We start from the raw sequence: 57,671 nt of genomic DNA, 5'->3' as shown, positions 1-57,671 counted from the left end.
TTTCCCTCGGTTACAGTGCCGGTTTTATCCAATACGACTGTCCCAACCTTGTGTGCCGTTTCCAGCGCTTCCGCCGATTTCATCAGGATTCCGTTCTCCGCACCCTTTCCCGTTCCGACCATAATGGCGGTCGGGGTCGCCAATCCCAGTGCGCAGGGGCAGGATATTACCAAGACAGAAATCCCGATTGAGAGCGCGAATTCAAAGGTCGCGCCGGTAAGCAGCCAAATAACGGTTGCCAGGACAGCCACACCGATTACGATCGGGACAAAAATTCCACTGACCTTATCGGCCAGTTTTGCAATCGGCGCTTTGGAGGAAGAAGCTTCTTCCACGAGGTCAATAATCTGCGCTAGGGTTGTATCGTCGCCAACTTTTTTCGCCTGGAACACCAGATAGCCCGAGGAGACAATGCCTGCGCCGGTTATAGGATCGCCTGCCTTTTTTTCCACCGGGATGCTCTCGCCGGTCAGGGCGGATTCATCTACCGAACCGGCGCCTTCTGTGATAATACCATCTACTGGAACAGTTTCGCCCGCCTTCACACGGATATAGTCGCCGACCAGTACTTCTTCCACAGGAATCGTCTGTTCCTGTCCGTCGCGGATGACGGTAGCCGTTTTCGGTGTCAGGTCGATCAGCTTCCGGATTGCGTCGCTGGTTTTCCCTTTCGCGCGGGATTCCATATATTTCCCGACAGTAATGAGCGCCAAAATCATAGCCGCGGATTCAAAATAGAGATCCATTTGATATTCGTGCACCAGATGCATATCCTGGATACCAAGTCCGTATCCGATCTTATAGATAGCAAAAATCCCATAAACAATCGCTGCAGTAGAGCCAAGAGCGATCAGGGAATCCATATTTGGAGAGCGGCGCCAGAGGTTCCGGAATCCGTTTTTAAAATAGGAAAAGTTCACATAAACAACCGGCAGCATCAGCAAAAACTGGGTGAATGCAAACGCGATTGCATTCTGTGTTCCTTCAAGAAAGGCGGGCATGGGAACATGCCACATATGTCCCATGGAGATATAAAATAACGGAATGGTAAAAACCAGGGAAATGATGAGACGATGCTTCATTGATTTCTGCTGTGCAATCGCTGGATCCTCTGTAGGGACAGCCGCGCCTTTTTTTGCCTGCCGCTTGGCATGCAGGCTGGCACCGTAGCCGGCATCTTCCACAGCGCTGATAATTTTCTTCACGCTGGTTTGGTCGTTAAACACCACGGACATGGCGTTGCTTAAGAGGTTTACGTTGACCTCTTCAACTCCCTCAAGCTCTGCAACCTTTTTTTCCACCCGCGCGGAACAGGCCGAGCAGGTCATACCAGTAATATCGAATTTTTCTTTCATTCTATCACCTCACTACCCATACACCCGGTGGGGGTGTATTGAGTATAGCATTTTATCTCTTATTTGTCAAGAGAGGATGAGTATAGTTTGCCTGTAAATAGAAAAATTAGACATGGAATTTTTTTGAACAGCAAAGAGCAAGGCTGCCGGAGAGATCTCTCCGGCAGCCTTCTTCTTTGCTGTTATCCAAATCAATAGTAGGATAAGGTCACTTTCTTTCCCGTTTTTTCGATTTCGGCAGCCAGTTCTTTGATCAAATTTAATTTTAGGCCCAGCGAAATTGGCATTCCGGGATTCTGATGCGCAGGATTGAGCGCGCGGCCAACCAGAAAATCCACCTGGGTGGACTCTTCCAAAAACAGTCTGGCCAAACGGGTTGCCCCGTCATTTTTTTTGAGGTTGAAGGGTTCGTAGGAACCATCCTCCGCTGTGATCTTCTTGAGGATTTCCAACGCCTTTCCAAGGGTCAGGACGCCCTCTGTCACCAGATCGATTCCCTGCATATGCGCAATCGGCGGAACCGCCGGGTTTTCGTAATCAATCGATACGGTAACCTCTTTCCCGGTCAGCTTGCTGACGATCTGGCTGGTGGTGCCTCCGCACACTACCTTGATTCCCTTGGAATGCATCAGGCGGTCTACCACTTCCCTGTCCTTTTCCTTGTCGACCGGAGGGCCGACCATGACGGTGGCCGGGCGGTTTTCCTTGACAAGGAGAGTACAGACAGTGCTGTCATCCCCCGGCTCCTGCATGTAAAGGGTGTTGACCGCACCCAGGATATTTTTGGTCAGCGCCAGCGGGGAGGTATCCTTTTTCACACTGTCAGTGATAAAATTTACTGCGTTGTCATATTGCCAGCCCAGGTCGAGCAGACGTCCAACGCCGGCATGCACTACACCGTCCGAGAAAGCGATCAGGATATCGCCGAGCTGAGTCTGAAAGGTGCTGATCAGGACTTCCTTCCCGTCAATATTCCGGCTTTCCCGTTCAATTTCCTGAAGTTTTCCGTCTCGGTAATGCAGTGCGTTGGGGTTGTCAAATTCGGCCATATAGACATGCCCGTTTTTGTCAACCCGGATAATGGTAAAGGTAGAATAGGCAATATTTCGCTCGTGGCAGACGGGCAGTGTTTTTGCAATTGTTTCAATTGCCTCATCCAGCGTCGCGCCTTCCTTTAACATGGTACTGATGATTTTACTGGTTAAGGTGGAGAGGATATTTGCCTTCACACCGCTTCCCAGCCCGTCAGCGAGAACCAGGATACAATAGTTGTCTTCCCGGATAAATTCTACATTGTCGCCGCAGAGCTCTTCTCCAAAATGGAACAGGCTGTCATACGAGACATCGATAAAATATTCCAAACAAGTACACCTGCTTTCTGCAAATGGAAGAGGTTACTGATTTTGTTCTTCCATGGATTTTTTCAGTTTGGTGAGCGCCACCTTGGTTTCTGCGGTGGTCTCGCCCAGAAGGCTTGCGATCTCCTGCGCTACGGTCATCTGCTTTTCGATAACCTTCTGCGCGACGGAGACAGTATGCTCCCGCAGGCCGGCCAACTCCTGCTTCCGGCTTTCCTCTTCGCTGATATCCTTGATGAAAGCGAGATACATGTTGTGCGGCTTAATATACAGAATACTCTGTTCGCAGAACTTATCGTCCAGGCCGATTTTTTTCACCTTGACGCAATCCTCTTTTTTGGCGTCCTCAAAATCTGTCTCACCATAGAAAACAGGCGGGAGCTCGCCAACCCAGTCCTGCTTGTTAATCCCAAGCAACGCTTCAGCGGTCGGGTTTAAATCCAGCAGACGCTGGTCACCGTCAAAGACCAAGATCCCGTTTGGAGAGAATTCCAGAACCGTATTGGACATATTTTCCGCCTGCTGACGGAAATAGGGCAGGCACATGTGGATGTCCGCCTTGCCCTGATATACAGCTACCGCCTTGGCACGGCAGGACGGATAACCGCAGCTTCCGCAGTTTAACTCATCCTCCGGCGTATGTTTCCCAATAGTAGCCAGAATTTGACGGATATCCTCCTCAGTCGGCATTGGCCGCTGAGCAGAACGGTTCGCGAATACTCTTGGATGGGTAAAGGCGTTGCGGGTAGTGGCGGCCGGGGTATCGTCATACGGCATCGGGTCATCATCCAGATTAAACTGGGACAGATGCGGGTTTTTATGCTTGCTGCGCAGAACCGGCCCGCCGAGACAGCCGCCTTTGCAGGTATTCGCTTCGATAAAGAGTCCCTGAATCGAATCATCATTTTTCAGAGTTTCAAACAGGTCGATGCAGTCGCTGATGCCGTCCACGCTCACCTTGCGGTATTTCTGCTTGAACAGCCGGTCACTGATGGTCTGGATAATCCCAAACGGCTTTGGATAGAGGCGGGATACCGGGTTGAGTACTCCAACCGTATCCGGGTCAGGTGTTTCGCTGAAGGCGATGCCTTCCTGCTGCATCCAATTTTCCAACCCCGAAAAGGTGATTGCATAATCCACAAGCCCGCCGGCCAGACGGTCGGAGGCCTCCTCTTTTTTGGCAATACAAGGGCCTAAAAAGACAACACGGATGTCATTCCCGTAGGTTTCCCGCATCAGCTTTGCGTGCGCCATCATCGGGGAAGCGACCGGGGCAAGATACTTAATCAGCTCTGGATAATGCCGTTCTACCAGCATCACGATAGAGGAGCATGCGGTGACAATAATGTTTCCCATCTGCCCGTCAACCAGCAGGTGGCTGTATTCACGGGATACCTCGTTAGCGCCGATTGCAGTTTCCTCTACACCTGCAAAACCCATTTTTTTCAATGTTGCGCTTAGGGTGGGGAAATCTATCCCATAATATGCGGTATAGCTTGGAGCGACGGAAACATAGACCTTCTCACCACGGTCAAGCAGATCTTTTACATAGCCGCATTGGTTTTTGACATATTTAGCGTTCTGCGGACATACGTCGACGCAGGTTCCGCACAGGATGCACTCGTCGTCGATCACTGTGGCGCGCCCGTCCTTAAAGCGGATTGCTTTTAACGGACAGTTGCGGATACATTTATAGCAGTTCTGACAGTTGCCGGTATTTAATTCAATAATGCTCATGCACAAACATCCTTTCTGTTGGCGTTATTTTGCAAAAGGAAGGATAAATTGGTTGAATATTTCCTCTGCGTTGGCAAACCCGACGTTTTCGATGGGCTCATCATTGACGGTCACCGCGATTCCGCTGGAACATCTGCCCATGCAGAAAGCGGCTTTCAGGGCAACCTGATCCTCCAAATGCAGTGACTCTATCATCTTTTTAAAGGTGGTAATTACCTGATAGGAACCTTTTAGGTGACAGGAACTACCCACGCAGACTTTCACTTCTACCATTGCCATTCTCCTTTGGTTTTTTATTTGCCAGCGCCCCAGTCCGAGAGGCACAATACGACATATTATACAATAATATCATACAATGAAAGCCAAAAGATATCAAGCTGTAAAATATACAAGTTTTATAGTGAAAATTTTATCAATCGTCAGCCGGATTGCCTTGACGAGCCTTGTCTGGATACGATATAATGAAGCCAGCGGATATTTTTATGATAAAGCCAAAGGGGGCGGAATAAAGTGAAACGGTTGCAAGTTCAGGTATGTGCCTGTAATAAATGTATTATGATGGGCGCGATGGAGATTATGGATAGTATTGAAAGCTTGAAGAAGCTGAAGGTTCAGCTTCGGCTGCAAACCCAGATTGATGTGGCGATGGACAAAAAAATCTGCGGATGTCTGAGCGATGACGCTTCGCCGGTTGTCGTGATCAATGAAGAAGTAATTGAGCGCGCCACGCCGGAAATTGTTATGGAAAAAATTGTGAAACTCACGCAAAGGAAGTGATATGAGTGAGAGGAGTTTATACCCCTGTTACGAAATTAAGACGCCAGGTTTTCACCGAGATTGCAAAGCTTGCCTATGAGGAGAAAGACCTGTCCTATATTGAGCAGCTCCCCTATAAGATCATTCCGGGTGAGGTTGCCAAATACCGCGACAGCATCTTTAAGGAGCGCGCGATTGTCGGAGAACGGCTCCGTCTTGCCATGGGGCTTCCGCTGCGTCCGGTCGGGGAGCATCAGCCGGTTGCCAATGGAGTAGAGGACTGCGCAAAGCCGGAAATCTTTTACCAGCCTCCGCTGGTTAATGTGATTCCGTTTGCCTGCAACGCGTGTCCGACGAATACGGTAGAAGTGACCAACAACTGCCGCGGATGCCTAGCGCACCCTTGTACGAATGTCTGCCCGATGAAAGCAGTTTCGATTGTCAATGGCAGAAGCGTGATTGACCAGGAGAAATGCGTCAAGTGCGGCAGATGCGTTGAGGTGTGCCCATACAGCGCCATTGTTAAATATGACCGGCCCTGCGCCGCGGCCTGCGGGGTGGATGCGATTGGCAGCGACGAGCTGGGACGGGCGAAGATCGATTATGATAAATGCGTGTCCTGCGGCCAGTGCCTGGCAAGCTGCCCGTTCGCGGCTATTGCGGACAAATCGGAAATTTTCCAGCTCATTACCGCGATAAAGCATGGGCATAAGGTAATCGCTGAGGTGGCGCCCGCGTTTGTCGGCCAGTTCGGGCCTCTGGCAACGCCTGAAAAGGTGTTTGAGGGACTTAGACAGCTTGGCTTTGCCGATGTTTACGAAGTAGCTGTTGGAGCAGATTTGGGCGCTGTGGAAGAGGCGCATCACTTTGCGCATAAGGTTGCGACTGGGGAACAGCAGTTCCTGGCGACCTCCTGCTGTCCGTCCTGGTCCGTAATGGCGAAAACACTCTTTCCAAAAGTGGCGGACTGCGTTTCTGACGCGCTCACACCGATGGTGGCGACAGCACGAATTATCAAAAAGGAACATCCGGATGCAAAAATTGTCTTTATCGGGCCCTGCGCGGCGAAGAAGCTTGAGGCGCAGCGCCGGACGGTAAAGAGTGATGTGGATTTTGTCATTACCTTTGAAGAGCTGATGGGCATGTTCGTTGCAAAGGACATTGAGTTTGGCGATATGGAACAGGCCGAACCGGTGGAGCAGGCTACGGCCGCGGGGCGCGGCTATGCTGTATCCGGCGGGGTTGCGGATGCGATTGCACAGGCAGTGCATGACCTGTATCCTGATATCGATTTTAAGGTAGACCGTGCGGAGGGCCTGAGGGAATGCCGCAAAATGATGACGATGGCCAACGCGGGAAAACGCAACGGCTATCTGCTGGAGGGGATGGCCTGCCCGGGCGGATGTGTGGCCGGCGCCGGGACGATCCTGCCGATCAAGAAAGCGCAGACCTCTGTCAAGCAGTTTAAGGATCAATCCAAGCTGCAGCAGGCGGTTGAAAACCCACTGGTAGAAAATAATAAATAAACGAAACACCGCGGAAGATTAGCGTTGTGTCGTTAGGGAGTAATTGAAAGTAGTATGTAACCGGAAGGCGTTTTGCCTTCCGGTTGCTGCTTTTTAGGCAGTCTGTTGTATGGGACGCATCACTTGTTCTAAGGCAGGCATACCGTTCTGTTCGGGCAATTGAAACGCATAATGAATGATGATTGGATTTCCGCAGGTGCGGGAATATTTTTCGAATTTTTCATACACCTCAATCCTGCGGATAAACACCCGCAATAGTTCCGGTGTCAGCTTTGGCATCTCGATATAGGATTTTGCTTTATCCATAAATCCCCATATGCACATTTCCCGCATATCCATTTGGTCGATACGCTCGGTAATGGATTTTAATTCCTGCCGTAGTTCTGCTTGTTCCTGTTCATATCCGCCGGACATTACATCGTACCGTTCCGGTGACAGCCGTCCGCATACTCTGTCCTCATACAAGCACCGGATGATGTTATCCAGTTCCTTGATGCGCTTTTCAATCTGTGCCTTTTCTCGCTCTGCGGTTTTGTAGAATTTTTTTGCTTCTGCTTCGCCGTTCTGTGTTGCCATTGCATAGAATTCTTCCGGCTGTTCTCTTGCATAGGCGGTTACTGTTTTCAGATTATGCAGCACAATTTGGTCAAGCACACTTTCTCGGATATAGTGCATCGTGCAATCGGTCGTGCGCTTTTTGTGTCCGGCACAGGCAAAGACATTTTCTTTTGCTCTGTGCAGATACAACCGTTTTCCGCAGTCACCGCAGAAAAGGTATCCGGCGTATTTGTCCGTTTCACCATGCTTGTCCGGCCGTCTACGCCCTTCGTAATGTTTCTGAACCAAGTCGAAAGTTTTACGGTCAACAATCGCTTCGTGCGTATTTTCAAAGATGAGAATATTTTCGGGATCATTTTTCAGCCGTTTCTTCAGCTTGTTCGACTTGGAATAGGTTTTGAAGTTAACGGTATCGCCGACATATTCACGATTTTCAAGCATTTTGCGAACCGTTGTCTGTGCCCAATGATACGGTCGGGTCAAATCCGGCTGTCCCGACTTACTTCCCGTAGTTTTAAACGCATATACGCTTGGTGATACAACCTGTTCTTCGGAAAGTTTGTCGCATATTTTTCCGACGCCCATACCGTTTGCGCACATCTCAAAAATGCGTTTGACAATCGGCGCAGTTTCGGGATCGGGAATCAGTTCCTTTTTGTTGTCCGGATTGCGCATATACCCATAGGGCGTTGCACTGCTGACTCGCTCACCGCGTTCACCCTTTGCTCTCTGTACCGCACGGATTTTGCGGCTGGTATCTCTCGCATAAAAATCGTTGAAGTAGTTTTTTATGCCGGAGAAATCGCTGACGCCTTTTGCGCTGTCCACGCCGTCGCCTACGGCAATGAACCGTACATCGTATTGCGGGAAGGTAATCTCCATCAGCATTCCTGTCTGTAAATAATCTCTGCCGAGCCTTGATTGGTCTTTGACGATTACGATTCCGACCTTGCCGCATTCCACATCGGTCATCAGCCGTTTGAAATCGGGGCGATTAAAATCGGCGCCTGAGAATCCGTCATCCACATAAAACCGGATGTTCGGGAATCGGTGTTCCTCTGCGTACTTCTGCAGCATCAGCCTTTGGTTTTCAATGGACAGCGATTCGCCAAGTCTTTCATCCTCTTGGCTGAGCCTGCAATAAAGCGCGGTTATTAAATTTTTGTTTGTATTTTCGGTTGATTTCAATTTACACATTTCCTTTCCGAGCGAGGCTTCGCTCTGTCAAGCCGAATAGGATACGACCACAACATATCACTACTCCGGTCAAAAGTCCAGCGGCAATACCACTAACTTTTTTGACCGTTTATCAGATATTCGAATTTGTTCTTTGCTAATTCTGCATCCGTTCCGATAGGAAAGCAAGCCATAACGGGATATTGCTTTCTCTCAACTGTCAGTACATAACCAAGACCGATATGCTGTTTTTCTTCTCTTAGTCTGAGAACCTTCTCACGCCTTTTTCGTAGTAATTCAAAATCAATATTCTTCATAAAAATCCTTTCTGCCTTTCGACTGTATAAAAATTAAAGTGACTGTGTATCTCTGCGTTTGAATAAATCATCCAGCCGGACTTTACCTCTTGTCCGGCGGACATTTCGAACCGCTTCTTTGCGCATTTCTTCAAGCTCTGCCGGAGTGAAATCCAATGCTTCCGAGAACATCCGCATGATGAGTTCCATCTCCACAGCGTAGCGGAACATACTTTTAGCGATTTGTAAGGTCTGCTTTTCGCTCATCTGCGCGATTGCTCTCGACAGCTTGTCGCTGATCACCGTATCGTTTTCGCCCAGCAGCTTGTCCGCAATCAAGTTATCTACGGCAGAGGAAACAAAATCATTGCGGGAACGGTAATCATATTTTTTAATTGCGCCGTCCATTTTCTCTACCGTTTCTTTGTCCAGATACAGGCTGATTCTCTGTTTGTATTCCAAATCCATATTTTTGCTCCTTTCAGGCATTACACCAAAGTGCAACGCCTGAATTTTTTGCCCGAAACGGCGTTGTTTCGGGCTTTTGTGTTTTTTGAAACCCCTTTTCCGACGCCAAAGTCTGAAACAGGTGCACCTGCAACCCCTAATTTCAGCGAATGTGAAAATCGCTGAAAAGTGGCGTAACCACGCTGTTCTTCGGTCGGCATTGCCGTCCGATGTGAGCCGCAGCGACGCCTTTAGGTGCCGCTGCTTTCTCCTGCTTGCTTTTCGACCCTGAAAAATTGCCGCTGCAACCCCGTATCATTTGCTGAAGGATTCTGTACGCTTCCTGCTGACTGTTTGAGCCGTTCTGTTCGCCCCACAAACTGCCCACAACGGCTTTTCTTCCGCTCGGTCGGGTGTGTAGTGCCCTTGTTCTTTTACTTGCCAAAAATCGCGCGACAGGGGGTGATTATTTTCCTGTGACGATTGTGACGATATTTTTGGGAGCAGAGGCTGTGACGATACCGTCATCCCGACAAATCAAGCTGTGGCAAGGGCTTGCGGACTCTGTGACGATTCTTTTCCGCACACAGTTTCAATCGTCATATCGTCATTACCGTCATAGACAATCAGCAGCTCTCTGCGCTTGCCTGTCCGGCTGCAGGTAAATTCTATGCCCATATTTTTTAACTCTTTTTCATACCGATTCAGTTTCCGTGTGAGAACATTTCCGTTAATCCCGCCGCCCAGCTTTTCGGACAGCTCGCTTGCCGTTCCGCAGAATTCTTTTTCTGCCGTAAGGTAAGTCATCAGCAGAGAGAAGAAAAGTTCGCACTTTAATGAATTGACAATCGGCGTGTCACTTGAAACAAATGTCCATTCGTTTGTCTCTTCGTCCATGCGGATATTCAGAATCTGTTCCTCCACATCTCTGCCTTTGATATACAGCTTGGCGTCCTTGTCTCCGACATTCTCACGCTTGAGAACATAACTGCCGTCCGCTGCACCGAGCAATCCGGTTGAGCCTGTCACCATATTGTGCGGATCGCTGTCGAACTGTTTGCGCAGATGCTGTACGACCACAACGGCGATACGATATTTGTCCGCAAGTGCTTTCAACAATCCGATGTCTTGGTAGTCGGTCGCATACAGATTGGACTCTCCGCTGTTTTCACGAACTTTTTGCAGCGTATCAATGATGACGAGATTGGTGTCGGGATGCTCTGTGATAAATTCTTCAATTTGCTCACACAGTCCATCTGATAAAGATTTGGACAGCGTTGCGAAGTGAAGATTTTCCGGCGCATCCTCGGTCAGATCCATCAGCCGCTGCTGGATACGGTTGAGGCTGTCCTCAAGACACAGCGACAACACCGTTCCTTTTTCTGTTTGTAAATTCCAGAACGATTTTCCCTGCGCTACCCGCAGAGAGAGCAGGAGCAGTAACCACGATTTTCCGGTTTTGGCGGCTCCGGCGAGGATGTGCAAGCCCTGCGGTAACAGGCTGTCTACCACAAACCGAATCTGCGGCAGCTGCATATCCAACAGGGTTTGTCCGTCTATGGTTTTGATTTTTTCTTTTTTCATGCTGTTTTCCTTTCTTAATTTTTTGATTTTCGACTGGCTCCGATTGCAGAACAATCATAGGCGCATCAGCTCCTTTCAAAATTTTATGTACGCTCCTGAGACAAGTAGAGCAGTATTCTTTTTGCAGGCAAAACAAAAAAGCCGTTACATACGCAAACGAATAACAGTGAGAGAATTTCCCTCACTTCAGTTATTCGCCTATGTATGTAACGGCTTCAAATAATCTTAAGCCAAAGCTGCAACCTATGAACGGCTGCAATGTATTTTCATTATGTTCCAGCGACTATTCAGTTGTAAGGATCAAGATTGGTATCTTAATCCAACCAAAGTGTACCACAGGAAATAAATGTTTGTCAAGGCCTGTGAATATTTTGTTTCCAGTATGGGCATACTATGGATAAGCTCAGCGAGTGCCACAGCACCGGACGCGAAACGCTCATGGACAAGATTGTAGCGAAAAACGAAGGCCGCATTTCCGGAAAAACCGCATTCTCCGCTATGAAATCGGGAGATGCTGCAGCGACAGAGGTTGTCGAAGATTACATTGACTATCTTGCCTGCGGACTTACTAACATTCTCCGCATCTTCCAGCCCGATGTGCTTTCGATCGGCGGCGGAATATGCAACGAAGGAGACAACCTTCTCGTTCCGCTGAAGAAAAAGATCGACGAGATGCTTCATCTGCCCGATTATGCAAAGAAAACCGAAATCAAGATCGCAGAAATGGGCAACGACGCAGGCATCATCGGCGCCGCAACGCTCGGAATGTAATCAGACATTGCAGCCGATAAATTTCCCGACAGCATACACGTCGGTTTCTTTCGCAAACAGGCAGGATTATAACATTAAAAAAGGCAGCCGCACATGAACGGCTGCCTTTTCGTGTTTTATGCTTCACCCAGCTTCTCTTCTCTGCCCCAAACTGAACAAACACCGCGCTGAAGAATGACGACATAATCAATTGCACTCAGATGTGAGTGAGGAAACAACATTACACTGCTATCCCAAAAACAGATATTAAACTTACAAACATTGACGGCTTGCGCGCCCTTGCCTTGGTGTCCGGCTTCTCAAAAAAGCTGCCTTGACTTTCAACCGTAATAACCCACAGCGCTCTATATAATAATGCCGTTGTTTTATCTCTTTTTGAGACTGTCTACACCGGATCTCGCCCAACGTTGACAGCTTTTTTCGTTTTCATCATAGATGTAGTTCCTCATTACTTTATCGTTTCGCTGTTATTGATGACCGATGCGGAATAAAGAAACAGCGCATCGTCTGTTTTCGTAAAGTCGATCTGCTTTCCGAGAGAGGAAGGCGAGATATAGCGGATATCGACAAGCGTTATTTCGGAATAGCCCGCTGTAAGAAGCGGTGCTATACTGCTGCCGAACGAATCCCGGAAAACGATGAGCCGCCGTTCTTTCGCGGCATTCGGGTTTGTGATTCTGATGATCGAACGCGCACCGCCGAGGAACATTTCATAAGGATCTCTGCCTGCGGCAGCGCTGAGATCATAAACAGGAATGTCAGACGATGTCTCGGCATTATATACCTTAAGGCTCCGTATCACCGCGTTATCGAGATAGAAAAGCCTCTCCGGTGCGTGCGGGAGGGCTGCCTGACCGTAATAGACGCCGTAAAAAGAAACGCCCGCGTCATGCTTTTCACACTTTCCCATCCGCTCCGTGCCCATTTTATCCGCAATTTCGTCGGCAACCTTCAGTATTCTTTCCTGGCGCCAGTGTGAATCGGTGTAATAGAAATCATCAGCCGACAGAAGCCCTGAAATATCAATATGCCTTGCCTCCGGAAATCCGTTTTCGAGGCGTTTGACAATAGCCTTGTAATCCTTGTCCGGATAGCCGTTTGGCGATGCAATAAAAACATTTTTATCGGGTATTACCGACAGATATGTCTTTGTTCCGCTGTTCCGGAGATAAGCGTCATACACATACCGAAACCGCTGTGCGGCACGGTCAACCGAATCGAAGTCCGTCGGAAAATCCAGCTTTGAGAGGTGCTCTCCGACGGAATAAAGTCCGTTGTTATCCTTTTGCATAAACACCTTTGCATTTGCGGCCGCTTTGAGTGTTCGAAAGCCGTCCCGCAGCGGAAACTGGTCGAGCATATAGTTTTCAAAGCCGTTCACAAAGCTGCCGTTTGCAACCGACGAGAAGGACAGCGTGGGGCATTTCGCAAGATGCCGTCTTTCGACTGTCGATTCATCGGCGTCGGGCAAAATCCAAAACCAAGCGGCAAAAACCGCAATGAAACCAAGTGACAAAACCAATGTAAGTATTTGTTGGGTTTTCTTCATAATACTCCTCCGGGGAAAAGTTTAAAGCAGCAAGTCAGAACCGGAAATAAACGAACGGATTGAACGAACCGTCGATCAGATACGCCGTACATACGGCAATCGAAGCGACCGTCGCTATCGGCGTCAGAACGGCAAGAACCCTGCTGCCGCCCGACGTCCCTCCGATTTTCTCATAAATCCTTTTAGGCAAAGGGGTTGCGCCGAGCGCAGCTATAATAAGCAGTATGAGATTACTTTTCAGATAATAAAGCGAAGCCGTGTTCGCGGCGGGGATTCCGGCAAGCCCGAACAGGGACTTAAAGCTCATAAATGCGTCGGCAATACTTGTCGAATCGAACAGCACGAAACCGAGCACGACAAACAGCATTGTGTAGATGTGCATAGGCACGGCATGCCGTCTTTTCGGGTGCAGAATGTATTTTTCAAACAGCAAAAGTACCGCATAAAGAAGTCCCCAGAAAATGAAATTCCACGATGCCCCGTGCCAGAAGCCGGTCGCCGCCCAGACGACAAGGATGTTAAAAACATGCCGTATAGGCTTTACGCGGTTTCCGCCGAGGGGAATATAAAGGTAGTCGCGGAACCAGCCGCCGAGGGAGATGTGCCAGCGACGCCAGAACTCCGTAATGCTTGCGGAAACATACGGATAGTTGAAGTTTTCGGAAAAGCGGAATCCGAAAATGCGTCCGAGTCCTATCGCCATATCTGAATACCCGGAAAAGTCGAAATAGATGTGCAGCATATATGCCGCGGCGTACAGCCAATAAAACAGTACGGTTTTCTCGCCGTACGCCTTGAACTCGGATACAAGAAGTGCCGCCGAATTTGCAAGAAGTATCTTCTTTGCAAATCCGACGGAAAAACGCGTGATTCCCTCCGCCGCATCGGCAAGCGTGGTTTTCCGGTTTTTCAGGCTTCCGGCAATGTCTGAGTAGCGGACAATGGGCCCGGCTATCAGTTGAGGAAACATCGCAACATACATGGCAAGATCAACAAAATTGCGCTGTGCCGGCACGTCGCCGCGATAAACATCTATGACATAGCTCAGGATCTGGAATGTATAAAAGCTGATACCTACCGGCAGAGCCACCTTCAAAAGCGGGATGGAAAGACCTGTTACCGCATTGAAGTTTCCGATAAAAAAGTCCGCATATTTGCAATATGCAAGCAGACCGAGGCTGGCGACTGCCGAAACGGCAAGCGCCAGCTTGGCAATTTTCGTCCCGCGAAAGCGTTCGGCCAAAAGCGCGGCAATATATGACTGCGCGACCGCCGCAAACATAAAAACGAGATATTTCGGTTCTCCCCAACCGTAGAAGAACAGGCTTGCCAAAAGAAGCACAAGATTCTTCATACGGTCGGGAACAACGAAATACACGAGCAAAACGCACGGCAGAAAGCAATACAGAAAAGTTATACTTGAAAACAGCATGGCTCAGTCTATGCGATGGGAACATCGAAAAGCTGTTTTGTTGAGCTGTATTCAGCGGACAGCTTTGCTGTAAAGGTGTCTGTCAGTTCCCTGGCGCCAAACACGGAAACGATATAATCGCCGACGGTCAGAATGACGAGCTTTTCGGGAAATCCGCACAGCCACTGGCGTGCAAGAATGTTTTCTTTAATTTTACCTGCAAGTACTTCGGCGTTTCCGGAGCCTTTAACATGGTATACGCCGCAGGAAAAGTTGTTCTGATTCAGCATATGCATAAGCGATGCGGCATCGTCAATCTCGGAAGCGTTTGCCTTCGGGAAGCCGAGTTCAAAGTCAAGGGCTTCTGCATCGGAAACATCGAATTTGCCGGGCATATCTTCCTTCATATGCTTTTCGGAACCGCCTGTTGCAGGGAATTTTTCGTCGGTTGAATACTTGCTCCATACCTTTTCAAGAATTTCCAAAGCGCTTTTGACCTGCCCTTTGGGGACATCGGAAGGCGTGGTTGTCCCACTTTTACCGTTTTGTTTTGCACAGGCTGCAAAAGAAAGGACAAAGACGGCAGCAAGTGCAAGTGCAATAATCTTTTTCATAATATAGTTTCCTTTCACTTTAGGTTTTGCTTTCATAACATTATCTGTAACCCGAACAACATTAACAATTACATCGTTTATCTCAGGGGAAGGCTGATCTCAAACACCGCGCCGCCGTCGTTTGACGCGGATATTGTGCCTTTGTGCAATGACACAATCTCCTTTGCAAGAGAAAGTCCGATTCCGGCGCCGCCCTTACGGGTGCTGAAAAAGCGGTCGAAAATGTGCGGCAAAAGCTCCGGCGCAATGCCCTCTCCATCGTCATGGATACGAACAATGGCTTTTCCTCTGTCTGCCCTACATTCAATTTGTATTTTCCCTTTTGCATACCGCAGTGCGTTGGTGATTATATTGGTAAACGCACGGCGGAGCTGAACCTCATCGCAGTTTACCAAAACAGGTTTTTCGTCAAAGCATGGGGTGATGCACAGTTTTCTCTGCTCCGCCAGTTGATCCGTGCTGCGCAGACAGTCATATAAAACCTCACGAACATCCATCGAATGGAACTCAGCATTAGCTTGTCCCGACTCCAATCGGGAGAGCGTAAGCAGTTCCTCTACCAATTCGGACATCTGTTCAATCTCTTCCAGAATAACCCCCGATGCTTCGGCAGGATCCAGAACCCCGGTATGAATTCCCTCCGCGCAGCCCTGAACTGCCATCATCGGCGTTTTCAGCTCATGTGACACATTCTGAAAAAACCATTTCTGGGATTCGTGCGCCTTTTCAACATAGCCGCCGAGTTTCCTGCCAAAGAGACAGACCAGCACGCTGAGCACTGCCAGCACCGCGAAAAAAACGGCATTCAGATAAGCCGAATACTGCATAACTGCCCTGACATCCACATACAGAATGTACGAATATGCGTCCTCATATTCATCGGCTTCAACCTGTGATATTCGGAAAACAAATCGGCTGCCGCCGGTTTTCAGTGTATGAAATTCATCAGCGGACGGCTTTTCCTCCCGGCAGTATTTCCTCAATTGATATTCCGCTTTTGAAAGGTGTTCTGACTCTGTAAGACCATCTTCAACTTCAAGATACCGAACACTGGATGTAAGAAAATGCTCCTCCCCATCGTCCATTGTTTCGGCAAGCGGGATAGGATCCTTACGTTCATCCTCCAAAAGTATCGCCTTCTGCGCCTCTGAAGTCAGATACTCCGGAATAAAGATATTAACGGTAGAAAGCATCGCCGCAAAAACAAACAGCATCGTACCGAGAACGGATACGGTAATTTTTCTTCTTATATTTTTCATTTTCCGACTCCGTCCGATCGCAGGCGATAACCGTACCCCCAAACCGTCTCAATCTGCACATTGCTGTCCGCAGAGGAAAGCTTGCTGCGTATGCGGCGCAGTGTTTCATCGGTCACTCTGGTTTCCACTTCGTCATTGTATCCCCAGATCTGGTTAAGCAGCTCGTCACGTGAAAACGCTTTGCCCTCACCACGCATCAGAAAGAGGAGCATCTTCAGCTCATTCGGAGAAAGTGCAAGAGGCTTTTCTTTGCAGAAAAGCTGCTTCTCATCACCCGAAAAACGTAGGTCTCCAACGGCAACATCCCTGTCCGTCGGGTCTCCGCCTCTTTCCATCTCTACACGGCGAAGAAGAGATTTAACACGCATCAGGAGAACCGTCGGGCGAAAAGGCTTGGTCAGATAGTCGTCACCGCCTTGCAGAATACCGTTAACATAGTCGTATTCGGTATCCTTTGCCGTCAGAAGAATGATGGGAACATTATTCTTTTCACGGATGAGGCGGCAGCAGGTAAGTCCGTCGGTTCCGGGCATCATAATATCCAAAATAACAAGATCGGAGCGTCTTTTAAAAAACGCGCCTAAAAGTGCGTCGCCTGTTTCAAACGCGCACACCTCATATCCGTCATTTTCGAGAAAGCTCCGAAGAGTTTCTCTTATGTTTTTTTCATCCTCTGCAATATAGATAAGCTGTTTCATGATGCCCCCAAAAACCGATACAGAGCCGTGCCGCTCCGACACGGCTCTGTATGTAAAATTCATCTGCTTCTTTCGCAGACCTCAAGATCGACTTCTTTAAGTTCAAATGTCATATCAGGCTCGTTTGCCGCAATCTTTTCATCATACTCATCGTTGACGCGTTCCCAAAGCTCTGAGTTTCTTTCGAGAACCGCCGTGAGTTTTTCATCAAGGGTGTCGATTTCATCGCAGAGTCGTTTCTCGTTTTCATCTGTCATACAGGAGTAGATTTCGTTGATCTGATTCTCATACTTTTCAATCTCGGCAAGGTCTGCAAGCAGAGCCGATTTCTCCTGTTCGCTCAGTGAGCTCAGATTTTTAACAAAGCCTTCAAGCGGCTGTCCGACACATTCGCCGGAAACCTCTGCAGCGGCAATGCATGGATCATTCACAGGTTCTCCCGACTTCTTCACATTTGCCGAAGCAGCAGTTGCAGATACGGTAACAATGCTCAGCGCAAGTACAAGAGTGAGAACTGCTGCAAATACGGTTTTTTTGCTTTTCATAGTAAGTGCTCCTTTATTATTATTTGCGGTTTTCCTTCCCGCAACATAAGTATATCAAAACAAAGCAGCCCATTCACCGCAAAAACGCTTGAAAATTGTCACAAAACCGTAAGAATCGAAAGTTGTGTATAATCACAAACTCCATGTCGGTCTCCTTTGTTTGTCAGTCGAAGAGGAACAAAAGATATCCATATCCCTCGGCTTCCATTTTTTCAAAGGGGATAAAACGCAGCGCCGCACTGTTGATACAATAGCGCACACCATTCGGCGAATCGGGATCTTCCTCAAACACATGACCGAGGTGGGAGTCTCCGGCTCGGCTGCGCACCTCAGTTCTGCGCATTCCGTGGCTGTCGTCCTGCCGTTCAATGACTGCAGGGGCTTCTATCGGCTTTGAAAATGCCGGCCAGCCACAGCCGCTTTCAAATTTATCGGTTGAAGAAAATAGCGGTTCGCCGGTCACTACATCCACATAGATACCTTTTTCAAATTTGTTCCAAAGCTCATTTTGGAATGGGCGTTCGGTTTCATTTTCCTGTGTGACACGATATTGCTCTGCCGTAAGCTTTTCGCGTATTGACTCGGCAGCAGGCTTCCTGTAGTCACCCGGATCGATCCTCAGTTTTGAAAACAGTTCGATTTCCTCTCGCGGGATATGGCAATAACCGCCCGGATTCTTTTGCAGATAATCCTGATGGTATTCCTCAGCCGGATAAAAATTGAGTAGCGGACCGCATTCTACAAAAAACTTCGTCCTGCGACTCTTTTCAAGATCATATATCCGCTGCACCGTTTCTCTTGCAGCTTCGTTTGTGTAATAAATTCCGGTCTGATACTGACTTCCCACATCGTTTCCCTGCCGATTCTGCACCGTCGGATCTATTACATAGAAATATGCAAGCAGCAAAGCGTCAAGGCTAACCTTTTCGGAATCATACTCAACACGCACCGTCTCACGAAAACCGGTGCTGCCCGCACAAACCGTTTTATAGTCGGCATCCGCTTTGCACGTACCGTTGGCATAGCCGCTTTGGGCATTGATAACGCCGGGGATCGACTGCATCAGATGTTCCAATCCCCAGAAACAGCCGCCGGCAAGATAGATCACATTCTGCTTTTCTTTTGAAAAATCCATTTGTTCTGCCTCCTTTGGCATGCCTTCTAAATCCGTATTGTTTGTATCATTGCCGATTCCGCATCCGGTAAAAAGAAGGACCGCAGCCCAAAGAAGAACTGAAACCCGTATGATTCGTTCCATATTTCCGCCTCCTTTGTGAATTACGATCAGCCCTGAGCAAAACGCCGAAAGGCGCATAAACAAAGGAAAAACAGGGCAAAAACATTTCCTTTATCACTATAAAAGTATAGAAACAGCCGACCAAATATCGTATAATTATATCAGCAAAACAAACCAACGAAAGAAGGTCGGCTGTTATCTATCGACAGGAAATAATACAGGACATAACTCTCTTTACCTCTGTACCTAAAGCAAAATTCTACAGCGAAATGTTTTTGAATTTAGATTTATCGGAATTCCCCGAAAAAGTAGCCTCTACAGGCAGAAAGGGTTACTCTAAAAGAAGCCTGCTTTGTGCCTTTATTGTTATGAAGTGTGAGGGTTTTTCCTATATAACTGATTTACTTGACTATCCGCAAAATAATTTGTTAATCGCATATTATTGCGGTTTCAACATTAGGAAACCTTTACCGTCCTACCGGACTTTTGACAGATTTATTAATAACACAGATAATCAATTACTGAAAAACTTAATGAGTTCTCAGGTTAAAAAACTTGAAGCAATGGGAATTATAGATACTTCCTTTATCGCTCTTGATTCAACTCCTGTTAATGCAAATGCAAAACTAAACAACCCTAAATCTTTTGCGAAAAACAAGTTTTCAAAAGATAATCAGCCTAAAAGTGATATAGATTGCGGACTCAGTGTTCATACTGCATCAAATCAGCATAACGAACGCAATTTTGAGTATTATTGGGGTTACAAAAATCACATATTAGTTGATTGTATAACCGGACTACCAATATATGAGCAAACGATAACTGCCAATATTAGTGACAGTACGGTTGCTTTGGATATACTTGAAAATACAAACGAATTTATATCGGTTAAAGAATGTACTTTCATTGCGGATAAAGGTTATGATGTCAAGGCTATCTACAACACTGTTAAGGATATTTATTCGGGGGATTGTGTTATACCTCTCAATAAGCGCAATTCCAAGAAAACGAAGTTTGTAAATGAACATCCTATTTGTGAAGCGGGTCTTATGATGCATAAAGACGGCAAATTTTCTGACAACTGCAGAATCCGTCAAAAATACAGTTGTCCTTACAAACTTTCAAAAACACAAGAATGTCCCTGCAACCATAAAAACCGGAACAACGGCAAAAAATGCAGGGGTTGCACCAAATACATTACTCTTCCCGGTGATTACAGACTTTCTATTGACAGAGAGTGTATTTCTTTCAAAAAGATTTATGCACTTAGAACCGAAGCCGAGCGATACAATTCTCGTTTTAAACAAACAGGTCAGGAAAGACTTTGGACGCATTCCTTTAATGCTGCTCAAAATCTTTGCACATTGGCTCACATAAGCCTGCTTGCCGTTGCTTTTGCGGCAGTAATCACTAATTCCCAAAATTCTTTCAGAGCTTTAAAATCCGTTAAAAGAATTGCTTAAAACTAAAAACTCAATACTTATTAACAAAGTTTTGCATTTTTGGTGCAAGGCTTGAATTTTTGTGCCTTTTTTCATTGCTTTATTCTTTTTCTCGTTTTTCATACATCTTTTTGGATTTCGGTGTGTTAGTTTTGCTCACCACTATTATCAGGGCGGATATGCAGTGATACGGGAATGGCTGAATCGTGAGAACCGCCAGTTGCCGAAAAAGATGGCGGTGTTCCTCAACGGCGTTATACGCAAGCTGACACAGTGATTCATATTTACGGAAACTGACCGGCAAACGCAGCGACACGGAACATTCCCTGTCGCTGTTTCTACGCTACTTTATTTTCATGTCTGTCGGGAACTTCACCGCTACAGTCGTTCCCTTTTCCGAACTTTCCTCTACCCGAATCTCACCGCCGTGCAGTGCGACGATCTCCCACACCAACGAAAGTCCCAATCCCACACCTCCGTTTTCTCTGCTTCTGGATTTATCCACCCGGAAAAATGGCTGAAAAATGCTTTCTCTGTATTTCTCCGGTATGCCGCAGCCGGTGTCTGCGACCCGAATGACTAACCGATTTTTTTCATCGGTGATCACAATACGCACCGTCCCGTTCGGACGGTTGTAACGTATAGAATTTTCGGTCAGATTAAAGAGCATACGATAAATCAGCGTGTCACTGCCGATCATAACCCCCTCACCTGTGCTTTCAAGTATTATTCCGTTTCTGTCCGCAAGCGGAACAAGGTCTGCAAAGATCTCCTCAACCATAGGAGCTAATTCAATACGGTCTGTGCAGGACACCGTCTTGAGATCACTCATTTCAAGCAGCGTTTTCGTCATTTGCGTCATGCGTTCGGTCTGTTCACGCAGCAGGCGTAGAAAATCCGCCGTTTCCGGCAACACCTCGGGATGCTCTGCGGAAAACAGCTCAAGCTGTGCCTGCATCAGCGAAAGCGGCGTGCGCAACTCATGAGCGGCATTTCCCGTAAACTGCCGCTGCGCGGTAAAGCCTTCGTCAAGACGTTCAAGCATTTGATTGAACGACCGGCTGAACTGCCGGAACTCCGGCAGTACATCTTCGCTGATCTTCATATCTGTCAGATTGTTCAGCTGAACCTTTTCCATTTGAGAAGTAAAAGTGCGCAGGGGCTTCAGCGCGTGTCCGCTTAAAAAGTACGCAAGCACACCGCCGAGAATCGTTACCGCTGCCGTGATATACCAGTTAGTGGCGATAAATGATTCCTGCGCCCCGTGTACAACAATGGTCAATTCCTCGTCGAGCTTCTTTTGCTCGGGATCAAAATACTCAGTTTCTCCCCCGTCCGTGTCCCCGTAGCCCGTAATATAAGAGCCTATGGAATCCATATAATGCCTGCCGGAATATCCGATCAGAACATTCATAAAAACACAGGTTGCTCCGATAAGAAGTACCGTCATTAAGGTGATTCGCAATTGCAAGGATAGCTTTTTCACAATTTCTCTTCCTCCATAACGTACCCTTCACCGATTCGGTTGCGGACGGGGTCGAAACCAAGTGCGGCACGCAGCTTCTTCCGCAGTGCGGAAATATGTACCCGAATCGAATTGCTGAAATTATCCACACTGTTGTCCCACACATGGTCAAGCAGTTCTTCCTGACTGACGGGGCGCCCCTGATTGAGCAGAAGGTATTCAAGTATCCCGATTTCTTTTCGGGTAAGTGACAGCTCCTGTCCGCCGGCGGCGGCGATACGGGTCTTAGTGTCAAAGGAAAGCTCACCGCAGGTAAGAACCACATCATTCTGTGTAAACTGACGACGGGTAAGACTGCGTATCCTTGCTTCCAACTCCTCTAAGTGAAAAGGCTTTGCCAAATAATCATTGGCTCCGGCATCCAGCCCCTCCACCTTGTCAGCGACCTCACTGCGCGCCGACAAAATCAACACCTTCGTATCTCTGTCGTTTTGACGCAGCGTTCTGAGCACCGTCATCCCATCCGCCCCCGGCAGATTCAGATCCAGTAAAGCAAGATCGTATCGCTCCACACCGAGCAGTTCGATCGCTTTGTTTCCGTCATAGCAAAAATCCACGCTGTAAGCGAGTCGTCTGAGACTGCGGACGATCGTCTCACATAGCGCGCGTTCATCTTCAACTACTAAAATATGCATGTGAAATCTCCTTACGTTGTTTTTCCGGTTCTTCGACTTTATTATACTGCGAAAAAATGCTTGCTCGCAAGGGCATTTTTGCGAGACCGTCAATGACACAGTCGTGCGCAGCACGGGGAGGTGATAGCCGTAAAGGCTTGCGCAGAAAGACTTTCTGAGGATATTATACCACACGGAGATAAGTTTTTTGTTAAGTTTTCGTTCTTAACAGGGATTTTATATCCTTTGTAATACAATGAGGACACAAAAGAAAGGGGTGACCGAATTGATTCGATCGAAAAAAGTCGTTTTTCAGGCTGCGCTGCTTATCTGCGGAACTGCGATGCTGTGTTACGGAGTCTGTCGCGGAGAGGCGGATACCGTGCTAAGCAAGGCGATCCGGCTGTGTTTGGAGTGTGTGGGAATTGGATAACAAAAATGCGAAGAAGAAAAAAGGCGGCGTATCGCAGTTTCTCTCACGCTTTCGGGGACTGTTCCAAGCAGGTGCAGCACTGCTGACCAACCTTCATCTGCCCAATTTCTTGAAGGGCGGAATTTATCAAGGGAAAGGAAAGGCTGTCTGTGTACCGGGACTTAATTGCTATTCCTGCCCGGCGGCATCGGGTGCCTGTCCGATCGGCTCGTTTCAGGCAGTGGTGGGGTCGTCGAAATTCAGCTTTTCATACTACATCACAGGATTTCTCATTCTGCTCGGTGTGCTGCTCGGCCGCTTCATCTGCGGTTTTCTGTGTCCCTTCGGATGGTTTCAGGAGCTGCTGCACAAAATTCCGACCAAAAAGATCTCCACCAAAAAACTGAAGCCGCTGACATGCATAAAATACGCTGTTCTGCTTTTTATGGTGGTTTTGATGCCAATGCTTATCACAAACGATGTTGGCATGGGAGATCCGTTCTTCTGCAAGTACCTTTGTCCGCAAGGAGTACTTGAGGGAGCGATACCTCTCGCCGCCGTCAATTCCGGCATACGCGCCGCACTCGGTGCGCTCTTTTCGTGGAAGCTCGGTATTCTGATTACGGTAATCGTGTTGAGTGTGCTTTTCTACCGCCCGTTCTGCAAGTGGCTGTGTCCGCTGGGCGCGTTTTATGCGCTGCTTAACAAGGTATCACTTTTCGGAATGAAAGTTGATAAACACAAATGCGTTTCCTGCGGAAAATGTGCAAAGGCATGCAAGATGAATGTGGATGTAACCAAAGCCCCCGACCACACCGAATGCATCCGCTGCGGCATGTGCGTCCGTGCCTGCCCCACTAAGGCCGTAAGCTTCCGTTACGGCTTCGGCAACGGAAATGAAACCGATCTTTCCGCAGAAAAGACGGAAACTGCAAAACAAATATCCGATACAGAAAAGGAGTAAACACAATGAAAACAACAAAAATTTTAACCGTATTGACCGCCTTCCTGCTGATATTCAGCCTTGCTGCCTGCGGCACCAGCAAAGACAACAAGAAAAATGACGGAAACAAAAAGGCTGAAATTGCAGCTCTTATGGCAATGGAACCGGGCACGAGGGACGAAGCAACCGAGCTTCATCAAAAACTGATGGAGCAGGAAAACGCCATTCTTTCCGAAAACAGCGCTCTTTGGGAGAAGGTGTTTCTCTCTGCCGATAAAGGCACGGCGATGATCGAAGACGGCGGAAACTACGGAGATTTCCTTCTTAAAACGATCGACGGAGCCAAGGATCAGTTTACGGCAGATGAGCTGAAGCTGCTTAACGAAGGCGCCGAACAGATTCGTGAGATTGAGGGAAAGCTGACGGTTCTTGAGCAAAAGTTCCCCGGCTGCGGAAAAAAGCCGTCCGACGGCGATATGAGCGTTCCGGCAGAGAACGGCAAACCGACAGAAAAAGGCGATCTGATGAAATTCCCCGCATTTGACGGTAAGGATCTTGATGGAAACGAAGTGAAGAGCAGCACCCTGTTTGCGGAAAACACCGTTACCGTAGTAAACTTCTGGTTTACCACCTGCAGCCCCTGCGTGGGCGAGCTTGCCGACCTGGAAGCGCTGAACAAACAGCTTGCCGAAAAAGGCGGTGCGGTAGTCGGAATCAACTCGTTCACTCTTGACGGGGATAAAACAGCGATAAGCGATGCAAAGGATATTCTGACGAAGAAGGGTGTATCCTACAAAAACATTTGGTTTGACTCAAAAAGCGAGGCCGGTGAATTCACTTCCGGACTGTACTCCTATCCGACCACATATGTAGTTGACAAAAACGGCAACATCGTTGGCGAGCCTATCGTCGGTGCGATAACCGAAAAGAAACAGGCAGAGACGCTGCAAAAGCTTATCGATCAAGCCATTGCAAACAGTAATGGCTGATGAGTATCAATCTTCCGGCACAAAGTCAATAATACTTATTTTCAAAAAGGCGAGGGCGGATATCCCTCGCCTTAAACTATTCGGTTGTTTTCGACTCTTCTTTATGGCTTTCCTTAACCTGACGTTCGAGCGCCGACTGTTTAGCGAGAATGGCGTTTTTATCATGGCGAATATTGGCCGCAGCTTCTCTTAACAGTTTTTATTTCTTTCATAATAACTATTCCTCTTTCTGATTCTTCTTTGAGTTACGCAAAAGACTCTGTGGGCTTTTTGAGCAGCGAAAGGCTGATCTTCACCACTCTGCTGACAAAGCGAATGATTTCCTTTTTGCTACTCTCGAAGCAGATTTTACTCCGGATTCTGAGTTTGAATTTGCAAGATTGATGTTCTTAGAAAAGGACGGTAAGATTATACCAAAAGCTATGCGATATTAAAAAGCATTACCTTTTTCTCTTTATTTTAGTAGTTAGTGAAGCTTTTTGTCGAGGAAAACATTTGTACAAAAAAAGTCAGCCGCCTGCTTCAATGAAGCAAACGGCTGACTTTTTGTACCCTGTTCGGCTGTTCTGATAAACTTCCCTAAGGACATCACGGCTTCTCTTCCGCGGTGTTTTTTTAGTGATTGCAAAATCAAGGTAAATCCTGTATGATAAAATGGAATCGGGAGGAAAGTAAGATGGACAATTTTATCATATCGCTGAATGCAGTGCTCCCAACCTTTTTATTAATGGCGGCAGGCTATCTGCTCCGCCGGATTGGACTGGCGGATGAGCGTTTCTTAAAGCAGGTAAACCGGGTGACCTTTATGGTCTTTCTTCCGGTGATGCTGTTTCGTAATATTTATTCGGCCGATATCCGGGAAACGCTGAACCTGCCGGTCATCGCCCTGGCGCTTGGGGCGCTTGTGATCCTATTTTTCCTTCTCTGCCTGATTGTTCCAAGGGTGGTGCATGACAACAAGCAGAAGGGTGTGATCATCCAGGGGATTTTCCGCAGTAATTACCTGATCTTCGGCGTGAGCATTGTCACCAACATGTTTGGAGAGGAAAAAGCAGCGATTGCCGCTATGCTGAGCGCGGTTCTGGTGCCAAGCTACAACTTTCTTGCGGTTATTGTGCTGGAGGCTTTTACAAATGGGGGAAAGATCGACAAGAAAAACACCGTGCTTTCCATTCTGAAAAACCCCTTGATCATAGCAAGTGTGCTGGGGATTATCGTAGCGATATCCGGTTTGCAGTTTCCTGAATTTTTAGACCAGACCTTTAACCAGTTGGGACGGGTTGCAACGCCGCTCGCGCTGATTGTTCTTGGCGGGGATTTCAGGGTGTCAGCTCTGAAAGGACGGCTGTTCAAGGCGCTGGCCGTTTCCTTAATCAAGCTGGTCGCGGTTCCGGCGGCAATGATCCCGGCGGCGGTTATGATTGGACTGCGGGACGAAGCCCTGATGGCGGTTGTGATTGCCGGGGCAAGTCCGGTGGCGGTTTCCAGCTACATTATGGCGCAGCAGGCGGACGCCGATTACGAATTGGCAGGACAGATTGTCATGTTCAGCTCCTTCCTCTGTCTGTTCACAATGTTCGGCTGGATTTATCTGCTTAAAACGTTAGGATTCATTTAAAATATAAAAAACGGAAGCCAAATTTTAGCTTCCGTTTTTTTGCTTTCATAAGATTCTTCTTTGTACCAATACTAGACTTAGCAATCCAGTATTTATATGAGGAAGGATCTCTATGAGCAATAAAACTAAGGAAAAGATGGTAGTGTTCTCCATCGGAGCAACCGCCTATACAGTCATTGAACTGCTATGGAGACAGCACACGCATTGGTCTATGAGTCTGGCGGGCGGCACCTGCTTCTCTATTTTGTACCATATCTATAACAGGTGGAGGGTGATGCCGCTTGCCCGGAAATGCCTGATCGGTAGCGCAGTCATTACAGGTGTGGAATTTATTTTCGGTGTAGTCGTGAATCTCTGGCAAAAATGGAATGTCTGGGATTATTCCAACCTGAAATTTAATCTGCTGGGACAGATTTGTCCGCTCTATTCCGGACTGTGGTTTTTATTGTCAATTCCCATTGTTTTTATAAGCAGAAAGCTCAAGGTGCAGCTTAACCATTTGCTCCATTCCTAAACGGAGAGGATCAAAAATGCCAGGTAACAGAGGACGACAATGACGGATAACACCAGGTAAATCCATGGGCGTGGGTAACGTTCCTCTTTTTTAGGTCTCTTCAGGAGAAGGATCACTGCAGTAGCAGCGGAGGCGGCAACCCCAAAGATGAGCATAAGATTCGTTTGGGAGGAACCGATATAAATGCTTTCTTTCCAGGAGAGCAGGTCGGCGACGGAAAGAATGGTAAAGTTAAACATGTTGCTGCCTATAATATTTCCGATCATTGCATTATAGTTGCGTTTCCGAACCAGTGCGATGCTGGAGGTAAGCTCCGGCAGGGAAGTAGCAATACCTAAGAACAGCGCGCCGGCAAGGGAGGCGTTCAGGTTCAGCTTCACAGCGATCTGATCAGTCGCCCAGGTGATGAAGATGCTGGCGACCACCAGACCAATTGCCATTAGGATAAATCGGAAGATAATCTGCCGTACAGTAAGCTTGCAGTCAACAGATTCATCTGTTTCAGAATCTGATCCCGACAGGAACCGGAAGGAAATCACATAAACTACAATAATGAGAATGGAAATAATATTGAGGTTGATTCCGGGAAGAGTGCCGATTCCTGTCCAAACGGCAAATGCGCATCCCAGGTAGGCGGCGACAGAACAGATAAGCGTTGCCAGATGAGAGGTGGAAACACCTGATCGGGAGAAATGCACACTGGTAAAGGCGATCAGTGTGCCGAAGACGGCAAGATTAAACACGTTGCTTCCCAGTACGTTCCCGATAATCAGTTCGGGGTTGTCTACAACAAAGATGGAGGACAGGCTGGTAAACAGCTCCGGAAGAGAGGTAACCGCGGCCAGTACAATCCCGCCGATAAACGCGCCGGAAATATGGGTTTTCTTGTCCAGCAGATCAACATAATCCGCGCATTTGACAGAAAAAAGGATCACCAGCAGGGCAAGTGCGAAATACAAAATAAAAATCATGATAAAATCCCCAATGCTATTATTTCCGCATAAAAAGAGACCTATGTACAAATGCCGGACATGCATTGCACATAGGTCTTGTTTTTTAAAGATTATACCAGGGCACAAGCCCGAGATTGTTGGTATAAGCTACTCATCAGGATGAGCAAACTACTCCCCTATACGGATTTCAAATCATTCTTATTATAGCGGTATAGGGACAGCTTGTCAACTGTTTTCTGCCGTTTCTTTTCCGGCAAGCTGTTTGAGCAGCGGCTCATAGCCGGATTCGTCCTCGGAAAGCACCAGCACCTTGACGCCGCCCTCTGATAATTTTTCCATGTTCCCAGTCGGGAGAGGGATGTTTGTAATCAGCAGATCAGGCCCTATTTCCAGAATGGCTGTAATATCCGGCTGCTCTGCCGTTCCGGCAGCGGGGAGCTCGTCTAATCCTTCCAGTTCACAGTCCGTGTTAATTCCGGCAAGCTTATCGGAAAAGCCGAGGCTTTGGAGCGCTTCGGTGATAGGGTCTGCCAGCGAGACTACCGATTCCGGTTCCCCATAGAGAGTGATATGATTGATTACTACTGGGAAGGGGGAAGCCTTCTGCTCTGAGGACTGCTCCTGATAGGTGCAGCCGGACAGAACGGCACAGAGAATTAGCAGGAATCCAAATAATACTATTTGTTGTTTTAATATTATTTTATACATATTGTAACCTCGGTATCAGACAGGTAACCCTAAGCTTAAACGGCCTTCCACATAATCGATATATTGGCGCGCGACCCGTCCGGAACGGCTTGCCTTCTGCATAGCAAAGATATTGGCGCCCTTTTTCAGCGTTTCCTCATCCAGCTCGATCCCGCGTTCCTTTGCAATCTCACACACGATTTCCATAAAGTCCGCAAGATTTGGCTTTGTGAAGGTGACGACCAGGCCGAAGCGGTCAGCCAGGGAGGCGCTTTCATCCCGGGTATCGCTGGCGTGAAGCTCATTCCCTTCACGGGAGGAAAAGGTTTCCTTGATCAGATGGCGCCGGTTGGTGGTCGCATAGATCAAAACGTTTTTCGGCATCTCATTCAACGAACCTTCCAGAATTGCCTTGAGGGTATTAAAGCATTCATCGTTTTCATTAAAGGTCAGGTCGTCAATAAAGATGATAAACTTGAGCGGCACTTTGTCCACAAAGGCCAGCACCTTGTGGATATAGATAATATCCTCCTTTGCCACCTGGATCATCCGCAGGCCTTCCTGATGGTATTCGTTGAGCACTGCCTTCACTGTGGTAGATTTCCCTGTGCCGCGGTCGCCGTACAGCAAGACGTTGTTAGCGGGCTTGCCGTGAAGGAAGCTTAGGGTATTATCAATAACCTTCTGTTTTTGAAGCTCATATTTTTTCAGGCTGTTGAGGCGGAACGGTTCGAAATGCCTGACCGGGACAACCTCTTTATGCTCGTCCATAAAGAAAGCAAAATATTTGGTAAAGACCGAAACGCCGTTGCGCCGATGGTAATCCCCAAGCTGGTAGAGGTCGTCGCCCCATTTTTGGTCGTGGGTGCGGAATCTTCTCCTGTCGTTGCTGTAATCAGCGAACAGGTTAATGATTTCGGCCTTATCCGGGAACAGTTCTTTCATCGCGTCTTTAATTTCCGTACTGGTTACCAGCGAGAGCAGATAAAAGACATTCAGGTCAAAAACGGCGGCCTTTTTTAAGGAACGGGTCAGGCGGTTAAACTTATTCTGCGCGCACATCACGGTATAGACATTTTCGTCGCAGAGAATTTTATCAAACAGATAGTCTGGGAGGCTTCCGGAGAATTCGCTTTCAAACAGCAGCGTACAGATTTTGCCATAATGTTTGGCGATTTTTTCAAACCGGGCTGGATGCCGGTTCATAGCGTCGAACATTTTGCAGAAATGCCTGACGAGCTTGTCGTCCCTTAAATGATGATAGACGGTAACGCCGGAGAGCATGTCCAGCACGTAAGTCCCTTTGTCCATCTGTAAAACCCCTTTATCATAATATGAAATTATTATACTATGTTTATCCCCTTTTTGCAAACAGAAAAGCCCGATGGCAAGGCGGTTATTTCCATTTTTGGATGAGGCTCTGTAGCCGATAGGAAAACGGTTGTAGAAAAAGCGCGGACATCATTTTGTTTTTTTGATCACTATGACAAATCAAAGCATAAAAGAGTTGAAAAATAGCAGAGAATACTTTATAATATAAGGAACTATTATAAATCATGAAAACAAAATTTTGCATTGGGAAGGAGCTTGTTATGATAACGGTTGCGCAGGCAATGGTAAAATGTCTGGAAGAGGAAAGAACATCCGTTGTATTCGGCTATCCCGGTGCTGCGATCGGCGCTTTTTATGACGCGCTGTCATACAGCAAAATCAAGCATATTCTGGTTCGCCATGAGCAGATGGCAGCGCATGCTGCAAGCGGCTATGCAAGGATGAGCGAACGGCCTGCGGTTTGTATCGCCACCTCCGGCCCGGGGGCGCTGAACCTGATTACCGGAATTGCTACCGCATATATGGACTCGATTCCGCTGGTTGTGATTACCGGCCAGGTGTCCAGCGACATCCTGGGGAGCGACGGCTTCCAGGAAGCGGATATCACCGGAGCAGTGGAACCGTTCATCAAATACAGCTATATTGTCAAAGACCCGGATTCTATTGGCCGTATTTTTAAGGAAGCCTTTTACTTGGCTGCAAGCGGCAGGCCGGGGCCGGTGCTGATCGACGTACCGATGGATATCCAGACTCAGAAAATCCATTTTTCCTATCCGGACAGCGTGAATATCCGGGGATACCGTCCGACTGTCAAGGGGCATCCCGGACAGATCAAACGTGTCCTGACCGCTATGAAAAACGCAAAACGCCCGGTTATCTGCGCAGGCGGAGGCGTGTTTACGGCTAAGGCGCAGGAGGAACTCAACGAGTTAATCGAGAAATCAAATATTCCGCTCGTTACAACCCTGATGGGAATCGGAATTGTCAACTGTGACAGTCCGCTCAATTTCGGGATGCTCGGAATGCATGGCGTTGCGGCTGCAAACCATGCGGTGCAGAAGGCTGACCTGCTGATCCTGATCGGCGCGCGTGCAAGCGACCGTTCGGTACAGGCGCCGCGCATGGTAGAGAAGCACAAGAAGGTTGTACATATTGATATTGACCCGGCTGAGATCGGGAAAAATATCGCGGTGGATATCCCGCTGGTCGGAGATATCAAATCCATTCTGCAGGAAATGAACCAAAAGGTAGTCCGTAATGAATGCGGGGAATGGATTCAGGAGCTGGCTGGAATCAAAGAGCGCAAAAAAAATCATGGAATGATCAAAGAGGGATATATTAACCCGAAAATTTTTATGAACATGCTGTCTGTCGAGACGGATCCGAACGCGCTGGTTGTGGCCGATGTCGGGCAGAACCAGATTTGGACTGCAAACCACTGCGGTATCCACAACGGGCGGTTTATGACCTCCGGGGGAATGGGTACGATGGGGTATGCGATTCCGGCCGCGGAGGGCGCAAAGCTGGCTGACCCGGAGCGGCAGGTGCTTTCTGTCTGTGGAGACGGTTCGTTTCAGATGCAGATGATGGAGCTCGGCACGATTTCCTACTATCATATCAATGTCAAAATGGTAGTTATGAACAACAATTACCTTGGAATGGTCAAGGAGCTTCAGGACCGTATGTATGCGGGCAATGAAACTGCCGTCCATCTGGGAGATACCATCAATATCTGTAATGTTGCTAAGGCCTACGGGATTCCGTCCCGGCGCCTGACCGATATGTCTGAGTGTAAAGAGGCAATTAAAGAAATGATGAACCATGACGGCCCGTACCTGCTGGAATGTATGGTTGATCCGAATGAGTCCACTTTGTAAGGAGGGGAAGAGATGCAGCATACAATTTCTATTCTGGTAGAAAACCACGCCGGTGTCCTTTCCCGTATTTCCGGACTGTTTTCCCGCCGCGGCTTTAACATTGAGAGCCTGGCAGTCGGGATCACTGACGACCCCACGATTTCCCGTATCACGATTATCGTGGAGGGGGATGATTACACAGTCGAGCAGGTGGAAAAGCAGCTCAACAAGCTGGTGGACGTCATCAAGCTCAAACGGATTCACCCGTATGAAAATATCAGCCGGGAGCTGATGCTCATCAAGGTGGCTTATAACGAAAGCACCCGGGGGGATGTGATCGACATTGCCCGCGTGATGCAGGCGAAGATTTCTGATATATCCCCGACTACCGTTACTATTGAAATTTCCGATACCTCCGAACGGCTGGAGATTATGCAGCAGCTTCTCAAACCCTATGGGATTCTGGAAGTGATTCGGACGGGAACTATTGCTATCCAGAAGGGCAGCGATGTCATCAACTAATCAGGATAACCTCAACTGCGAGAGCGGTTGGATTATGAATAAAGTATCACACCGACAATTCATCGGCGAATTTAGGAGGAAAAGAATATGTTAAAAATCTTTTATGAAAGCGATTGTAACCTGGGCCTGCTGGACGGCAAAAAAGTTGCAGTCATCGGTTACGGAAGCCAGGGACATGCCCATGCTCTGAACCTGAAGGAAAGCGGAGTCGACGTAGTTGTCGGTCTGTATGAAGGTTCTAAATCCTGGGCAAAGGCAGAAGCTGCCGGTTTGACTGTTATGACCGCGGAGGACGCTGCCAAGGTTGCTGACTTCATCATGATCCTGGTACCGGACGAAAGACAGGCTGACCTGTATAAGAAGAGCATTGCTCCGTATCTGACCGCAGGAAAAACCCTGGCGTTTGCGCACGGCTTTAATATCCATTTCCAGCAGATTGTCCCGCCGGCTGACGTCGACGTTGTTATGATCGCGCCAAAGGGCCCGGGCCATACTGTCCGTTCTGAATATGTTGCCGGCAAAGGCGTTCCCTGCCTGTATGCTGTTCATCAGGACGCTTCCGGCAGAGCAGTTGATATGGCTCTGGCTTATGCTGCCGGTATCGGCGGCGCGAGAGCGGCTGTTTTGGAAACCACCTTCCGTGTTGAAACAGAAACCGACCTGTTCGGCGAACAGGCTGTTCTCTGCGGAGGTGTCTGCGCACTGATGCAGGCAGGCTTTGAAACCCTGGTTGAAGCTGGCTATGACCCGAGAAATGCTTATTTTGAGTGCATTCACGAAATGAAACTGATCGTTGACCTGATTTACCATGGCGGCTTCTCTGAAATGAGATATTCAATCTCTGATACCGCGGAATTCGGTGATTATGAAACCGGCAAACGGATTATCACAGAAGACACCAAGAAAGAAATGAAGAAGGTTTTGGCTGAAATTCAGGATGGTACCTTTGCTACCAAGTGGATTGCGGAAAATAAGAACGGCCGTGCACACTTCAATGCAACCAGAAGATTGAAAGCGGAACATGAGCTGGAAACCGTCGGAAAAGAATTGAGAAAAATGTATTCCTGGAACGACGAAAAATAAGCTTCGGGATTATACATAAGAAGAAAACAAGTCAGGAAATGGAACGTAGATCGTTCCATTTCCCTTGTTTGCTTTTATGGAAACAATTTGCGGCGTAAAAGGATAAAAGCACGCTGAACGAAAAGAAATACCTTTTCGTTCATAGAAAAAAGGAAGAAAAAAGCCCTCGAAAGGGTATGAAAACGCCTTAAGAGGGTCTTTTTATCGATCTAACCGATGCTTTTTTAGGAGAATGAAAAAGCATAACAAAATCAGGTTATGCCAATAATAGATGAAGATGAAAGCTGGGCAAATAGGCCTAAAATAGGGATTGGAAACCGAAAAAGGAGAACAAAAAGCATGTGTGGATTTGTAGGGTTTGTGGATGCACAGACTGAAAATAAAAGCAATGTGATCAAGGCGATGGCTGATCAGATCGTCCACCGTGGTCCAGACCAGGATGACTATTATATTGACGATACCATGGCGCTTGGATTCCGCCGTTTGAGTATTATTGATCTCGACGGAGGCAGTCAGCCCATTTATAATGAAGATAAAAGCAAAGTTTTGGTTTTTAATGGGGAAATCTACAACTATCAGGAACTCAGAAACGATTTGTTGGAAAAAGGGCACTGCTTCACCACGAAAACCGACTCGGAGGTATTGCTTCACGGCTATGAGGAGTATGGAAAGGAACTGCTGCAAAAGCTGCGCGGGATGTATGCTTTTGTGATATGGGACAGGAACGAGAACAAGCTGTTTGGCGCGCGGGATATTTTCGGAATCAAGCCTTTCTATTATTATAAAAAGAACGGGACTTTTCTGTTCGGTTCCGAAATCAAGGGTTTTCTGCCGCATCCGCACTTTGAAAAGGCGGTGAATATGAAGCGCCTGCCGGAATATCTATCTTTTGAGTACCTGCCCTGTGAAGAAACCATGTTTAAAGACGTTTATAAGCTGCTGGGCGGCCATTGCTTCACCTACGAAAACGGCCTGCTTAATATCGAGCAATATTATCAGATTGAGTATAAAATCGATGAGTCCAAGCCGCTGGAGTATTGGATCGATACCATTGAAAAGACCTTCCAGGATTCCACCCTGACCCATAAGATCAGCGACGTTGAGGTTGGAAGCTTCCTCTCAAGCGGGATCGATTCCAGCTATGTCGCCTGTGAAATGAGCAAAAATAATAAGGTAAAGGCTTTTTCGGTCGGCTATGAGGAGGAAAAGTACAGCGAGCTTTCCTACGCGGAGGAATTTGCCAAGACTATTGATCTTGATATCTATACCAAAAAGGTATCTGCGGATGAATTTTTCGGGATTGCGCCGACCGTCCAGTATCATATGGACGAGCCATTGCCGAACCCGTCCGCTCTGCCGCTCTATTTCGTGGCGAATACGGCCGCGAAGCAGGTAAAGGTTGTTCTGTCCGGGGAAGGCGCGGACGAGCTGTACGGGGGCTACAACTATTATGTGGAGCCGTTGGAATATGCGTCCTATCAGAAGCTCCCGCAATGGATCAGGAGCTGTGCGGCAGCAGTAGCAGGCCGTCTGCCGAATTTCCATGGAAAACGCTTCCTGACCCGCGCCAGCCAACCGATAGAAAAACGCTTTATTCGAAACAACTACGTTTTTGACCAGAAGGAGCGGCAGAAGGTGCTGGCACATCCTGTGGATGCACCGGATCCGTCGGTTTTTACGAAGCCGTATTTTGACAAGGCGGAAAGCCTGGATGATGTTACCAAGATGCAGTATGTAGATATCCACACCTGGATGCTGTATGATATTCTCTTAAAAGCGGATAAGATGAGCATGGCAAATTCCCTGGAGCTGCGGGTTCCGTTCCTTGACAAAAAGATGCTGGATGTTGCGCTTCAAATCCCGGCAAAATACCGGGTCAGCAGGGAGGTGACTAAAATCGCACTGAGAAAGGCGGCGATCCGTCAGCTTCCTCCAAAAACAGCGAACAAAAAGAAGCTTGGTTTCCCGGTGCCGCTCAACGACTGGCTCAAGCAGGACAAATACTATTGTCAGGTGAAGGAAATGTTTGAGAGCAGTGAAGCAAAAATGTTCTTTAACCAGGATTATATTCTCAAGCTGCTGGAAGACCATAAAGAGGGTAAACGAGGCAACATGAAGAAGGTCTGGTCAGTTTACTGCTTCCTTCTCTGGTATCATGAATTCTTTGTAAAACGGTAAAACAAATCGGGGACAAAAAACTGTCCCCGATTTGTTTTGTTCACTGGAAAAAGGTTGTAAAATCCAAACAAATTCTTTATAATAAAATAGAATAAGAATGAAAGCTGTAAATGGGAGAATAAAAATGAGTGAGATTGGGGTAACGAACAAAATTGGTTTTGACAACGAAAAATATCTGAAGATGCAGTCTGAGCAAATCCAGAAGCGGATTGGACAGTTCGACAACAAATTGTATCTGGAATTTGGGGGAAAGCTATTTGACGACTTCCATGCTTCCCGCGTGCTGCCGGGTTTTGCGCCTGACAGCAAACTGAAAATGCTGCTGAAGCTAAAGGAACAGGCCGAAATCGTGATCGTAATCAATGCGAATGATATTGAGAAGAGCAAGGTTCGGGGTGACTTGGGAATTACATATGACCTTGACGTTCTGCGGCTGATGGACTCCTTCCATGGAATCGGACTTTTTGTCGGCAGCGTGGTGATTGCGCAATATGCAGGCCAGCCGGCGGCAGACGCGTTTAAAAGCAAGCTGGAAAAGATGGGAATCAGGGTTTACCTGCATTACCCGATTGAAGGATATCCCAGCAATATCCAAATGATTGTCAGCGACGAGGGGTATGGCAGAAACCAATATATTGAAACCTCCCGCCCGCTGGTTGTCATCACAGCGCCGGGCCCGGGAAGCGGTAAAATGGCTACCTGTCTGTCCCAGCTTTACCATGAGTATAAGCGGGGAATCAAGGCGGGCTATGCAAAATTTGAAACCTTCCCAATCTGGAATTTGCCGCTTAACCATCCGGTTAACCTGGCATATGAAGCGGCGACTGCCGATCTCAATGACGTCAATATGATTGACCCGTTCCATCTGGAGGCGTATGGCGAGACAACAGTCAATTATAACCGTGACGTAGAAATTTTCCCGGTATTAAATGCAATGTTTGAAAAGATCGTTGGCAAAAGTCCTTACCGTTCTCCGACAGATATGGGGGTCAACATGGCCGGTAATTGTATTGTAGACGATACAGTCTGCTGCGAAGCTTCCAAACAGGAAATTGTCCGCCGCTATTATAACGCTTTATGTGACCAGCGCCAGGGACGCGGGGAAAAGGCGGCTGTTTATAAAATCGAACTGCTCATGAAGAAGGCGGGGGTGTCGATCGACGACCGCGCTGTAGTAAAGGCGGCGAACCAGCGGGCGGAGGAGACCGGGGAGCCGGCCGCCGCCATTCAGCTTCCGGACGGGACTGTCGTCACAGGAAAGACCACATCGCTGCTGGGCGCCTCTTCTTCGGCTCTGCTGAATGCGTTAAAGGCCCTGGGCGGGATCAACCATGCGATGCATTTATTGCCGCCGATTATCATTGAGCCGATTCAGAAGCTGAAAACCACACACTTTGGAAACCATAATCCGCGGCTTCACACAGATGAGGTTCTGATTGCGCTGGCAATCAACGCGACTACGAATCCTACCTCCGGGCTGGCGCTGGATCAGCTTCAGAAGCTGCGCGGCTGTGAGGCGCATTCCTCTGTGATTTTGTCTCAGGTGGATGAAAGCACTCTGCGGAAGCTGGGGCTGAATCTGACCTGTGAGCCAAGGTATCAAAGCAAAAAGCTTTATCATAAATAAAGAGAAAGCGTTCCGGGCAAATTGCCCGGAACGCTTTTTTTAGTCAATCAAAGAACCATCATATGGGTCAATCAGCTTTCCTTCATAGGGATTGGGTTCGGCAGGAGGATTGTCCTGCGGATCCTGCTGGTGATGCTTGTCCCGGAAAGCAATTTTTAAGAGGATCGGGGCGATAATCGTAGTTAAAACAACCATTATGATAATCGGACCGAATAAAACATCGCTGACCAGCCCAAGCGCCTTTCCCTTATTGGCGACAATCAACGCGACCTCGCCACGGGAAACCATTCCGGCGCCGATCTGGATACTTTCTTTATTATTAAAGCCTGTCATCCGCGCGCCAAGATAACAGCCGACAATTTTGGATAGAACCGCAATAACGACCAGCAGCACAGAGAAAACAATCAGCGCAACGCCCATAGTATCCATCTTTGCGGCGATACCGACGCTGGCAAAGAAGATAGGGGACAAAAACAGGTAGGATACAGTTTCAAACCGCGCGGTTATGTAGTGACTCCGTTTGGTTCCGGAAAGGATTAGCCCAGCTACAAAGGCGCCTGTGATATCGGCTACACCGAACCATTCCTCTGCCACAAAAGACAGCAGCAGGCAGAATACAAATGCCACGATTACATACCGGCGCAGGTCTTTCTGGCTGTTGTTGAACCACATGGAGAAAAGCTTGAAGAAAATAAGACCGACAACTCCGGAGAAAATGAAAAACAGGAAGATCTTTAAGAGGATTAAGCCAACGTTAGCAGACTCGCCAGCCAGGCTGGAGACAATAGTCAAAACCACAATTCCTAATACGTCGTCGATAATCGCCGCGCCAAGGATGGTGTTGGCAACCTTGGTATTCAACTTTCCAAGCTCTTTCAGGGTCTCAACCGTAATACTGACAGACGTAGCGGTCAAAACAACGCCGATGAAGATATTCTGCATCAGGTTTTCTCCGCCTACACTGCTGAAATGGCCTAAAAGAGCACCGCCGATCAGAGGGACGATTACTCCGATTACGGCAACAACAGTGGAAGCTACTCCACAGTTTTTCAGCTCCTTAATATTGGTTTCCAAACCGGCAGTGAACATCAGTACGATGACTCCGATTTCAGATAATTGTGTAATAAATTCTGTTTCCTGTAGAACACCAAAACAGGCAGGACCCAAAATCAAACCGGCAAGCAGGGCTCCGACTACCTGAGGCATGTTTACTTTTCTAGTTAACAAGCCAAGAAGTTTTGTGCTCAATAAGATCAAAGCCAGATCCAACAAAAATTTATAAGTCACAAACAATTCCTCCCTTACAGATTTTTGTTACAAAACTATGTCCATTCAATAAGCATTATATATAGTACTATTTATCCCAAAAATAAGCAAGAACGAATCCTCCAAATTTCTTTTCTTTTTGGCAAAAAATATGGATAAAGGTTTGACAGTGCTTTCTTTTTTTACTTTTCTTTTACAAATTTTGTCTCTTGTATCCTGTCAAAGCTCTATTGACCTATATGCCGGGAGAATCGGGAACGCAGTCTTTCCCTTCGTCAATTGCAAACAGCCGAACCTCGGCTCTTGCGCCGTATAATTATCGGATGCCGGCGGCAGTAGTTGACAATCCCCTATCCCATTACACGCTCTCATGGACGCAGGAGGAATCGCGGATGACCAGTTCCGGCTTGAGCAATATTTTTTCAGAAGCACCATCGGGTTCCTTGATCTGCCTCAGAACCGTTTCAACTGCCCGCTGGCACATCTGCTCAACCGGCTGGTGCACAGTCGTTAACGACGTTTCCAGCAGCGAGGTGTAGAGCAGGTCGTCATAGCCCGCGATGGAAATATCCTCCGGGACGCGTATCCCGCGCTCTTTAAGACATTTTAATACGCCCATTGCCATAAAGTCGTTCACAGTGAGGATGGCATCCGGACGAAATTGATCCAATATTTTTTCTGTAGCATGATAGCCACCCTGAAAGGTGACCTCGTCTACCACAATCCATCCGAGCTGCACCGGAAAATTGGATTCCCGATAGGCTGTCAGATAGCCCTCCACACGCAAATTGGATACCGGTACCGTCCGGTCTCCTACAATATAGGCGATGCGATGATGTCCGGTTTCCAGCATATATTTGGTGAGACGGTAGGCGCCGTCGCTGAGATCCGTCATTACACAGGGGGCGTTGATGCCGGCATAATAGGAGGTAATAAAGCAAATGGGAATATTTAGCTTTTGAAGCTCCTGATAATGCGATACATCCGGCGTTGGGTTGTGGGAGGGGACGGAGATCACTCCGTCGACATGCAGGTCAATAAATTTCCGGACGATTTTCTGTTCTTTTGATATATTACCCTTTGAAATTCCCAGCATAATATCATACCCGCAGGCGGTTAATTCCTGCTGAATCAGGTCAATCATATTGCCGAAAAAGGGGTTTGTGATATCGGTAATAATCAGTCCAATCACGTTAGTACACTTTGAAGTAAGGAACCGCGCATATCGGTTTGGCTTGTAGCTGATCGATTTGGCCACTTCCAGAACCCTGGCTCGTGTTTCCTCGTTGATTCCGGGTTTTCCGTTTAATGCCATTGATGCGGTTCCGATCGAAACGCCGGCCGTTTTGGCAACATCCTTGATGGTCGGTGCGGACATAAAATCCCTCCTGATTATAATAAAATCGTTTCAAATATAGTATATCTCAAATAGTGAAATAACTCAACAGAATATGATAAATTTCAAATATTTTCATATGTTTTATGTATAATATGTATATTATAACTCGAAATATTGGTCTATTTTGTTATATTGACATATTGAAACGTTTCAATTATAATGAATTTGTAAACAATGATTGGCCGTCACGCCATTTATCATATCTAGAATGATGAATGCGAAAAGCTCTGAAAAAGTGTACGTTTTCAATCTGTTAAAAATCATAGTTATTTGCTTGGAAAGCACCTTTTTAAGGTGCTTTTTTTCTGTTTATTGATCGAACGAAAAAATACACTTAATCATTCTAAATGATACAACGGTTCGAGCGCATCGGGAACCTCAGTCATGTAACTCCAGCAAACAATATGCCAAATACGGTGGAACGAAAAGGGGAAGGATAATGTTGAGTCGGGGAAAGAGTTTTTGCAGAGAAAAGCGGGAAATGGAAAAAACGTTGTTTGAGAAAATTATTCCGTTTTGGGCCTCTCGAGGGATTGACCAGGAGTATGGCGGATATCTCCTGAACTTTGATGAAAACGGAAAGCCGTATGGCGGAACGGACAAATACCTAGTTACACAGACTAGAATGCTTTGGGGATTTTCACATTTGTCCCGGTGGAAACAGGGTGCAGAAAAGGATAGCCTGTATCAGCATGCAAGACAGGGGCTGCAATTTCTTTTAAACCATTTTTGGGATTCCCGGTTTGGCGGGTTTTACTGGAAGGTCAGCCGGCAGGGCGATCCTATAGACAAGGCAAAACTGACTTATGGAGAGACCTTTGCGATCTATGCACTGAGTGAATATTATCTCCGTTTCGGAGATAAAACGGCGTTGGAATATGCCGAGAAAACCTTTGACCTGCTGCAAATTTATGCGGCGGATACCCTGAACGGCGGATATTACGAAAATATCGAAGAAAACTGGGAAAGATCGAAGGACGGGTTTTATGCGGGCGACCGGAAGTCACTGGACATCCACATGCACTTAATGGAAGCGCTGACAACTCTTTACCAGGCGAGCGGAAAGGAAATTCATCGGCGCAAGCTGATTGAAAGCATTGAGCTGATTATGCGCCATATGGTAAACCAGGATATTGGATACGGCTATAACCAGTTTGATGTATCATTCCACAAAATTCCCGCCATCAACATCTATCGGACATGGAACGCGGAGCGGGAAACAAACGAAGAAATTTCCGTACCGGTGGATACGACCTCCTATGGACATAATGTAGAGCTGAGCTGGCTTTTAGACCGCGCGTTTGAAGTTTTGCGGCAGGAGACTCCGGAATATCGGCCGGTTTTAAGAAAGCTTCTCGACCATTCGCTGCAGTATGGATACGATTTTGAATACGGAGGGATTTACCGGGATGGAATTGCGGATAAAGAGGTTCTGGTGAAGGATAAGGAATGGTGGCAGAATTTTGAATCCTTGGTAGGATATTTAAATGGATATGTAAAATATCAGGATGAAGCCTATGCGGAAGCCTTCGAAAGGACATGGGTGTTTGTCAGAGATAATTTTATGAATATGGAGGTGGGAGAAAGCCGGCAGCTTTTAGACCGGCAGGGAGAAAGTATTGTAGGAAATATGGGTAACGCCTGGAAAGGTATTTATCACACGGGACGTGCGCTGAGTGAATGCCTGGAACGGTTAACGTTGCTGAATACAAGAGAGGATGAAGTAGATGACTAGAGGAATGCACTACATGTGCTGGTTTAAAGAGGATTGGAACTACCATCCCAGCATGCCGAGCAAACGGCTGCAGCAGGTAGAGGATGCGGCCAGCATGAAAGGAAATATGCTGTTATGGTCCTGTTTGGGGAGCGGAGCAATCGGGCTGCCTTACCTGCAAAAGGAAGCATATGAAAAGATACAGCCGCGCTTTAAATTTTATGGATACCTGAATGACCAGGAGTTTTGCAGGGAATGTGAGAAGAGAGGCATTACTGCTTATGCTGTCCTGTGGAAAGCGCAGCTATGGGAATTTCCGGCTGAAATTTCCGAAGAAGAGGACGAGCTGCTCTCCATGAACAAGCTGGTCGGCGAGGGCAAAAAGGTAATGATTGGAATGTCGGAGCTGTCAACAAACCGGTATCCGAAGCTGTTTGAGCCAATCGAAACCTTTTTCCCGGATGGCTTATATAATTCAGAAGGGGAAAAAGTCGGCGATTATTTGGAGGAATTCGCTGCGCAGACGCTGGAAGGAAACCGGATTCTGTCTAGCTGGCTGATGGTACCCCATCACGACCACAAGTGCTATACCCCCTGCGCAAACAACCCGGCTTATATGACTTACATGAAGAAATGCTTGCAGATTATGATCGATGCAGGGGCAGGCGGGATATTGCTGGATGAATATGACGTTCAGATTCACGCGCTCTCCAACGGCGGATGCTTCTGCAAGGATTGTATGAAACAGTTCCGTCAGTATTTAAAGGAACATCCATCCGCACAGACAGAAGGACTTGACCTGGATCAGTTCAATTACCGGGAATATCTGCTTGGCTTAGGATACCACGACGAGGATCTCAAGGTCACTCAGTTGGCAGCGAGGATGGATATTCCGCTGATTCGGGAGTTTACTCAGTTCAATCTGGATCGGCTTGAGGATGACTTCCGTCAAATCTGTGAATATGTAAAGACGTATTCAAAAGAAACAAGAGGAAAAGAACTGCCTGTATCGGCGAACCTGTTCAACTGCCTGCCCAGAAGCGAAGGGCTGAGAAAATATTGCGACACCATCTGTGGAGAAAAAAGCGGCCTGAAGCTGCGGCAGGATGCGTTCTATAAATTCGGATACAGCTTCATGCAGGGCAAGGACGGTTCCTTTATCCAAGACCCGAACGACCATATCCTGGGCATATTGGATGATATCGACCACAACAAAAACGATGCATACATGCTTTTCATGCTTGAACCGCTCGCACATGGCTTTAATATTTCCATATCCTATGGCGGCTGGCTTATTAACCTCAAAAAAGATTCCTTTTATCCCAACCTGGAAACAGAGCGGAAGATGGGGAAATGGCTGACAGAGCATGAGGATCTGTTCCGGATGGATCCGGTAGCAGAGGTGGCGGTCATCTATGACCATCGCAGTGCGTTGGAAGTGGAAATGTTTAGCGGGAACTACGCTGATCCGCATAAAGAAGGCGGATTCCGTAACTTCTTTGATATTACACAGGAGCTTTGCAGCCACCATATCCTCTACAATGTGATTTATGTAAGCGAGGATGAACCTTTGACGGCTGAGCGTCTAGAAGGCTATCAAAAGCTGCTGTTGCCGGACGTATATCGGTTGACAGAGGAAGAAAAGGGAGTGATCCGTGACTTTGCAAAGCACGGAGATGCGGCAGCCGTCGGCAGGATTGACCGCGACCTGTTTGATCTCGCGTTCCACTATACCAAGTTCTTTGAATTGGAGGACTGGTGCAGAACGGAAAAACCGGTTATTACTGCGGAAGAAAATGCGAAGGTAGGGCTTGCGCTTCACCATGCGCCATATGGGTATAACCTGCATCTGCTCAATTACAACCTAAACAGCATTACAAGAGAAATCGAACCGGTTTCCAGTTTTGTGGTGGAATTCAGCGATCCGATCCAGTCGGCTCAGGTACATAGCTTCCCGGAAGGAAGAAGCACTGTCAAAGTGGAAGGAAATCGCCTGATCGTCTGCGACCTGGATATCGATACCGTGATCGAGGTAAAAAAATAATCAGCATAGGTACATTTTTTATAATGTAAATTAGATAAACGGATAGAAAGGAAGGAAACAAATGAAAAAAATGAAGAAAATAACCTCTGTTGCACTATCAGCTTTGCTGATGGCAGGGCTTCTGGCTAGCTGCGGCGGGAATGGGGATACCTCCGAGCCTGCAAGCGGTGCCGCGGGAACAGGGGAAGACGGGAGCACGACCATTACTTATTTGATGTGGGGTGAACCTACACGTACTGACTCCATGCAGCGGCTCGCAGACACATTCCATGAAAAGAATCCGGATATCACCGTAAATATCGATAATGCGGGTGATAACTTCGGGGTAAAATTTAACACCTTGATGGCTGCCGGCACACCGCCGGATGCAGCACTGGTAAATGAGCTGGCTGGCGCAGGGCTGTATGCCAACAAATTCTATGAAAACATTTATGACCTGATCCAGGGTGATTCGGACTTTTTGAACAATGTTTACAATAAAGTTGCCGACCCGGTAAAAGCGCCGTTCACCATGTCTGAAAACGAAGTATTTGCTCTGCCGACCATGAACTATACTACCCTGATGTTCTACAACAAGGATATGTTTGACGCCGCCGGCCTTGCGTATCCGGACGGCACATGGGATTGGGATGACTTCCGGGAGGCAGCCAAGAAGCTGACTGTAAAAGAAGGAAACGACACCACTCAGTTCGGAACGTTCTTTACCCGTATGATCGTATATGAACAGTCCTGGTTCTTCTCCTCTGGATTAGATGTCATCAGCGCAGACCGTACAACCTGTGACCTCGATTCTCAGGAAGCAATCGATGCCTTTACCGTTATGCAGGAAATGGTTCACAAGGACGGTTCTGCTCCGGTTCCGGATACCACAGGCGGTTCTCAGGTCAGCAACATTAGCTTTGATACCGGCAAGGTTGCCATGCAGCTGTTTGGTTCATGGATGATTCCGACCTATGCGACACTTCCGTTTGAATGGGGCGTTGCTCCGATTCCAAGCGGACCGGAAGGCAGGGTTCCTGCAGCGTTCCCGAACGGCATGGGTATCGGCTACGGCACCAAAAATAAAGACGCGGCATGGGAATGGATTAAATTCTGCACCTCCGAAGAGGGCCAGCAGATTATCGCTGAAGAGGGACTTGCGCAGCCGACACTGGAAAGCATCATGGATTCCGACGCGTTTATGAATGCTTCTGAAAAAGCGGATATGTCTATTGTCAAAGAAGCGCTCCTGGAAGCAAAAGGGCCGAACGCAGTAGCAAGATGGGCTGAAATCGGCGGAAATACCGATTCCTTTATTAATACCGCAATGGATCGGATTCTCATTTATAATGAAGATGTAAAAACAGTATTAGAGGAAGAAGTTGCAAAATGCAACGATGTCTTAAAAGAAGTTCAGGCTGGAGAGGTTCAGGGCTAAATTAATCTGCAAAGGATATGGGCGCTGTGGCTGGCATACAGCCAGCCACAGTGTCTTCTGATTTGCATGGGAGGTTCAAGAAATGAAAATGACCAGAACGAGAAGGGAAACAGTGGCGGGGTATCTTTTTATCATGCCAAACTTTCTGGGGTTTTTGCTGTTTTCTTTATTGCCGGTTTTAGCTTCAGTTGGAATCAGCCTGACCGACTGGAATATTTCTGGAGATTTCCAGTTTATCGGCCTGTCCAATTACAAGGAGATGTTTGTTGAAGACCCGAAATTCTACACCATCTTCTGGAACACCTTTTATTTCACCTTGCTTTATGTTCCGCTAGTGCTGGTGATTTCGTTAGGACTGGCGCTGTTGGTAAACCGTGGGTTTAAGACTGTGATTGCATTTCGGTTTATGTATTTTCTGCCGGTTGTCACTTCTGCGGTTGCCGCATCTATGGTGTTTCAATGGATTTACAACGGCGAATTCGGGCTGCTGAATTACCTGATGTCAATGGTTGGACTGCCAAAGGTATCCTGGCTGACAGATTTAAATACAGTTATGCCCAGCGTTGTGGCGGTGAACATATGGAAGAATGCCGGGAAACTGATGGTCATTTATCTAGCTGGACTTCAGGGAATTCCAAGATATTTATATGAAGCGGCCGAAATGGACGGCGCCAATACATTCCAGAAATTTCGGCATATTACAGTACCGATGCTTTCTCCGACGACCTTCTTTATTTTGATCACGTCTATTATCGACTCGTTCCAGGTATTTGAGATTGTATTCACGCTGACAGGCGGCGGTCCGCTGGATGCCAGCAGAACCCTGGTGACCTATATTTATGATATGAGCTTTACACGCTTCCGGATGGGATATGCTTGCTCGTTATCGATTGTTTTGTTTGTGGTAATCTTTGTGTTTACCGTCATCCAGTTCAAATTCCAGAATAAATGGGTCGAATCAGATGTTTAATTCGGAAAAGAGAGGGTGCAGTAATGAATAAAGGTTTCAATAAAAAAGCCAGGAGATTTGCGGGAAATAGTATCCTATATCTGCTGATGGTTATTGTTGCAGTGGTTATGGTAATCCCGTTTGTCTGGATGGTTTCCACTTCCTTTAAGGAAATGGGGCAGGTACTGATCTTCCCGCCGGAATGGATTCCGTCGCCGTTTGTGTGGAAGAATTATTCGGATGCATGGACGATGGCAAATTTCAGCCTGTTTTTCCGAAATTCAGCAATTGTAACAGTTTTGACCACCTTGGGACAGCTAGTCACCTGTTCCCTGGCGGCGTTTGCCTTCGCAAGATTGACCTTTAAGGGCCGAGATATTATCTTTTTGATTTATCTTGCCACCATGATGGTACCAATTCAAGTAACTTTGATCCCGTTATATTTGCTTATGAAGGAATTCGGCTGGATCAATACCTTTGCGGGATTGATTGTACCAGGTATTTTCAGTGCCTATGGGACATTTATGATCAAGCAATTTTATCTAGGGATTCCCAAATCATTGGATGAATCTGCGATTATTGATGGCTGCGGATATTTTCGGATTTATTGGCAGATCATCCTGCCGCTTTCCAAAGCGGCGTTGGCAACCCAGGCGGTATTCTGCTTTATGTGGCAGTGGAATAATCTCTTATGGCCGCTTGTTATGTCAAATACGGACGCCGTACGAACATTGACTGTTGGCCTGCAGCTCTTTAAAGGACAGTATTCTGTTGCTTGGAACCTGCTCATGGCGGGCTCGGTCATATCGGTGATTCCAATTTTAATTTTATATGTTTTCCTGCAGAAATATTTTGTAGAAGGAATTGCGGTTACAGGGATGAAGAACTAGCATGTGTGTAATTTCCCTGCTGCAAACAGATTCAGAAAACCCGTGCTGTCAAAACAGCACGGGTTTTGTTTGGCAGGAGAATCCTGCAATGCTCTTTGAAGGATGGGCGGGAAACATTGCGTATCCTTTCAGAAAGACAGTAGAAAAGCAAAGTGAATTGTGATAAAATCAAATTATTGGAACAGGCTCATCAAAACACAGAAAAGGAAGGTCTTGCTTTATGAAATTGGTCTTAAATATTATCTTTTCGGTGATCATGATGCCTGTCAATTTATACTGTTCCTTTTGGATATTCAGAGAGGTTCTGAATCTTTCGGGAGTGACTCTTCGGGGAATCCAAAACGATTTAGCACACAGACTGCCTTCCGTTACTGCGGGGAGCAGATACGCACGAAGCGGCAGGAGAAACAGAAGAAATAGAATCATATTCGCTTATCTCAGCGAAAAAAGCTCTGATCCCCCAAAAACTAAAAGGCTGTTTCAATGTTATTTATACAGCATGCTTCCCGGACTTGCAGCTCTGATTCTTGCTGAATACACGGCAATATCGCAACATGCGGATAAGACAAGAATTGCGTTTTGGGGAAATATCATTCTTCTTATCATAAATCTTGTGCTTCTCATCGCAGGCAAGATTTACCGCAAAAACAATCCGCTTGATGAAGAAACAACGGAAATGCTGGAGCAGGCTCGCGCTCGAGAAAGGGAAAAAGGCGGTCGGAAGGTTAGAAATATCATTGCCTACACACTGTTAGGCGGTGTTTTTTTAACGATTCTAATCGGATTTAACTTAACGCTCGCAGACATCACTGGAGCGCCCAAACAGGCAACGAACCGGCCGGGAGGAAATATATCCCATATGGCCGTACCTGACAGCGAAAGGGTTCGTACTGTCCTGACCGACAGAAATTTTGAAACTGCAGAGATTCCGGTGTCGTATTGGTTTATTGAGGAAGATAAATTGATGTATGTTGCCGCAGGCGCAAAGGATGATATTAAATTCGAGTTTTATGATTATGATGGTACTGAGACAGCTACCGGGGTATTTAACCAAATTATAGAGCGTATTTCTATTGGCCTTCCATCCGCAGAACGTGACCAAAATATAGCAGAACTTCCAGGCGGTAAAATGTTTGCGATGACTGAAAATGGAATTTACAGTGTTGTGATCTATAAAGGCAATACTGTTATTTATGCGTATTCCCCTGAAACCTCCAGCGAAACAAAAGATATTTTAATAGAATTAGGATATATCAAGGATAAAGCAATCTAGCTTTAGAACGCCCCAATCAGGATCTCCGGAAAAGCAAGGAGTCCTTTTCGGTTGTATAAAAAATCGTACAACTGAAAAATCTTAGATCTGATAAAGCCTCAACAAACCATATTGTCTAAGTGGAGATTTTGATTTGCAAAATATAAAGATGAAGGTTTGATTACTATTTGACACCATAGTATTATTTAGTTATAATATGAGTATAATATTACTATAAAAGGGGCGGCTTTATGACGATTCGCCCATCGGCGGCAATACGCCAGAATTATAATGAAATATCAGATTTATGTAAAAAAAGTGGAGAACCGGTTTTTTTAACCAAGAATGGGGAAGGCGATCTCGTTGTGATGGACATAGAAACTTTTTCCAGGCGGGAAAAGATGTTAAAACTCCGTGAGGAACTGCTCGCGGTCGAGGAGGACAGGAGGCGCGGCAGCGAAGGCTGCTCTGTTGATGAAGTCGCTGCGATGATGCGCAGTGCAATCAAGGAGGCGGCTGGCCATGGAACGGCGGAATAAATATGGTGTGATTGTATCGGAACGGGCAGCTCAAATGCTCGTTTCCCACGCTGCATTTCTGGCACAGGTCAGCCCAGAAGCGGCAGAACGGCTGACGGCAGAATTTGAAAAGGCTGCGAATTCATTGGAACTGATGCCGCAGAGGTGTCCGTGGCTCACAGGGGAATTTATGGACAACGGCATTTGAGATACTTATAAGAAGATAATCCCGTTGAGTGAACAAGGAAAATGAATTGCATTAAACAACAGATAGAAGAAATCATTTTAAATGAAATGATTTCTAACTAGTTTGAGGAGCGGTATTGGCAAAAGCTGATACCGCTTTTTTCAGCGCATGATGGAAAATCAAGGTTTTTAAATGATATAATCTTAATATAATAGCTTCTAAACAAATAACCAGATATAGAAAAAACAACTGATCAAGCAGTTTGAGAGGTCGTCTTTTTGGTTGTCCGGGAAAAACAGGAAGCGGCGGAGCTGACAGCCTCGCCGCTTCCTATGTCCTCATACTCTCAAGCCAAGCAAAAATGGCCGTTTTGCGAGTATATCGTACAGTTCATTGTTTACATACACATTTCCGTCTTCGTAAATATTCACCCAGTCCCCCGGGTCGGCAATGCATCTCTTTACCAAAAGCTTATCGCCGATATAAAAGGCTACAAACTCTCCAGAGTGAAAATCTGAACCCTTTCCTGAAGCCACAATATTTCCCTTATCGAGCGTGGGAGACATAGAGTTCCTATACATCTGCAAAACCGACATCCAGAACATTGAAAATTCTGCCACCCAAAAATGCGGAGTGAGGACAGCTTGGTTGTCTCCTCATTCTGAAGCCTGTACTTCATCGATATGCTGGAGCACGCTGTCCATCAGATAGCGTACCGCAAGCTGTTTTTCCTTTTCAGTCAGGCCGCTTGCCGGACGGAGCATGGAAACATGGAGGATCGATGTGTTGACGGTCTGCTCCGTCACGGCAAAGGCGTACTCACTGGTATGCCCCAACACATTCGCCTCCGCCTTGATATCGCCGGCCATCGCCTGCTCGTATTGGCTGCCCATCCGATCCAACACATCGAAGATGGCATATACAGCCATACGCCGGGGACAATTGATGTTTCTTTTCAAACTCAGCACTTTTTTCTCCTTTCTCCCGGGAATGCGCTATCCTCTATTCCACGGGACGAATCGTGTTGGTCACATCCAGCAGCATTCCATCGAAAAGGCCATCCTCTGTTTCCGCAGCTATCAAAACTAGAAACACATAACCATCGAACTCGCCGCCGTAAACATCTATATAGGAAGTCTGTCCCTCCTCGGTTATGGTGTACCCATCAACGGCCCAGTCGATCCCGCCGCTTTCACTTTGCCAACGTTCTCCGCGCGGTTCAACGCCAGATTCATTGGTCAATTCTTCAGCCAAAGCGTCCAACCAGATTTCCTTAGTCTGCGTATCGCTTAAGGGCTGGCAATGTACCTCCATACCGATATTACTGGTGCTGTTGCTCATCTCCAGCCGATTTTCATTGATTACATTGAACACAATCTCACCCTCGTTTTCCCAGTAGAGGAATTGGAAGGGAAGCCTTTCATCATAAAACCGCTGGTAGATGGTTCCTGCAGATCCGTTGCTTCGAAAGGAATCCAAAGCTGCGAAAACTTCTGCCTTTGCCGCCTCATCGCCCTGGGGGTAGGAACCGATGAGGTTGTAGCAGCCAAACCCATTTTGGCATTCGATGAACGCCGCCAGAAACTCCATGGTCGTGCCGCCGCTTTCGGTGGCGGAAAACTGGATCAGATAGGCGTTAAGAGATCCAATCTCCCGGTAATCCCGGCCTATGATTTCCTGTTTTGTGATATTGGTGCTCTCCAAAAGCCCGATGTAATACTGAACGTACTTCTCTGCATTTTTCTCCACATCAGCAAGGGTATAAACTGGGAAACCGGCGGCCTGGTCGTAAAACCCGATCTGCAAAGTGACATTTCCATCCGATGAAGCAAAGGCGCCGCTGCCGGATTCTGTCTCAATATACCCCTCGGGAATCCCCATGGTGATATTCAGATAGTCCTGGCTGTAGTCCTGCAAGGAAACATCGTCTACACCCTCGGGTTCCTGTAACGCTATCACGGGAGTATCGGAATTTCGCTTGGACTCCACGCCTATCAAAGTGCCGATACCCGTTACCGTTTTCCAAACACCCAGTCCAATCACGGTGATGCACAGTGCCAGAGCCAGAATACGTACACCTAGAGGTTTATTGCGAAGCTTTGTCCAAAGCCACTGTCTTTCTCCGGAGCCTCCCGCCGTTTGACCGGTCGGCGCAGCCGTGGTGCGGTGATGGAAATGCACCTGATTTTTCCCTGTAAGTCCTTCAATAAAGGCCGCCATGGTAGGGAAACGGTCTTCCGCTTTCACCGCAAGTGCCTTTAGGATGGTTTGTTCCACATACGGAGGAAGAGAAATTCCAAGTTCAGAGGGCTTTTTCAGCGTATCGTTATGAACCCGCATGATGGAATCCGGCGGCAGTTCCCCGGTCACGCAGCGGTATAGAGTTGCTCCCATTGCGTACACATCTGTCCAGGGCCCCTGGTTTCTCTTGCTGGAATACTGCTCTTCGGGCGCGTAGCCATGCTTCAGGATGACCGACACGCTTTTTTCGTCCCCGATGGAGAACCGGGCCGCGCCAAAATCCAGCAGCTTGCTCTCTCCTTTGGATGTAATGGAAATATTGTCCGGACTGATGTCCCGATGGGTCAGGTTCAAGGCGTGAACCTGCGTCAGCGCCTGCATCACTGGCATCAAAATGGTTAAGGCCTGGTCGTAAGGGATCTTTCCGCCCTGGGAGGCAATGTATGCCTTCAGGCTCATGCCGTCGATGTATTCCATCACGAAATACGCCGTGTTGTTTTCTTTAAAGTAGTTCTGCACCGACACGATATTCGGTGTGTTCTGCAGTTTGGCAAGAATCCGCGCCTCATCCAGAAAGCGCTCCATGCCGCTTTGGTAATCCGCCTGCCCCCGTCCGGTCAGCGCTACGCTGTACTTGTCAGAATGCCGGGTGGCAAGGCCGGAGGGCATATATTCTTTGATGGCTGCCTTGATCTCCAGCGTAAGATCATAGCCCAGATAGGTAATGCCGAACCCGCCCACGCCCAGTACCTTGCCGATCATGTAGCGACCATTCAGCAAAGTTCCCATGGGCAGCGCTAAAAATGGCTGTTCCTCTTCTGCATGGAAGCCGCAGTATGGGCAGACGAGGGAACCGCCCGGCTTTTCCCGAAAGCAGCCATAGCAAATATGTTCTAAGTTCATGTTTCGCTCCTCTTCTCTGTTTTTTCCCGCTAAACCTCGACGCAACCGGTCATCTATCAGCGCCAAGGAAAGCAGTATAGCGACCACAAACCGGAAGCTGCCAAAAAAGGCGAAGGCGACAAACCAGTCAAACTAATAAAAGTAGCGCCGCGAAAACTAGTAACACCTTACAAATACAGCCATCACCACAAGTATTCGAAGCGGCGCCGCTTCCTTCCCATTTCGCATTAAAAACAGCACTAGACGGGCTATGGGAATAAAGCCATTGTTTTCTGCCCGATCAGGAACGGCCATTATATGAATGCGAATGGTTCCAAAATCTCGATAGGCATAGGGCCGCAGTAAAATATGCCGCAGGCAGCCCAAGTCTTTACAAGTTACCCTGCCCAAGCGCGGAGAGACGCGGTGGCCTGATTATATAAAGCAACTATCGCGTCCTTGTTGGAATCATTGAACACACAGCCCACAAGATAGCACTCGCCGTCAATTACAGCCGATGAATAGCTGAAATTCTTGCCGCCCATCGTAAAGTCATAGGCCAGCCATTCCACGCCGCCGGACGAGAAGGTATAGGATTCATTGTTCGTACCGCTTACGTTCTTGTTGTATTCAATCACTTCTTCCGGCGTACTCAAGCCGAATTCAGAAGCCTTGCCGATCTCCACAGCGAAACCCTGCCCCACTGCGGCATTCCTGTCTTCCTGAGTAGGGTACAGGAACATCTCATGGACGGTTCCGATGCCGTTCATATTCAACTCAAGTTCCATATCTGCTACGCCACCCTGCGCAGAGGACTCGTCTATGATGACCTTAACTCCGGCACGTTCCGCATAGTAAGCCTTATAGGTCACCTCCGGCATACCGTTACTCTGAAAGGATTGGATGATGGAATGAATCTCTGCTTCGGCAGCTTCATCTCCCTTGGGATAGGCAGTGATGATGAAATAACAGCCAAATTCGTATCCGCCTACTGCCATGACGATCATCTCCATAGAAACGCCTTCGCTGTCAGTGCCTTCAAAGTAGATCTGATAGGCTTCCGAATTTCCCACCCGGTCAGGGCCAGCCGCTAAGATCTGATAGTCTGAAACCTCCAGATCCTGCATCAGTTTCGTGACAATTGCTTCCCGCTGGGATTCCACGTCGGCAAGAGAGTAGATCGGACCGTCAATATTCCAAAGATAGTCCGTCATGACAGCGCAGCCTTTATCCTCATTGATAAAGTTCAACCCATCCTCAGACGCCGTATAATCTGTCGGAATTTCAATGGTAGCATTGAGAATGCCAAGATCCTGCTTCACCATTCCCGCTGAAGGTTCTGTTGTCGTTCCCGGATCGCTGGGTTCCACGCTTGCCGGCGACTGGCTGATAACGGGAGTATTCCCGCCGCCGTTTCCTCCTGCCGGAGTTGTTTTCCCTCCGCCGGAGAGCGCGATGGGGAGTATAATACAAAGGGCGATTACCGCCAACAGCCCGCCTCCGGAAACCCAGGCGACAATCGGATTGGCTTTCATATAGGAAAGCAGCCTGGAAAACACGGAGGGTTTTCCTGCCGCAGAGCCATCGGCGCTATAGGATGGCTGCTGATAGGCAGTCTGCCCATAGCCTCCTTTCCCGTATGCGGTGGCCTGGGTACGCTGGCTGATGCTGGCCGCCACCTGATCCTGTACGGAAACGCGGCCGCTCAGTGCGCTGATGAACGCCTCCATGTTGGGGAAACGATCTTCGGTCTTTACCGCCAGCGCTTTCATGATGGCGTTTTCCACATGGGCCGAGATACGAAATCCCAGCTCTGACGGTGTTTTCATAGCGTCCCCATGAATGCGCTCCACCGAATCCGGCGGAAGCTGCCCGGTAATGCAGCGGTACAGGGTAGCGCCCATAGCATACACGTCCGTCCAGGGGCCCTGATTACCGTGGCTGGAATATTGTTCCTCCGGCGCATAGCCATGCTTTAAGATGACCGACACGCTCTTGCCATCACCCAGCGCAAACCGCGCCGCACCGAAATCTAGCAGCCGGCTTTCGCCCTTGGCGGTGATATAGATGTTGTCGGGGCTGATATCCCGGTGCAGCAGGTTCATCGCATGCACCTGTATCAATGCCTCCATGATCGGCTGCAGAATGGCTATCGCCTGGTCACAGGGGATCTTATCCCCGTTTTTCGACAGGTACGCTTTCAGACTCATGCCGTCTATGTATTCCATCACGAAGTAGGCAGTGCCGTTTTCCTTGAAATAGTTCTGCACCGACACGATATGAGGGGTGCTCTGCAGCTTGGCAAGAATTTTCGCTTCATCCAAAAAGCGCTCCATGCCATACTGGAAATCCTGTTCCACCCGCCCGGTCAGCGCCACGCTGTAGTGATCGGGATGCCGCGTGGCCAATGCGGAGGGCATATATTCCTTAATCGCAACCTTGATTTCCAGCGTCAGGTCGTATCCCAGATAGGTGATACCGAACCCGCCGATGCCCAGCACCTTTCCCACCAGGTATCTTCCATTCAAGATGGTTCCCAGCGGCAGCGCAAGATACGGCTGTTCGTCATTTTCATTAAATCCACACTTGGTACAAAATTTACCAGGTTCTTTTTCCGCAAAACAGCCATAACAAACACGTTCCGGATTCATGCGTCCACCTCCTTGATCTCGGCCAGGACGAAGAGATCCCCTGATACCTGCCGCGCCCGGTCGGTATGTCGCAAGACCAGCGCCTCCAGCCATTTTTCCGCATTGGCCGCTTTTAGAAATTCAACCTGTACTTCCAGGGGGTCAATATAGAACTCGCCCGCATATGCCAGCACTCCTTCACCTTCCGACAGCGCTGGAATTTCGTTGAGTTCCTTCATTTCACCGTCCGCAGCCAGGTGGAAGACAGCCGCCAGTTTCTGGCCGGCGGCATCATCCCCCCACGCCTCCTGGATTCTTCCATTTTTCAAGCAATAACCTGCCATAATGGGTTACTCCTTGCTCACTACAAATCGGTTGGCATTGTCGCACAGGTAGAAGGTATCCCCGGCAGACAATTTTTCCGCCACATTGGCCGCCAGCTTTTTGCCGTTGCCTAAGAACGTACCATAAGAGGAGCCCAGATCGGTGATGATAAAGCAGTCTTCGTTCGGGTCGTAGTCCACTTGGCAATGCCGTCCGCTGATGCCCGGCGCATTCTTATCAAATACAATGTTGCAGGCCGCCGGATCGCGGCCGATGACCACCTTACCCTTCAAGAGATCAAAGCTCTGGCCCGCATATTTCCCTGTCACGCCCCGCAGCACAGCGCGTTTTCCTACAGAACCGCGGCCGCCCCTGGCAGACGCTTTGTTCGCTCCTGCATCGGCAACCGCTGGGACGCCCTGTCCGTTCTTCTGGGACATTACCAGCAGGATGATGCCGCCTGCCAGCGCAAGCACGCCGATGGGCAGGAACACATAGGCAAACCAGGACGGGGCCCAGGAAAGTCCGCCGCCCGCCATGGTGTATTTGATATTTTCGCTGTCCAGTATCTTGGTCAATTCTGCGGAGGTAATAGCAAAGTTTACGCCTTCGCTCTTGCCCTGCTCATCCACTGCGCCGGAAGAATTGATTCCGATCAGGAAGCCGCTTTCATCTACCAGCGGGCCGCCGGAATTGCCGTGATTGATGTATACATCCATCTGGAACGCGTCGTAGTTGCTCCATACCGGCTTGGTGCGTTTGCTGATGATTCCCTTGGTCAGTGTAATATCATCCTTATCATAGGTGTTGAACTGCGAGCTGTCGCTCGCCACGCCAGGATATCCCAGAGCAAAGGCGGTATCGCCGATTTCAACCGCATCGGAATCTTTAATGGCAAGCGCGTCGCGCTTATCCGTCGGCGACGGCAGCTTGATAATCGCAATATCCTTGTCGTCGAAGGAGGAGTAATAGACCACCTCTGCTGTAACATAATCGTTTTCCGCTGCGGAGAAGTATACCTGTACACCTGCCGAAGATACTTCTCCCTGATATGTTTTCGGGCCCATATAGCCGTATTCCACCACATGGCCGTTGGTCACAATGTATTCCACCGGTTCGCCGGGTTTCCCGATGGCAAATCCAGTACCCATGGCACCGGCGGACTGACCGTCAGTAAGCTGAAGATAGGAGTACACCATGACGACGCTGTTGCGCGTCTCATAGGGGTCTGTGCCACCCCCGCCTGCAAGACCCAATACGCCGAACACGGCAAAAACCAATCCTACAACCAGCAAAATTATGGCTGTGACTTGCTTCCGTGGTGTTTTTTTTGTTTCCATTTATTCTTTTTCTCCTTTACCGTGATATTTCAATACGATTGCCGTATAGTTATCCTGACCCGGCTTGCCTGCCGCCAGGATCTCCTCTTCCAGCTTGTCGCAGCATACCTGTGGAGACAGCGCCATAGCTTCCCGGATCTGCTTTAAGGTCAGGGTGTCGCTTACCCCGTCCGAGCAGAGCAGCAGTACATCTTCCGGTTGGAGGGAAAAGGGCATGCGGTTATAGTCGCATTTCACTTCTTCTTTGCCTATGTACTCCGAAAGGGCTCCTGCCTGTGGGTCGTAAAACGCTTCCTCTACAGGAAAAGCTCCGTCCAATGCCCGCAGCACCAGTTCATTCTTATATTCCTGCCGGATATTCAGCCCGTAGAGTTTGCCTTCCCTAAGCAGGAACAGGTCGCTGTCACCTACACACCAGAAAGAAAGACGAGCTCCTTTGAGCAGCACGGCCACAAGGGTTGTTCCTCCGTGTCCCCGAAACTGCTGGTAGACCCTTGCGCTGCGTTGGGATGCCCAGCCGGGGATATCGCTGTCATCCGCCCAAGGGAAAATCCCCACAAGCTCGGAGGCAGTTTCCGCCGCAATCATGCCGCCTTCCGCCATGCCCCCCATACCGTCACACAGTACAGCGAGCAGGCCGTCTTCTTCATAACGATTCATACGGGAGATGCCGAAAGCATCCTGTTGTTCCTCCCGGCTGCCGACGCCTTGGAGGTTGGCAAGTTCCAGCTCCGGCAGCGGTTCCGGGCGTTCCGTAATCGGTTCTTCCACCGCTTTAGCACCTCGCTTCTTTTTCCGTCGTATCAGGACAAAGACAAGGATCAGCGTTAAAAGAAGCACAGCTCCTGCCGCAATTGCCATCCAGATGCGGATGAAGGTGTCCGGAAACAGCGGCTTGCTTAACCATGAAAGTACATGCTCCATCCCTTACTCCTCATTCCATTGGAATTTATCTCCGCACAGAGGCAGAAAGAGGAGCTGGCTCTTGCCAACCTCGATCACATCGTAGGCTTTTAAGGGACGCACCATTTCCACCTGTTCGTCGTTGCAGTAAGTGATGCCCCTGCCCTGACCGGGAGAAAGGGAAAAGCTGTTGTGCTTTGCGTCATAGGTCACCAGCGCATGGCTTTCCCTGGACACGGTGTCGTCATCCGCCAAGGCCACATCCATCGCCGCCGCCCGGCCGATGAAGTTTCTTCCTGCCACCAGCTTGTAATCTGCGCCGCGATGGGGACCGGAAATGCACACCAGAAATCCTACCGCAGGATCAATGCCGATCTTTTTTTTGATGATGCCCACCGTCTTGCCTCTGTCCGCTTCCGGCGCAGCGCCTCCTGGTACTGCTGCCACGGTTTTCCCCACCGAACTGGCCGCTACCGTCTTTCCGATTCCGGCGCCCTCCTGACAGTAGGGGCAGCTGTCAAATCTGTTTTCATCGTAAAAATG

Annotated in this window: 52 protein-coding genes (2 of these 52 running past the window's edge); 22 read left to right on the top strand and 30 right to left on the bottom strand. The window is 48.0% G+C overall.

Annotated features, from left to right (window positions below):
• The 4 genes from CZ360_RS02440 to CZ360_RS02425 all read right to left on the bottom strand — a co-directional run.
• Nucleotides 1–1,355, bottom strand: partial view of a heavy metal translocating P-type ATPase gene (locus CZ360_RS02440; protein WP_077532597.1) — the 5' portion only. The gene continues 1,180 nt to the left of window position 1, outside the view; the window shows 1,355 of its 2,535 coding nt (coding positions 1–1,355); the start codon lies at nt 1,353–1,355; the stop codon falls past the left edge of the window.
• Nucleotides 1,356–1,546: 191 nt separating this feature from the next.
• On the bottom strand, nt 1,547–2,716 hold the full coding sequence (locus tag CZ360_RS02435; protein ID WP_077532596.1) for a SpoIIE family protein phosphatase: 1,170 nt from the start codon (nt 2,714–2,716) through the stop codon (nt 1,547–1,549).
• 33 nt (nt 2,717–2,749) lie between these two features.
• On the bottom strand, nt 2,750–4,450 hold the full coding sequence (locus tag CZ360_RS02430) for a [Fe-Fe] hydrogenase large subunit C-terminal domain-containing protein (RefSeq protein ID WP_077532595.1): 1,701 nt from the start codon (nt 4,448–4,450) through the stop codon (nt 2,750–2,752).
• Nucleotides 4,451–4,474: 24 nt separating this feature from the next.
• Nucleotides 4,475–4,729, bottom strand: coding sequence for a (2Fe-2S) ferredoxin domain-containing protein (locus tag CZ360_RS02425; protein ID WP_267872670.1), 255 nt, complete (start codon nt 4,727–4,729; stop codon nt 4,475–4,477).
• 231 nt (nt 4,730–4,960) lie between these two features.
• On the opposite strand from CZ360_RS02425, the gene CZ360_RS02420 reads away from it, so the two are divergent.
• Both CZ360_RS02420 and CZ360_RS02415 read left to right on the top strand, forming a co-directional pair.
• Nucleotides 4,961–5,227 carry an NAD(P)H-dependent oxidoreductase subunit E gene (locus CZ360_RS02420; RefSeq protein ID WP_077532593.1) on the top strand — a complete coding sequence of 89 codons (267 nt, stop codon included), beginning with the start codon at nt 4,961–4,963 and terminating at the stop codon, nt 5,225–5,227.
• Nucleotides 5,228–5,232: 5 nt separating this feature from the next.
• Nucleotides 5,233–6,732, top strand: a complete 1,500-nt coding sequence (locus tag CZ360_RS02415) for a 4Fe-4S dicluster domain-containing protein (RefSeq protein ID WP_077532592.1) — start codon at nt 5,233–5,235, stop codon at nt 6,730–6,732.
• Between the two features lie 93 nt (nt 6,733–6,825).
• Here the strand turns inward: CZ360_RS02415 and CZ360_RS02410 are convergent, their stop codons facing one another.
• The 4 genes from CZ360_RS02410 to CZ360_RS02390 form a co-directional block, all read right to left on the bottom strand.
• Nucleotides 6,826–8,478, bottom strand: a complete 1,653-nt coding sequence (locus CZ360_RS02410) for a recombinase family protein (protein ID WP_229407969.1) — start codon at nt 8,476–8,478, stop codon at nt 6,826–6,828.
• A 101-nt stretch (nt 8,479–8,579) separates the two neighbouring features.
• Entirely contained in the window at nt 8,580–8,783 is a 204-nt protein-coding gene (locus tag CZ360_RS02405; RefSeq protein WP_077532590.1) for a hypothetical protein, read from the bottom strand.
• Between the two features lie 33 nt (nt 8,784–8,816).
• Nucleotides 8,817–9,230 (bottom strand): ribbon-helix-helix domain-containing protein, encoded by a 414-nt coding sequence (locus CZ360_RS02400; RefSeq protein WP_077532589.1) that lies wholly within the window; start codon nt 9,228–9,230, stop codon nt 8,817–8,819.
• Nucleotides 9,231–9,746: 516 nt separating this feature from the next.
• Nucleotides 9,747–10,793 (bottom strand): AAA family ATPase, encoded by a 1,047-nt coding sequence (locus CZ360_RS02390; protein ID WP_077532587.1) that lies wholly within the window; start codon nt 10,791–10,793, stop codon nt 9,747–9,749.
• 393 nt (nt 10,794–11,186) lie between these two features.
• Here CZ360_RS02390 and CZ360_RS02385 point away from each other — a divergent pair, with 393 nt between their 5' ends.
• Entirely contained in the window at nt 11,187–11,564 is a 378-nt protein-coding gene (locus tag CZ360_RS02385) for an ROK family protein (protein WP_077532586.1), read from the top strand.
• Between the two features lie 448 nt (nt 11,565–12,012).
• Here the strand turns inward: CZ360_RS02385 and CZ360_RS02380 are convergent, their stop codons facing one another.
• The 7 genes from CZ360_RS02380 to msrB form a co-directional block, all read right to left on the bottom strand.
• On the bottom strand, nt 12,013–13,113 hold the full coding sequence (locus tag CZ360_RS02380; RefSeq protein ID WP_077532585.1) for a DHHW family protein: 1,101 nt from the start codon (nt 13,111–13,113) through the stop codon (nt 12,013–12,015).
• 34 nt (nt 13,114–13,147) lie between these two features.
• The gene (locus tag CZ360_RS02375) at nt 13,148–14,455 is read right to left on the bottom strand and encodes an MBOAT family O-acyltransferase (protein WP_407656934.1); all 1,308 of its coding nucleotides are present in this window, start codon (nt 14,453–14,455) and stop codon (nt 13,148–13,150) included.
• A gap of 98 nt (nt 14,456–14,553) precedes the next feature.
• Nucleotides 14,554–15,138 carry a hypothetical protein gene (locus tag CZ360_RS02370; protein WP_077532583.1) on the bottom strand — a complete coding sequence of 195 codons (585 nt, stop codon included), beginning with the start codon at nt 15,136–15,138 and terminating at the stop codon, nt 14,554–14,556.
• A gap of 77 nt (nt 15,139–15,215) precedes the next feature.
• A complete protein-coding gene (locus tag CZ360_RS02365; protein ID WP_077532582.1) occupies nt 15,216–16,397 on the bottom strand; it encodes a sensor histidine kinase in 1,182 nt (393 codons plus the stop codon).
• The gene (locus tag CZ360_RS02360; RefSeq protein WP_324612693.1) at nt 16,394–17,158 is read right to left on the bottom strand and encodes a response regulator transcription factor; all 765 of its coding nucleotides are present in this window, start codon (nt 17,156–17,158) and stop codon (nt 16,394–16,396) included. Before CZ360_RS02360 ends, CZ360_RS02365 begins: the two co-directional genes overlap by 4 nt.
• A complete protein-coding gene (locus CZ360_RS02355) occupies nt 17,155–17,640 on the bottom strand; it encodes a hypothetical protein (RefSeq protein ID WP_077532581.1) in 486 nt (161 codons plus the stop codon). Before CZ360_RS02355 ends, CZ360_RS02360 begins: the two co-directional genes overlap by 4 nt.
• 163 nt (nt 17,641–17,803) lie before the next feature.
• Nucleotides 17,804–18,796 carry a peptide-methionine (R)-S-oxide reductase MsrB gene (msrB, locus tag CZ360_RS02350; RefSeq protein ID WP_407656933.1) on the bottom strand — a complete coding sequence of 331 codons (993 nt, stop codon included), beginning with the start codon at nt 18,794–18,796 and terminating at the stop codon, nt 17,804–17,806.
• 350 nt (nt 18,797–19,146) lie between these two features.
• Here msrB and CZ360_RS02345 point away from each other — a divergent pair, with 350 nt between their 5' ends.
• Nucleotides 19,147–20,340: a transposase gene (locus CZ360_RS02345; protein WP_205411097.1), complete on the top strand. Its 1,194-nt coding sequence runs from the start codon at nt 19,147–19,149 to the stop codon at nt 20,338–20,340.
• Nucleotides 20,341–20,662: 322 nt separating this feature from the next.
• On the opposite strand, the gene CZ360_RS02340 is transcribed toward CZ360_RS02345, so the two are convergent.
• Nucleotides 20,663–21,805: a sensor histidine kinase gene (locus CZ360_RS02340; RefSeq protein ID WP_077532579.1), complete on the bottom strand. Its 1,143-nt coding sequence runs from the start codon at nt 21,803–21,805 to the stop codon at nt 20,663–20,665.
• A complete protein-coding gene (locus tag CZ360_RS02335) occupies nt 21,802–22,479 on the bottom strand; it encodes a response regulator transcription factor (RefSeq protein ID WP_077532578.1) in 678 nt (225 codons plus the stop codon). Before CZ360_RS02335 ends, CZ360_RS02340 begins: the two co-directional genes overlap by 4 nt.
• Nucleotides 22,480–22,735: 256 nt before the next feature.
• On the opposite strand from CZ360_RS02335, the gene CZ360_RS02330 reads away from it, so the two are divergent.
• The 5 genes from CZ360_RS02330 to CZ360_RS02305 all read left to right on the top strand — a co-directional run bounded on the left by CZ360_RS02330 (nt 22,736) and on the right by CZ360_RS02305 (nt 26,934).
• The gene (locus tag CZ360_RS02330) at nt 22,736–22,891 is read left to right on the top strand and encodes a CD1871A family CXXC motif-containing protein (RefSeq protein WP_456085448.1); all 156 of its coding nucleotides are present in this window, start codon (nt 22,736–22,738) and stop codon (nt 22,889–22,891) included.
• Entirely contained in the window at nt 22,884–23,834 is a 951-nt protein-coding gene (locus CZ360_RS02325; protein WP_077532576.1) for a 4Fe-4S binding protein, read from the top strand. Before CZ360_RS02330 ends, CZ360_RS02325 begins: the two co-directional genes overlap by 8 nt.
• Nucleotides 23,835–23,839: 5 nt before the next feature.
• Nucleotides 23,840–24,802 (top strand): TlpA family protein disulfide reductase, encoded by a 963-nt coding sequence (locus CZ360_RS02320; protein ID WP_077532575.1) that lies wholly within the window; start codon nt 23,840–23,842, stop codon nt 24,800–24,802.
• A 676-nt stretch (nt 24,803–25,478) separates the two neighbouring features.
• Nucleotides 25,479–26,420: an AEC family transporter gene (locus tag CZ360_RS02310; protein WP_077532573.1), complete on the top strand. Its 942-nt coding sequence runs from the start codon at nt 25,479–25,481 to the stop codon at nt 26,418–26,420.
• Between the two features lie 112 nt (nt 26,421–26,532).
• Nucleotides 26,533–26,934, top strand: a complete 402-nt coding sequence (locus CZ360_RS02305) for a putative ABC transporter permease (RefSeq protein WP_077532572.1) — start codon at nt 26,533–26,535, stop codon at nt 26,932–26,934.
• Here CZ360_RS02305 and CZ360_RS02300 read toward each other — a convergent pair.
• From CZ360_RS02300 to CZ360_RS02290, 3 genes are all read right to left on the bottom strand, one after another.
• Complete coding sequence (locus CZ360_RS02300; RefSeq protein WP_077532900.1) at nt 26,931–27,905, bottom strand: sodium:calcium antiporter; 975 nt, start codon at nt 27,903–27,905, stop codon at nt 26,931–26,933. The two genes, CZ360_RS02305 and CZ360_RS02300, sit on opposite strands and share 4 nt — an antisense overlap.
• A 207-nt stretch (nt 27,906–28,112) precedes the next feature.
• On the bottom strand, nt 28,113–28,595 hold the full coding sequence (locus CZ360_RS02295; protein WP_077532571.1) for a TroA family protein: 483 nt from the start codon (nt 28,593–28,595) through the stop codon (nt 28,113–28,115).
• Nucleotides 28,596–28,610: 15 nt separating this feature from the next.
• Nucleotides 28,611–29,885 (bottom strand): ATP-binding protein, encoded by a 1,275-nt coding sequence (locus CZ360_RS02290; protein WP_077532570.1) that lies wholly within the window; start codon nt 29,883–29,885, stop codon nt 28,611–28,613.
• Nucleotides 29,886–30,130: 245 nt separating this feature from the next.
• Here CZ360_RS02290 and ilvB point away from each other — a divergent pair, with 245 nt between their 5' ends.
• From ilvB to CZ360_RS02265, 5 genes are all read left to right on the top strand, one after another.
• Nucleotides 30,131–31,783, top strand: coding sequence for a biosynthetic-type acetolactate synthase large subunit (ilvB, locus tag CZ360_RS02285; RefSeq protein ID WP_229407968.1), 1,653 nt, complete (start codon nt 30,131–30,133; stop codon nt 31,781–31,783).
• Between the two features lie 12 nt (nt 31,784–31,795).
• Nucleotides 31,796–32,284, top strand: a complete 489-nt coding sequence (ilvN, locus tag CZ360_RS02280) for an acetolactate synthase small subunit (RefSeq protein ID WP_077532569.1) — start codon at nt 31,796–31,798, stop codon at nt 32,282–32,284.
• Nucleotides 32,285–32,371: 87 nt separating this feature from the next.
• Nucleotides 32,372–33,367 carry a ketol-acid reductoisomerase gene (ilvC, locus tag CZ360_RS02275; protein WP_077532568.1) on the top strand — a complete coding sequence of 332 codons (996 nt, stop codon included), beginning with the start codon at nt 32,372–32,374 and terminating at the stop codon, nt 33,365–33,367.
• Between the two features lie 339 nt (nt 33,368–33,706).
• Nucleotides 33,707–35,545, top strand: a complete 1,839-nt coding sequence (gene asnB, locus CZ360_RS02270; protein ID WP_077532567.1) for an asparagine synthase (glutamine-hydrolyzing) — start codon at nt 33,707–33,709, stop codon at nt 35,543–35,545.
• Nucleotides 35,546–35,669: 124 nt separating this feature from the next.
• Nucleotides 35,670–37,172 (top strand): DUF1846 domain-containing protein, encoded by a 1,503-nt coding sequence (locus tag CZ360_RS02265; protein ID WP_077532566.1) that lies wholly within the window; start codon nt 35,670–35,672, stop codon nt 37,170–37,172.
• 39 nt (nt 37,173–37,211) lie between these two features.
• Here CZ360_RS02265 and CZ360_RS02260 read toward each other — a convergent pair whose 3' ends face one another.
• Both CZ360_RS02260 and CZ360_RS02255 read right to left on the bottom strand, forming a co-directional pair.
• Nucleotides 37,212–38,459, bottom strand: coding sequence for a cation:proton antiporter (locus tag CZ360_RS02260; RefSeq protein WP_077532565.1), 1,248 nt, complete (start codon nt 38,457–38,459; stop codon nt 37,212–37,214).
• A gap of 337 nt (nt 38,460–38,796) precedes the next feature.
• The gene (locus CZ360_RS02255; protein WP_077532564.1) at nt 38,797–39,816 is read right to left on the bottom strand and encodes a LacI family DNA-binding transcriptional regulator; all 1,020 of its coding nucleotides are present in this window, start codon (nt 39,814–39,816) and stop codon (nt 38,797–38,799) included.
• A 502-nt stretch (nt 39,817–40,318) separates the two neighbouring features.
• Between CZ360_RS02255 and CZ360_RS02250 the strand changes: the two genes are divergently transcribed.
• From CZ360_RS02250 to CZ360_RS02215, 8 genes are all read left to right on the top strand, one after another.
• The gene (locus CZ360_RS02250; protein ID WP_205411096.1) at nt 40,319–41,572 is read left to right on the top strand and encodes an AGE family epimerase/isomerase; all 1,254 of its coding nucleotides are present in this window, start codon (nt 40,319–40,321) and stop codon (nt 41,570–41,572) included.
• Nucleotides 41,565–43,595, top strand: a complete 2,031-nt coding sequence (locus CZ360_RS02245) for a hypothetical protein (RefSeq protein WP_143530119.1) — start codon at nt 41,565–41,567, stop codon at nt 43,593–43,595. Before CZ360_RS02250 ends, CZ360_RS02245 begins: the two co-directional genes overlap by 8 nt.
• A gap of 61 nt (nt 43,596–43,656) precedes the next feature.
• Nucleotides 43,657–45,012, top strand: coding sequence for an ABC transporter substrate-binding protein (locus CZ360_RS02240; protein ID WP_077532561.1), 1,356 nt, complete (start codon nt 43,657–43,659; stop codon nt 45,010–45,012).
• Between the two features lie 82 nt (nt 45,013–45,094).
• Entirely contained in the window at nt 45,095–45,982 is an 888-nt protein-coding gene (locus CZ360_RS02235; protein ID WP_077532560.1) for a carbohydrate ABC transporter permease, read from the top strand.
• 23 nt (nt 45,983–46,005) lie between these two features.
• Complete coding sequence (locus CZ360_RS02230; RefSeq protein WP_205411095.1) at nt 46,006–46,851, top strand: carbohydrate ABC transporter permease; 846 nt, start codon at nt 46,006–46,008, stop codon at nt 46,849–46,851.
• Between the two features lie 499 nt (nt 46,852–47,350).
• Nucleotides 47,351–48,124 (top strand): hypothetical protein, encoded by a 774-nt coding sequence (locus CZ360_RS02225; RefSeq protein WP_143530118.1) that lies wholly within the window; start codon nt 47,351–47,353, stop codon nt 48,122–48,124.
• A 230-nt stretch (nt 48,125–48,354) separates the two neighbouring features.
• Nucleotides 48,355–48,642, top strand: a complete 288-nt coding sequence (locus tag CZ360_RS02220) for a type II toxin-antitoxin system Phd/YefM family antitoxin (RefSeq protein ID WP_077532557.1) — start codon at nt 48,355–48,357, stop codon at nt 48,640–48,642.
• Nucleotides 48,626–48,829 carry a type II toxin-antitoxin system RelE/ParE family toxin gene (locus CZ360_RS02215; RefSeq protein ID WP_077532556.1) on the top strand — a complete coding sequence of 68 codons (204 nt, stop codon included), beginning with the start codon at nt 48,626–48,628 and terminating at the stop codon, nt 48,827–48,829. The genes CZ360_RS02220 and CZ360_RS02215 overlap by 17 nt, the downstream gene beginning before the upstream one ends.
• Nucleotides 48,830–49,146: 317 nt before the next feature.
• Here CZ360_RS02215 and CZ360_RS14325 read toward each other — a convergent pair whose 3' ends face one another.
• The 8 genes from CZ360_RS14325 to CZ360_RS02175 form a co-directional block, all read right to left on the bottom strand.
• Nucleotides 49,147–49,374 carry a S26 family signal peptidase gene (locus tag CZ360_RS14325; RefSeq protein WP_407656931.1) on the bottom strand — a complete coding sequence of 76 codons (228 nt, stop codon included), beginning with the start codon at nt 49,372–49,374 and terminating at the stop codon, nt 49,147–49,149.
• 90 nt (nt 49,375–49,464) lie between these two features.
• On the bottom strand, nt 49,465–49,776 hold the full coding sequence (locus CZ360_RS02205; RefSeq protein WP_077532554.1) for a hypothetical protein: 312 nt from the start codon (nt 49,774–49,776) through the stop codon (nt 49,465–49,467).
• Between the two features lie 34 nt (nt 49,777–49,810).
• Nucleotides 49,811–51,952, bottom strand: a complete 2,142-nt coding sequence (locus CZ360_RS02200; protein WP_077532553.1) for a serine/threonine protein kinase — start codon at nt 51,950–51,952, stop codon at nt 49,811–49,813.
• 377 nt (nt 51,953–52,329) lie between these two features.
• A complete protein-coding gene (locus tag CZ360_RS02195; protein WP_159438080.1) occupies nt 52,330–54,582 on the bottom strand; it encodes a serine/threonine protein kinase in 2,253 nt (750 codons plus the stop codon).
• A complete protein-coding gene (locus tag CZ360_RS02190; protein ID WP_077532551.1) occupies nt 54,579–54,905 on the bottom strand; it encodes a hypothetical protein in 327 nt (108 codons plus the stop codon). The genes CZ360_RS02195 and CZ360_RS02190 overlap by 4 nt, the downstream gene beginning before the upstream one ends.
• A 6-nt stretch (nt 54,906–54,911) precedes the next feature.
• The gene (locus tag CZ360_RS02185; protein WP_077532550.1) at nt 54,912–56,225 is read right to left on the bottom strand and encodes a trypsin-like peptidase domain-containing protein; all 1,314 of its coding nucleotides are present in this window, start codon (nt 56,223–56,225) and stop codon (nt 54,912–54,914) included.
• Nucleotides 56,226–57,149: a PP2C family protein-serine/threonine phosphatase gene (locus tag CZ360_RS02180; RefSeq protein ID WP_077532549.1), complete on the bottom strand. Its 924-nt coding sequence runs from the start codon at nt 57,147–57,149 to the stop codon at nt 56,226–56,228.
• 3 nt (nt 57,150–57,152) lie between these two features.
• Nucleotides 57,153–57,671 carry the 3' portion of an FHA domain-containing protein gene (locus CZ360_RS02175; protein ID WP_077532548.1) on the bottom strand. It continues 21 nt past the right edge of the window, so the window shows 519 of its 540 coding nt (coding positions 22–540); the start codon falls outside the window, past its right edge — the gene reads right to left on this strand; it ends in the stop codon at nt 57,153–57,155.

Source organism: Massiliimalia massiliensis, from assembly GCF_900155615.1.
GTDB classification, from domain to species: domain Bacteria; phylum Bacillota; class Clostridia; order Oscillospirales; family Ruminococcaceae; genus Massiliimalia; species Massiliimalia massiliensis.
This window is presented reverse-complemented; position numbering and strand designations above follow the sequence as displayed.

Coding starts and splice junctions, on each gene's coding strand:
- CZ360_RS02190 (WP_077532551.1), bottom strand. CDS start 54,905: ATGGCAGGTTATTGCTTGAAAAATGGAAGAATCCAGGAGGCGTGGGGG.
- CZ360_RS02290 (WP_077532570.1), bottom strand. CDS start 29,885: ATGGACAAAGGGACTTACGTGCTGGACATGCTCTCCGGCGTTACCGTC.
- CZ360_RS02430 (WP_077532595.1), bottom strand. CDS start 4,450: ATGAGCATTATTGAATTAAATACCGGCAACTGTCAGAACTGCTATAAA.
- ilvB (WP_229407968.1), top strand. CDS start 30,131: ATGAAAACAAAATTTTGCATTGGGAAGGAGCTTGTTATGATAACGGTT.
- CZ360_RS02215 (WP_077532556.1), top strand. CDS start 48,626: ATGGAACGGCGGAATAAATATGGTGTGATTGTATCGGAACGGGCAGCT.
- CZ360_RS02220 (WP_077532557.1), top strand. CDS start 48,355: ATGACGATTCGCCCATCGGCGGCAATACGCCAGAATTATAATGAAATA.
- CZ360_RS02380 (WP_077532585.1), bottom strand. CDS start 13,113: ATGAAGAAAACCCAACAAATACTTACATTGGTTTTGTCACTTGGTTTC.
- CZ360_RS02230 (WP_205411095.1), top strand. CDS start 46,006: ATGAATAAAGGTTTCAATAAAAAAGCCAGGAGATTTGCGGGAAATAGT.
- CZ360_RS02195 (WP_159438080.1), bottom strand. CDS start 54,582: ATGAATCCGGAACGTGTTTGTTATGGCTGTTTTGCGGAAAAAGAACCT.
- CZ360_RS02240 (WP_077532561.1), top strand. CDS start 43,657: ATGAAAAAAATGAAGAAAATAACCTCTGTTGCACTATCAGCTTTGCTG.
- CZ360_RS02390 (WP_077532587.1), bottom strand. CDS start 10,793: ATGAAAAAAGAAAAAATCAAAACCATAGACGGACAAACCCTGTTGGAT.
- CZ360_RS02225 (WP_143530118.1), top strand. CDS start 47,351: ATGCTTCCCGGACTTGCAGCTCTGATTCTTGCTGAATACACGGCAATA.
- CZ360_RS02335 (WP_077532578.1), bottom strand. CDS start 22,479: ATGCATATTTTAGTAGTTGAAGATGAACGCGCGCTATGTGAGACGATC.
- CZ360_RS02370 (WP_077532583.1), bottom strand. CDS start 15,138: ATGAAAAAGATTATTGCACTTGCACTTGCTGCCGTCTTTGTCCTTTCT.
- CZ360_RS02250 (WP_205411096.1), top strand. CDS start 40,319: ATGGAAAAAACGTTGTTTGAGAAAATTATTCCGTTTTGGGCCTCTCGA.
- msrB (WP_407656933.1), bottom strand. CDS start 18,796: ATGCCAAAGGAGGCAGAACAAATGGATTTTTCAAAAGAAAAGCAGAAT.
- CZ360_RS02425 (WP_267872670.1), bottom strand. CDS start 4,729: ATGGCAATGGTAGAAGTGAAAGTCTGCGTGGGTAGTTCCTGTCACCTA.
- CZ360_RS02385 (WP_077532586.1), top strand. CDS start 11,187: ATGGATAAGCTCAGCGAGTGCCACAGCACCGGACGCGAAACGCTCATG.
- CZ360_RS02265 (WP_077532566.1), top strand. CDS start 35,670: ATGAGTGAGATTGGGGTAACGAACAAAATTGGTTTTGACAACGAAAAA.
- asnB (WP_077532567.1), top strand. CDS start 33,707: ATGTGTGGATTTGTAGGGTTTGTGGATGCACAGACTGAAAATAAAAGC.
- CZ360_RS02180 (WP_077532549.1), bottom strand. CDS start 57,149: ATGGAGCATGTACTTTCATGGTTAAGCAAGCCGCTGTTTCCGGACACC.
- CZ360_RS02185 (WP_077532550.1), bottom strand. CDS start 56,225: ATGGAAACAAAAAAAACACCACGGAAGCAAGTCACAGCCATAATTTTG.
- CZ360_RS02355 (WP_077532581.1), bottom strand. CDS start 17,640: ATGAAAAGCAAAAAAACCGTATTTGCAGCAGTTCTCACTCTTGTACTT.
- CZ360_RS02360 (WP_324612693.1), bottom strand. CDS start 17,158: ATGAATTTTACATACAGAGCCGTGTCGGAGCGGCACGGCTCTGTATCG.
- CZ360_RS02405 (WP_077532590.1), bottom strand. CDS start 8,783: ATGAAGAATATTGATTTTGAATTACTACGAAAAAGGCGTGAGAAGGTT.
- CZ360_RS02300 (WP_077532900.1), bottom strand. CDS start 27,905: ATGATTTTTATTTTGTATTTCGCACTTGCCCTGCTGGTGATCCTTTTT.
- CZ360_RS02245 (WP_143530119.1), top strand. CDS start 41,565: ATGACTAGAGGAATGCACTACATGTGCTGGTTTAAAGAGGATTGGAAC.
- CZ360_RS02320 (WP_077532575.1), top strand. CDS start 23,840: ATGAAAACAACAAAAATTTTAACCGTATTGACCGCCTTCCTGCTGATA.
- CZ360_RS02345 (WP_205411097.1), top strand. CDS start 19,147: ATGTTTTTGAATTTAGATTTATCGGAATTCCCCGAAAAAGTAGCCTCT.
- CZ360_RS14325 (WP_407656931.1), bottom strand. CDS start 49,374: ATGTCTCCCACGCTCGATAAGGGAAATATTGTGGCTTCAGGAAAGGGT.
- CZ360_RS02235 (WP_077532560.1), top strand. CDS start 45,095: ATGAAAATGACCAGAACGAGAAGGGAAACAGTGGCGGGGTATCTTTTT.
- ilvN (WP_077532569.1), top strand. CDS start 31,796: ATGCAGCATACAATTTCTATTCTGGTAGAAAACCACGCCGGTGTCCTT.
- CZ360_RS02305 (WP_077532572.1), top strand. CDS start 26,533: ATGAGCAATAAAACTAAGGAAAAGATGGTAGTGTTCTCCATCGGAGCA.
- CZ360_RS02365 (WP_077532582.1), bottom strand. CDS start 16,397: ATGAAAAATATAAGAAGAAAAATTACCGTATCCGTTCTCGGTACGATG.
- CZ360_RS02310 (WP_077532573.1), top strand. CDS start 25,479: ATGGACAATTTTATCATATCGCTGAATGCAGTGCTCCCAACCTTTTTA.
- CZ360_RS02295 (WP_077532571.1), bottom strand. CDS start 28,595: ATGTATAAAATAATATTAAAACAACAAATAGTATTATTTGGATTCCTG.
- ilvC (WP_077532568.1), top strand. CDS start 32,372: ATGTTAAAAATCTTTTATGAAAGCGATTGTAACCTGGGCCTGCTGGAC.
- CZ360_RS02255 (WP_077532564.1), bottom strand. CDS start 39,816: ATGTCCGCACCGACCATCAAGGATGTTGCCAAAACGGCCGGCGTTTCG.
- CZ360_RS02200 (WP_077532553.1), bottom strand. CDS start 51,952: ATGAACTTAGAACATATTTGCTATGGCTGCTTTCGGGAAAAGCCGGGC.
- CZ360_RS02400 (WP_077532589.1), bottom strand. CDS start 9,230: ATGGATTTGGAATACAAACAGAGAATCAGCCTGTATCTGGACAAAGAA.